This is a genomic window from Streptomyces litchfieldiae (assembly GCF_031845365.1).
Classification (GTDB): domain Bacteria; phylum Actinomycetota; class Actinomycetes; order Streptomycetales; family Streptomycetaceae; genus Streptomyces; species Streptomyces litchfieldiae.
This window is the reverse complement of the sequence record NZ_JAVREL010000022.1, coordinates 57,672-115,342: the sequence shown is the minus strand read 5'-3', so window position 1 is coordinate 115,342 and position 57,671 is coordinate 57,672. Positions and strand designations below refer to the sequence as shown.

Here is a 57,671-nt window from a genome sequence, read left to right as displayed (position 1 = left end):
ACGAAAACGCCGGTACGCGTTCCCCGGAGCGTCTCGGGAACGATTCCGGCGTCCTCCAGGGATTCCCAGCCAAGTTCCAGGACGAGGCGCTGCTGGGGATCCATCATCGCCGCCTCGCGCGGCGAAATTCCAAAGAAATCGGCGTCGAAGCCGGCCACATCGTCAAGAAAGCCGCCCCACCGGGAATTGAGCTTCCCGGGGGCGGTGATGTCCGCATCGAAAAGCGCGGCCGCGTCCCACCGGCCCGCCGGCACCTCGGTGATGCCGCTCCGGCCCTCGCTCAGCAACTGCCAGAACGCGGAAGGGGACTTGGCCTTCGGGAGTCGACAAGACATCCCAATGATCGCAATGGGATCGTCCTGGACCGAATGTGCGGTCACATCATTGGTCGTGCTTGCCGCCACGCCGTACCCCGCCCCTCAATGTGGGAAAAATAGGCTTCGCGGCAAGCATCCGAGTCGCGTCTTACGCTCGCCTTGGCGGCCTCTAAAGTCGCTCTTATGTGCGTACCTATGAGTAGTAGTGGTCCGTGTGGCCACTTCGGTAGGGGGACGCACTGGCCGGGTAGGGGTGTGGCGTACATTACATCGCGACGAGCGGCGGGGCGGCGTCCGCTTCAATAACCCGGGGTAAACACGGAGGACCACGGAGGTCCGTTCGCGCCCGTCCGGCGCCCCGGGCGGCCCCCCGCCGGGGTGCTGCTTCGCTGACATGGCCCGATGCGCGTCGTATACGACTCCCGAGTGCGTCCGGCGTGGCGCCGCGGGCGTTCGCTTATAGACCATGCGTTGCGGACGTCAAGCCCCTACGCACTCCTACTGCCTCCACAAACTTGCGCGTTGGCGGGCCCCCGGGGGGTGAGGCGCATGCGCGCTCGCACAGTCTTGGTTACGGTGGGCAGCGGTTCAGTCGCTATGGCCGATATATCGGACAAAGGGGGAAGACTGATGAGATACGAAATACTCGGCCCACTCCGCCTGGCCGGCGGGGAAGGCACGTCATACATCGGGGCGCGCAAGGTCGAAACGCTGCTGGCCGCACTGCTCATTCGATCCGACCAGGTCGTCGCGGGCGGTCGTCTCAAGGAGGAGATCTGGGGCGGCTCGCCGCCCAAGCGGGCATCGGCCGCGATGCATGTCTATGTGTCGCAGCTCCGCAAGATTCTCGCCGCCGCCCGGGGCACCGACGGCGGCCCCATCGTCACCCGGCCACCCGGCTACATGATCCAGCTCGGTCCCGACGACGAGCTGGACGTGCACGCCTTCGAGGCGCGCGTGCGGCAGGGCCGGACCCACATCCAGGACGGCCGTCATGAGGCGGCGTGCGTCTCGTTGAAGTCCGCCCTGGCCATGTGGCGCGGACCCGCCCTCGTCGGAGTGTCCGGCGGGCCCATGATCGGCGCGTTCGTGGCCTATCTGGAGGATGCCCGCGTCGAGTGCTTCGAGATGCTCATGGACGCCCAACTGACCATGGGGCGCCACCGTGAGCTCGTGGGCCAGCTCCAGGCACTCATCACCGAGTATCCGCTCAGCGAGGTCTTCTACCGGCAGCTCATGCTCGCGCTCTACCGCTCCGAGCGGCAGGCAGAGGCGCTGAAGGTCTACGAGAGCGCCCGTCGCGTGCTGCACGACGAGCTGGGCCTGGAGCCCGGCCAGCCGCTGCGCGACCTCCAGCGGTCCATCCTGCTGGCCGACCCCCGCCTCGAACCGCAGTCCGCCGGCCCGGCGACCGCGCTCGACGGGTTCGGCCGGGACCTGGACGCCGTCGGAGCGCCTGGGGCCTGAGGGAGGGGCGCCGCTAGCATGGTGTGGCCGGCGCGTATCTCGTCCCGAGAACGCGACCCATTGACCAGGGAGAGCTGCATCGTGTTGCGCACCATGTTCAAGTCGAAGATCCACCGCGCCACGGTGACCCAGGCCGACCTCCACTACGTCGGCTCGGTCACCGTGGACGCGGCGTTGATGGAGGCCGCCGATCTGTTGCCCGGCGAGCAGGTCCAGATCGTCGACATCGACAACGGCAACCGCCTGGAGACCTACGTCATCGAGGGTGAACGGGGCTCCGGCGTCATCGGGATCAACGGCGCGGCGGCCCGTCTCGTCGAGCCCGGCCACCTGGTCATCCTGATCAGCTACGCACAGGTCGACGACGCCGAGGCGCGCACCATGCGGCCGGCCGTCGTGCACGTGGACGGCGCCAACCGCATCGTGGCGCTCGGCGCCGACCCGTCCGAGCCGGTCCCCGGCGGCGACACCGAGCGCAGCCCGCTGGCCGTGGCCCGCGGCTGAGCCGCACCTCCGCCCACGCGAAGGGGCCCGGCGTCCGCCACCGCGGACACCGGGCCCCTTCGTTCACGTGTCGTCTTCGTTCACGTGTCGTCGCCGCTAGCCGGCGCTCATCTCCGCGCTCACGTGGTCGAAGACCTCCTGGGCCTCCGTGTCGAGCCGCGGCCCGGCCAGCCATGTGCTCTCCAGCGGGCCGATGGAGTTGACCGAGATCAGCTCGCTCTCCCCGGCCTCGTTCGTCCGCAGCCACGGACCGCCGGACGCGCCGCCCGTCATGGTGCAGCCCGCCCAGTACAGCACCGGCATCTCCGCGTCGATCGACAGCCGTCGCGGGTCGTCGACGCACCGGTACATCAGCGCGCCGTCGTACGGGTCGGCGGCCGGGAAGCCGTACAGCGTGACCTCGCCGAGGCCGGACACCGCCGGGGCGTCGAAGTTGATGTCGAGGGCGGTGCCGACCGTCTCCTCCAGGGACAGCCCGTCCGGGTCCTCGGGCTCGACCGACATGATCGCGAAGTCGCCGTGCGCGCCCTCACCGCCGGTCGCGGTGCCGGTGTTGATCCAGTAGTCGGTGGTGGACACGTAGTTCGCCCAGTACACCCCGTACGGCGCGACCTCCTCGTAGGGCGCCGTGGCGACCTCCTGCGCGCTCAGCCCGTTGTTGTTGTAGGCCGGCACGAAGCTCAGGTTCCGGTACCAGCCGCCGCCGGCACCCGCGTGCACGCAGTGGCCCGCGGTGGCCACCAGGTTGGACCGGCCGGGGGCGTTCGGGTCCTTCACGACGGTGCCCGAGCAGACCATCGGGCCCTCCGGGCTGTCGAAGAACACCTTGCCGATCGGGGCGCCGTTCTCGGTGTACGGCGTGTCCACCGCGACGGCGTCCACCGGAGCCGGCTCGGGGTCGGTCACGCCCCGGTCGGCCAGCGGGTCGTCGGCCACCGGAGGATTCTCGTCCTCCTCGATCTGGCCGTCGTCGATGGACTGGTCGGGGTCCTCCGCCTCCCCCATGCGCTCCTGGTCCCACAGGCCCTCGATGATCGGGTTGATGAACTCCCCGACCTCGCGCAGCCAGGTGTCGCTGTCCCAGTCGGCCCAGCCGCCCTCCATCCAGGCGTCCACGTCGACCTCGAACGGCAGGTTGTTCAGGAGCTCCTGGAGCCGGTCGTCGCCCGCGCTCCCCTCCTCGCTCGGGCCGGGCGACGCGTCGCCGCCCGCCTCCTCCTCGCCGGTGCAGGCGGTGGCGGTGAGCGCCAGGGCGGCGGCCATGGCCGTGACCGCCACGGCGACGCGGCGGCGAGGTCGTCGCCTGCGTATCGATGACATGGGTGCATTCCCCCTGAGGTCCTGAAGGTCTTGCTGGTCCGCACTCGGGTGACCGAAAGGTGGTTCCCCACTATGCCGGTGCCCATGGGGACGGCGGCAGGCGGGTCCCCGGTTCCGCCTGGTCCGGGGGCACGCCGGGGGCGCGCGCAAAGGATCTTGCGCCAGGCCGTGATCCGGGGCGCGCTGCGTCGTTACTACGGATGGAGGAACGCCCAGTCCCCGCCGAAGAGTTGACGAAGGAGGAGGCGCCGCCGGTTCGGCCCGTGCCGAGCACACGCGCCGCACACGGATGAACGCACGCACCGGTCCCGAACGGATCCCCTTCGCCGACCGCGAGCCCATCCCCGCCCGGCACCCCCGCTCCCCGGAGGTGCCCGGCCCCCGGCGGCTGCCCGCCGACGGCCCGCCCGCCCCCGCCGATCCGCTGGAGCACCCCGACCCGGGCCGCGCCGCGGACGCCGCCGCCGCCGAGGCGCTGCTGCGCTGCTGGGTGCGCGAGACGGACCTGGCCCGGCCCGCGGACGGCGTCCTGCGGGTGCCGCTGCCCGCCTCGGGCGGCGGGCTGTGCGTCCCCGTGCGGTACTGGTCGCCCACCGGCTGGCACCGGTTCGGCACCGCCGCGCTCGACGGCGCCGCGCCGGGCGCGCCCCCCGTCGACGCCCCCACGCTCGCCGCCCTCCTGGCCCGCGAATCGGTCACCGGCGACGGCGACGGCCGGTACGCCGCGGAGGCCATCGCCCTGGTCGGGCGGGTGGCCGACTCCGCGCGCCGCACCGCCGCGTTCCTCGCCGCCCGGCGCGCGGACCCGGGCCCGGCCGAGCACGGCGACCCGTTCCTCGACGCCGAGCAGTCGATCCTGCTCGGCCACCCGCTGCACCCCACGCCCAAGAGCCGTGAAGGGCTCACCGGCGCCGAGGCCGCGCGCTGCTCGCCCGAGCTGCGCGGCGCGCTGCGGCTGCACTGGATCGCCGTGGACCGGGCCGTCCTCGCCACCGACTCCGCGTGGCGCGAGCGCGACGAGACGGTGCCCGCCGAGGCGCTGCTCGCGCGGCTCGCCGACCCGGGCCCGGCCCGGCCGCCGGGCACCGTCCCGCTGCCGCTCCACCCCTGGCAGGCCCGCGACATCACCCACCGCCCGGGCGTGGCCGCCCTGTTCGAGGCCGAGCTCCTGCACGACCTGGGTGAGCAGGGCGACCTCTGGTATCCGACGTCCTCGGTGCGCACCGTGCACCGGCCCGGCGCCGCCGCCATGCTGAAGCTCTCCCTCGGCCTGCGCATCACCAACTCCCGCCGCGAGCACCTGCGCAAGGAACTGCACCGCGGCGTCGAGGTGCACCGCCTCCTCGACGCCGGGCTGGCCCGGGAGTGGCGCGCGGCCTGCCCCGCCGGGACCGGCTTCGACATCGTCCGCGACCCCGCCTGGCTCGCGGTCGACGACGCCCGGGGGCGGCCCGTTCCCGGCCTGGACGTCCTGCTGCGGCAGAGCCCGTTCGGCCCGCGCGACGACGCCCTGTGTCTGGCCGCCCTCACCGGGCCCCGGCCCTGGCCCGGCCGGCCCGGGCCCGAGCTGCGCTCGCGGCTGGCCGATATCGTCGGCGCCCTCGCCGCCCGCACCGGATACGGCACCGCGGCGGTCTCCGTCGAATGGCTCCTGCGGTATCTGCGCACCGTCATCCGGCCGCTGCTGTGGCTCGACGCGCACGCGGGCATCGCCCTGGAAGCCCACCAGCAGAACACGATCGTGGTGCTGGACGCCGACGGCTGGCCCACCGGCGGCCGGTTCCGGGACAACCAGGGCTACTACTTCCGCGCCTCGCACCGCGACGCTCTGCACCGGCGGCTGCCGGGCATCGGCGAGCTCTCCGACACGTTCGTCACCGACGAGGTCACCGACGAGCGGTTCGCCTACTACCTCGCGATCAACAACGTCCTCGGCCTCATCGGCGCGTTCGGCGCCCAGCGGCTCGCCGAGGAGCGACCGCTGCTGGCCGCGTTCCGCCGCTTCCTCACCGAGGAGGCCCGCGCCGCGGCCGACGGCCCGGTCTCCCCGCTGATCGCGCTTCTGCTGGAGGCCAAGACCCTGCGCTCCAAGGCCAATCTGCTGACCCGGCTGCATGGCCTCGACGAGCTCGTCGGCCCGGTCGACGGCCAGTCGGTCTACGTCACGATCGCCAACCCGCTCCTCGCCGTCTGACCCCGTTCGAAGGAGACACCGTGTCCGCATCCGGCACCGACACCCGCGGCGACGACGCGGAGGACACCGCGGACCTCCAGCTTTCCCCAGACCTCACCGACGCCCCCGCCGCCTACGTCCAGGACCTCGCCGCCCCCGGCGGCGACCTGCTGGACACCGTCGCCGACTGGGGCCCGGTCACCACGGGGGCGGGCGTCTTCCGGCTCGTGCCGGTGGTGGCCGACCGCGATCTCTCGCTCATCACCACCTGGATGAACGACCCCGTGGTCGACGCCTTCTGGCTGCTGGCCGGCCCCGCCGAACGGACCGCCGCCCACCTCGCCCGGCAGCTCGACGGCGATGGCCGTTCCGTGCCCTGCCTCGGCGTGCTGGACGGCCTGGCCATGAGCTACTGGGAGATCTACCGCGCCGACCTCGACCCGCTCGCCCGGCACTACCCCTCCCGGCTCCACGACACGGGCGTCCACCTCCTCATCGGCAGCGCCGAGGACCGCGGTCGCGGCATCGGCGCCGCGCTGCTGCGCGGCGTCGCCGACCTCGTGCTGCGCTGGCGCCCGCGCTGCCAGCGCGTCGTCGCCGAGCCGGACGTGCGCAACGCCCCGTCCATCGCCGCGTTCCGGGCCGCCGGCTTCCGCAAGACCGGCGAGGCCGACCTCCCCGGCAAGCGCGCCGCCCTCATGGTCCGGGACCGCTGACCCGCCCTCCCGCACCCGATCGTCCCCGCACCCGACTGAACCGAGGAGACGCGATGCCCGCACCGACCGCGGAAGCCCGCTGGAACCGCGCCGCCCGCCGGCTGCTCGCCAAGATGCTCGCCGAGTACGCGTACGAGGGCGTCATCACCCCCCGGGCCGACGGCTCACCCGCCGACGGCTATCACCTGCCCGTCGCCCACGACCTCACCTACCGCTTCCGGGCCCGCCGCGGCGCCTACGGACACTGGCGCATAGACCCCCGGTCCATCACCCCGAGCGGGGACCCCCTGGAGTTCATCGCCCGCGCCCATGACACGCTCCTCGGCCTGTCCGGCGACACCACCGGCCACCTCATCCGCGAGCTGACCGCCACGCTCGCCGCCGACGTGACGCTGGACGCCGACGTGCTCACCGCCGCCGAGGCCGCCGACCTCGACCACGCCGAGCTGGAGGGCCGGCAGACCGGCCACCCCTGGCTCGTCGCCAACAAGGGCCGCCTCGGGTTCTCCGCCACCGACACCGCCCGCTGGGCGCCCGAGGCCCGCACCCCGCGCCCGCTGCCCTGGCTCGCCGTCCACCGTGACCTCGGCCGCTACCGGGGCATACCCGGCCTCGCCACCCCCGAGCGGCTCTACGCCGACGAGCTGACCGCGCCCACGCGCGCCACCTTCGCCCGCACCGTCGCCGAGCAGGACCGGGACCCCGCCGACTACCTCTGGCTGCCCGTGCACCCCTGGCAGTGGGACGAGACCATAGCCCCGCTGTTCGCCCCCCAGCTCGCCGCCCGCGCGCTGATCCCGCTGCCGACCGACGGCGACCTCCGGCTGCCGCAGCAGTCGGTGCGCACCTTCCTCAACATCACCAGACCGCACGCCCGCAGCGTCAAGCTGCCGCTGTCCATCCTCAACACCCTGGTCTGGCGCGGCCTCCCCACCGAACGCACCCTCGCCGCTCCCGCCGTCACCGCCTGGATGCACGGCGTCCGCGACGCCGACCCGTTCCTCGCCGAGGACACCCGCGTCATCCTGCTCGGCGAAACGGCCTCCGTCACCGTCGAACACCCCCTCTACGACCGGCTGCCCACCGTTCCCTACCAGTACCGGGAGCTGCTCGGCTGCATCTGGCGGGAGCCCATCGGCCCCTGTCTGGAGCCGGCCGAACGGGCCCGCACCCTCGCCGCGCTCCTCTACACCGACGCCGACGGTCGCTCCCTCACCGCCGAGCTCGTCCGCCGCTCCGGGCTCACCCCGCGCCACTGGCTGCGCCGCCTGTTCGCCGCGCTGCTGCCCCCGCTGCTGCACTTCCTCTACCGGTACGGCACCGTCTTCTCCCCGCACGGCGAGAACGCGCTCGTCGTCTTCGACGAACGGGACGTGCCCGTGCGGCTCGCCGTGAAGGACTTCGTCGACGACGTCAACCTCAGCGCCGAGCCGCTGCCCGAGTTCGACGCTGTCCCGCCCCAGGTGCGCGAGGTGCTCCTGACCGAACCGCCCGCGTTCCTCACCCAGTTCATCCACTCCGGGCTGTTCGTCGGCGTCTTCCGCTACCTCGCGCCCCTGTGCGAGGAGCAACTCGGCCTCCCCGAGGACGATTTCTGGTCACTCGTCCGAGCGGAAATCGTCAACTACCAGCAGCGATTCCCCGAGCTGAAGAGCCGTTACGAGACCTTCGACCTGCTCACGCCCCGCATCGAACGGCTCTGCCTCAACCGCAACCGGCTCCACCTCGACGGCTACCGGGACCGATCCCAGCGCCCGCACGCGGCCGTTCACGGCACCGTGACGAACCCGCTGCACTCCCTCTGACGACCGCCCCCGACGGTCGCGGACGTCTCCCGCTGTCACTGCCGCCGCGTAAGGTGACTCCCCTATGAGTGCCACATCCGGAGAGCACACCCTCACCGATCTCCTGCACGCGGCGGTCGCGGCCGTCGGCGGTACCGAGCGGCCCGGTCAGGTCGCCATGGCCCAGGCCGTCGCCGAGGCCCTGGAGAGCGGCAGCCACCTACTGGTCCAGGCGGGCACCGGCACCGGCAAGTCGCTCGGCTATCTGGTGCCCGCCATCGCACAGGGCGAGCGCGTGATCGTCGCCACGGCGACGCTCGCCCTCCAGCGCCAGCTCGTGGAGCGGGACCTGCCGCGCACGGTCGAGGCCCTGCACCCCGTGCTGCGCCGCCGCCCCGAGTTCGCCACCCTCAAGGGCCGGTCGAACTACCTGTGTCTGCACCGGCTGCACGAGGGCGTCCCGCAGGACGACGAGGAAGGGCTCTTCGATCCCTTCGAGGCCGCCGCCGCGGCCCCCGGCGGGCCGTCCAGCAAGCTCGGCAAGGACCTGCTGCGGCTGCGGGACTGGGCCGACGAGACGGAGACCGGCGACCGGGACGACCTCACCCCCGGCGTGTCCGACCGGGCCTGGTCCCAGGTGTCGGTGTCCTCCCGCGAGTGCCTGGGCGCCGCCAAGTGCGCCTACGGCGCCGAGTGTTTCGCCGAGGCCGCCCGGGAGCGCGCGAAGCTCGCCGAGATCATCGTGACCAACCACGCGCTGCTGGCCATCGACGCCATCGAGGGCGCCCCGGTGCTCCCCGGCCACGACGTGCTCGTCGTCGACGAGGCCCACGAGCTGGTCTCCCGGGTCACCGGCGTGGCCACCGGCGAGCTGACGCCCGGCGGGGTCAACCGCGCGGTCCGGCGTGCCGCCAAGCTTATCGACGAGAAGATCGCGGACCAGTTGCAGACCGCGGCCGAGACGTTCGAGCGACTGATGGAGCTGGCCCTGCCCGGCCGGGTGGAGACCATCCCCGAGGACCTCGGCTACGCCCTCGCCGCCCTCCGGGACGCGGCGCGAGCCGTGATCACCGCCCTGGGAAACACCCGGGACTCCTCCCTCTCCGACGAGGACGCCGTGCGCAAGCAGGCGCTGGCCTCGATCGAGACGGTGCAGGAGGTGTCCGAGCGGATCGTGCAGGGCTCCGAGTACGACGTGGTCTGGTACGAGCGGCACGACCGGTACGGCGCGTCGCTGCGCGTCGCCCCGCTGTCCGTCTCGGGGCTGCTGCGAGACAAGCTGTTCGGGGACCGGTCGGTCGTGCTCACCTCCGCCACCCTGAAGCTCGGCGGCGACTTCAACGGCGTCGGCGCCTCGCTGGGGCTGGCCCGGGAGGGCGAGCACGGTGAGGCGCACCCCGAGTGGAAGGGCCTGGACGTCGGCTCCCCGTTCGACTACCGCAAGCAGGGCATCCTCTATGTCGCCCAGCACCTCTCGCCGCCCGGACGGGAGGGCAGCCGCTCCGACATGCTCGACGAGCTGGCCGAGCTGGTGGAGGCGGCGGGCGGCCGGACGCTGGGCCTGTTCTCCTCGATGCGCGGGGCCCAGGCGGCGGCCGAGGAGCTGCGCGGTCGGCTGGACCTGCCCATCCTGCTCCAGGGCGAGGAAACCCTGGGCGAGCTGATCCGGACCTTCGCCGACGACGCGCGGACCTGTCTGTTCGGCACGCTGTCGCTCTGGCAGGGCGTCGATGTCCCGGGGCCGAACTGCCAGTTGGTGGTGATGGACCGGATTCCGTTCCCCAGGCCGGACGATCCGCTGGTCAGCGCCCGCCAGAAAGCTGTCGAGGAGGCCGGAGGGAACGGCTTCATGGCGGTCGCCGCGACGCACGCGGCGCTGCTGATGGCGCAGGGCGCGGGGCGGCTGGTGCGGGCTACGGGCGACCGCGGCGTGGTGGCCGTTCTGGATCCGCGGCTGGCGAAGGCCCGCTATGGCAGCTTCCTCCGCGCCTCGATGCCGGACTTCTGGTACACGACCGACCGGAATCAGGTGCGGCGCTCGCTCGCGGCGATCGACGCGGCAGCGCGGGCCGCCGCCGCGTCGTGAGGGAGGACGCGGAGCTGGACGCGCCGCGCGCGGAGTCAGATGCGCCGCATGACGGCGACGACCTTGCCGAGGATCGTCGCCTCGTCGCCGGCGATGGGCTGGTAGGCGGCGTTGTGCGGGAGCAGCCAGACCTGGCCGTCCTCCCGCTTGAAGCGCTTCACGGTGGCCTCGCCGTCGAGCATGGCGGCGACGATGTCGCCGTTCTCCGCGACGGGCTGGCGGCGCACGGTCACCCAGTCGCCATCGCAAATCGCGGCCTCGATCATCGAGTCCCCGACGACCTTGAGCACGAAGAGCTCGCCGTCGCCGACGAGCTGCCGGGGGAGGGGGAAGACATCCTCGACGGACTCCTCGGCCAGGATCGGGCCACCGGCGGCGATCCGGCCGACCAGCGGCACATAGGAGGCGGCCGGCTTGCCCGCGGTGTCCGTGGCCTGCGGCGCGGACGTCTCGGCGCCGCGCACCTCATAGGCCCGGGGCCGGTGCGGGTCGCGGCGCAGGAAGCCCTTCCGCTCCAGGGCCATGAGCTGATGCGCCACCGAGGACGTACTCGACAGGCCGACCGCCTGGCCGATCTCCCGCATGGAGGGCGGGTACCCCCGGCGCTGGACGGAGTCGCGGATGACTTCGATGACCCGGCGCTGCCGGTCCGTGAGGCCGGAGCTGTCGGCCCGGATCCCGGGAGGTCGCCCAGGCAGCGAGCGGCTGGGCGGCGCCGCGGGCGTGCCCATCCGGTCCTGGCGGCGCTCAGCGGCGGTGATGGCGTCGTCTGCTGCGGTGGTCATGTCGGCCCCTTCTCAGGTGGTACTCCCTAGTCAGACAACGGTAGTTGCTATCGAAAGGTTGCGCCAAACACACGTTCGAGTGAAATATCCTAGATCACCAGACTTGATCAAGGAAGCAGGTGTATGGCGCGGTGCCGGGACGTGGGGCCGACCGCTGACGGTAACCGCCTGTGCGGTAGCCTCCCATACGGTCGCCCTCTCCTCCCACCCGGCCCCCCGGTTGTCGCGCCGCGACACGCTCGCCGATGATGTTGACAGTGGGGTGGCGGCGAATCCCTAGATCTAGTGGTCCAGGCTCTGGTGACTCCCCACAAATTGTGTCCCGAGTCATCATCGGCGGTGAAAATCGCCTATGCTGGAAGCGCCTCGACGCCTCCGCCCAGGGCGGGTTCGCCGAGGCCATGGCGCCGTGCCCTTGTGTCCGGCGCCGATACGCTGCGTCACCGTTGCCGGGGAAGGGAGAGAAGCGATGCACTGCCCCTTCTGCCGGCACCCCGACAGCCGTGTCGTCGACAGCCGCACCGCGGACGACGGCACCATGATCCGCCGCCGGCGCCAGTGCCCGGCCTGCTCCCGCCGGTTCACCACCGTGGAGACCGCCTCGCTGATGGTGATCAAGCGCAGCGGCGTCACCGAGCCGTTCAGCCGCGACAAGGTGATCGCCGGCGTGCGCAAGGCGTGCCAGGGCCGCCCGGTCACCGAGGACGCCCTGGCCCAGTTGGGCCAGCGCGTGGAGGAGGCGGTCCGCGCGACGGGCAGCGCCGAGCTGTCCACGCACGACGTCGGCCTCGCCATACTCGGGCCGCTCCGCGAGCTGGACCTGGTGGCCTATCTGCGGTTCGCCTCGGTCTACCGGGCCTTCGACTCGCTGGAGGACTTCGAGGCCGCCATCGCCGAGCTGCGCGAGGGGTTCCCCGGCGCGCCGGAGCTGGCGCGACCACCTTCCGGGCCGACCGGTGACCCCGTTGCCGGGGGCCGGCCGGCCACCGGCGGCTGAGCGCTGCCGGGTGGCCGGCGGCAGCCGGAGCCGACATCAGATCTGACCGGGGCGCATCGCCGCGTTCCGGCCGCAAGAACAGAATCCGTGATCCAGGACGAACTGGGTCACACCAGGGCGTGAGCCCGTACAGGGAGGCGGAATGACTGAGACGACGAGCGGCCCGGCACGTGGCTCCCGCGCCAAGGGCGGCAAGGGGAGCAAGGGCCTGCGGATCGAGCGCATCCACACCACCCCCGGCGTGCATCCGTACGACGAGGTGAACTGGGAGCGCCGTGACGTCGTCATGACCAACTGGCGCGACGGCTCGATCAATTTCGAGCAGCGAGGCGTCGAGTTCCCCGACTTCTGGTCGGTGAACGCGGTCAACATCGTCACGAGCAAGTATTTCCGCGGTGCCGTCGGCACCCCGCAACGGGAGACCGGCCTCAAGCAGTTGATCGACCGTGTGGTGAAGACGTACCGCGCGGCCGGCGAGGAGTTCGGGTACTTCGCGTCGCCCGAGGACGCCGAGATCTTCGAGTACGAGCTGGCGTACGCCCTGCTGCACCAGATCTTCAGCTTCAACTCGCCCGTGTGGTTCAACGTCGGGACCGCGCAGCCCCAGCAGGTCAGCGCCTGTTTCATCCTCTCGGTCGACGACTCCATGGAGTCGATCCTCGACTGGTACAAGGAGGAGGGGATGATCTTCAAGGGCGGCTCCGGCGCCGGGCTGAACCTGTCCCGCATCCGTTCCTCCAAGGAACTGCTGTCCTCCGGGGGCAACGCCTCGGGCCCGGTCTCGTTCATGCGCGGCGCGGACGCCTCGGCCGGCACCATCAAGTCGGGCGGCGCCACCCGCCGCGCGGCCAAGATGGTCGTGCTGGACGTGGACCACCCGGACGTCGAGGCGTTCATCGAGACGAAGGTGAAGGAAGAGGAGAAGATCCGCGCCCTGCGCGACGCGGGCTTCGACATGGATCTGGGCGGCGACGACATCACGTCGGTCCAGTACCAGAACGCGAACAACTCGGTGCGGGTCACCGACGAGTTCATGCGGGCGGTGGAGTCGGGCTCGAAGTTCGGGCTGCGGGCGCGCACCACGGGCGAGATCATCGAAGAGGTGGACGCCGCCGCGCTGTTCCGGAAGATGGCGGAGGCCGCGCACGCCTGCGCCGACCCGGGCATCCAGTACGACGACGTCATCAACCACTGGCACACCTCGCCGGAGTCCGGCCGGATCTCCGCGTCGAACCCGTGCAGCGAGTACATGCACCTGGACAACTCCTCGTGCAACCTCGCCTCGCTGAACCTGATGAAGTTCCTCAGCGACGACGACCAGGGGAACCAGTCCTTCGACGTCACCCGCTTCACCAAGGTCGTCGAGCTGGTCATCACGGCGATGGACATCTCCATCTGCTTCGCCGACTTCCCCACCCGGAAGATCGGCGAGACCACGAGGGCCTTCCGCCAGTTGGGCATCGGCTACGCCAACCTGGGCGCACTGCTGATGGCGACCGGCCACGCCTACGACTCCGACGGCGGGCGCGCGCTGGCCGGCGCGATCACCTCGCTGATGACCGGCACCTCGTACCGCCGCTCGGCCGAACTGGCCGCGGTGGTCGGCCCCTACGACGGCTACGCGCGCAACGCGGACGCGCACAACCGCGTGATGCGGCAGCACTCCGACGCCAACGCCGAGGCCAAGCGCATGGACGACCTGGACACCCCGGTCTGGGCGGCGGCCACCGAGGCGTGGCAGGACGTGCTCCGCCTCGGCAAGAAGAACGGTTTCCGCAACGCTCAGGCGTCCGTGCTGGCCCCGACCGGCACCATCGGCCTGATGATGGACTGCGACACCACCGGCATCGAACCGGACCTCGCCCTGGTGAAGTTCAAGAAGCTGGTCGGCGGCGGCTCGATGCAGATCGTGAACAACACCGTGCCCAAGGCCCTGAAGCGACTGGGGTACCAGGCGGAGCAGGTCGAGGCGATCGTCGCGCACATCGCCGAGCACGGGAACGTGATCGACGCCCCCGGCCTCAAGAAGGAGCACTACGAGGTCTTCGACTGCGCCATGGGCGAGCGGTCGATCGCCCCGATGGGCCATGTGCGGATGATGGCCGCGGCGCAGCCGTTCCTCAGCGGCGCCATCTCCAAGACGGTCAACATGCCCAGCACCAGCACCGCCGACGACGTGGCGGAGATCTACCTCCAGGGCTGGAAGCTCGGCGTGAAGGCCCTCGCGGTCTACGTGGAGAACAGCAAGGTGGGGCAGCCGCTGTCCGCCAAGAAGAAGGAGGAGACGGAGAAGGACAAGGAGCGGGGGCAGGCGGCCGAGCCGGAGAAGGTCGTCGAGTACCGCCCGGTGCGCAAGCGGCTGCCGAAGGGGCGGCCCGGCATCACCACGTCGTTCACCGTGGGTGGCGCCGAGGGCTACATGACGGCGAACTCCTACCCGGATGACGGCCTGGGCGAGGTCTTCCTCAAGATGTCCAAGCAGGGCTCGACCCTGGCGGGCATGATGGACGCCTTCTCCATCGCGGTCTCGGTGGGCCTCCAGTACGGCGTGCCGCTGGAGACGTACGTCTCGAAGTTCACCAACATGCGCTTCGAGCCGGCCGGCATGACGGACGACCAGGACGTGCGGATGGCGCAGTCCATCGTGGACTACATCTTCCGCCGGCTGGCGCTGGACTTCCTGCCGTTCGAGACGCGGTCCGCGCTGGGCATCCACACGGCGGCCGAGCGCCAGCGGCACCTGGAGACCGGCTCCTACGAGCCCACCGACGACGAGCTCGACGTCGAGGGCCTGTCCCAGTCGGCGCCGCGCCACTTCGCGGCACCGCGGCCGAGCGCCCCGGTGCCGGAGAAGGAGGCGCCCGCCGCCGAGCCGGAGCCCCCGGCGGCCGAGGAGCGCCCCGCTCCCGAGGAGGCGCACAGCTCGACGGAGCTGCTGGAGATGCAGCTCGGCCTGAACGCGGACGCGCCGCTGTGCCTGTCCTGCGGCACGAAGATGCGCCGCGCGGGCAGTTGCTACCTCTGCGAGGGCTGCGGCTCCACGAGCGGTTGCAGTTGAGAAGAGGCGCCCCTCCGGGGGTAACCGCCTGAACGGGTGGGGGAGTCGGGTTCCCGGCTCCCCCACGTTCGTTCGGCGCGGCGGGGGACGTCACGGAACGGTCGGCGCGGGCATACGTCGGGGGGACGGGGTGGTAGGTAAAGGGCGTGACGACCACCCCCTCCGGTTCCGCGGACCGGTCTCCGAGTCCTTTTGCCGACCTCGACGCCTACACCGGTCTGCCACGGCTCGGCGGGCTGTGGCTGTCGCCCGACGGGCGCCGGCTCGTCGTCGGTGTGGCGACGCCCGATCACGCGCGGAACCGTTACACCACCGCCCTGTGGGAGGTCGATCCCGAGGGGAGCCGGGCGGCGCGGCGGCTGACGCGGGGCACCGAGGGCGAGTCGGGCGCCGCGTTCACCCCGGCCGGTGACCTGCTGTTCGTCTCGGCGCGGCCGGAGCCCGGTGCGGAGCCCGGCGCGGAGTCCGGCGCCGCGGGAGCGGCGCTGTGGTCGCTGCCGGCCGGCGGTGGTGACGCCCGGGTGGCGGCGCGCCCGCCGGGGGGCGTCCGGGGCGTCGTCGTCAGCCCGGCGGGGACGGTCGTGCTGGGCTCGGCGCTGATGCCGTCGGCCGCCGACGCGGCCGAGGACAAGGAGATACGCGCGCGGCGGAAGGACGCGGGGGTGTCCGCGATCCTGCACGAGGAGTACCCCGTCCGGCACTGGGGGCACGATCTCGGACCGGACCGCACACGGCTGCTGGTGGGTGAGGTCGCCGGTGATCTCGCGTCCGATGACGGGCGGTTGGACCTGCGGGACATCACGGGCCATGTCGGCCAGGCCCTGGACGACGAGTGCGGCTGGGACATCGCGCCCGACGGCCGCACCGTGGTCACGATGTGGGCGGTACCGGAGCCCGGCGGGTCGCAGCGGTACACGGTGGTGGCCGTCGACGTGGCGACGGGCGAGCGGCGGACGCTGGCCGACGACGCCGACCACGAGTACGAGTCGCCGCGGTTCTCGCCCGACGGGACCCGGGTGGCGCTCACCGTGCACAGGCGGCCCACGCCCCGGGATCCCGGCGACTCGTGGCTGGGCGTCGTCCCGCTCTCCGGCGGGGAGGTCCGGCCGCTGACCGCGGCCTGGGACCGCTTGCCGCACTCCGCGCACTGGACGCCCGACGGCGCGGCGCTGCTGGTCACGGCGGACGACCACGGCCGTTGCCCGCTGTGGCGGGTGGACGTGGTGACTGGCGAGGTAACGCGGCTGACGTGGGACGACGGTGCCTACACTGATATCCGCGTGGCGCCGGACGGACGCTGGGCGTACGCGTTGCGCGCGGCTGTCGACAGCCCGCCCGCTCCGGTTCGCGTCGCGCTGGACGACGCGCCGCGGGTGGAGCCGCTGCCCGGTCCGGCGGAGGCGCTGGGGCGGACCGTCCGTATGCCGGGGCGGCTGACGGAGGTCACCACGACCGCCGCGGACGGCGCCCCGCTGCGCGCGTGGCTCGCGCTGCCGGAGGACGCCGGCGCCAAGGCGCCCGCTCCGCTGCTGCTGTGGATCCACGGCGGCCCGGTCAACTCGTGGAACACCTGGTCCTGGCGCTGGAACCCGTGGATCGCCGTGGCGCACGGCTACGCCGTTCTGCTGCCCGATCCCGCGCTGTCCACCGGCTATGGCGTCGGCTTCGTCCAGCGGGGCTGGGGCGCGTGGGGCGGGGCGCCGTACACCGATCTGATGGCGATCACCGACGCCGCCCAGGAGCGGGCGGACATCGACGCCGACCGGACCGCGGCGATGGGCGGTTCCTTCGGCGGCTACATGGCGAACTGGATGGCCGGCCACACGGACCGGTTCGCGGCGATCGTCACGCACGCCTCCATCTGGGCGCTGGATCAGGCGATGTCGACCACCGACGCCGCCTACTACTGGTTCCGGGAGATGACTCCCGAGGTCGTCGGCGCCAACTCCCCGCACCACTTCGCCGCGGAGATCACCACGCCGATGCTCGTCGTGCACGGGGACCGGGACCACCGGGTGCCGATCGGGGAGGCGCTGCGGCTGTGGTGGGACCTGTCGTCGTTGTCGAAGGCGGAGGACGGCGCGACGCCGCACAAGTTCCTCTACTTCCCGGAGGAGAACCACTGGGTCCTGGCGCCGAATCACGCGAAGGTCTGGTATGCCACCGTGCTGGCCTTCCTCGCCCGGCATGTCCGGGGTGAGGACTGGCGACGGCCCGACCTGCTGGGGTGACCCGCGGGCCGTACTGCGCTTTCCGGGCTATTCCGGCACGATGGTGGGTGTCGGGAGGTAACAGTCATGAAGAGCGCGATTCTGGTGACCGGGGGCACGGGGACCCTGGGCCGGGAAGTGGTGCGGCGGCTGCTGGAGGACGAGCAGGAGGTGCGCGTCCTCAGCCGCGGGGGACGGCCGGAGGGCGACCGGCTGCCCATTGAGTGGTTCCGGGGGGACCTGAAAACGGGGGAGGGACTGGAGGCCGCGCTGACGGGGGCCGATGTCGTCGTGCACTGCGCGACGACGGTGGGCGCGCGCTCCGATGTGGAGATGACGCGGCGGCTGACGGAGGCGGCGCGGCGGACCGGGGAACCGCATCTGGTGTACATCTCGATCGTCGGCGTCGACCGGCTGCCGGGGGTGCAGTTCTGCCGGGCCAAGGTCGAGTGCGAGAGGCTCGTCGAGGAGTCCGGGCTGCCGTGGACGGTGCTGCGCGCCACGCAGTTCCACAGTCTGATCGCGGGCGCGGTGAAGGCGCAGCGCTGGCTGCCGGTGCTGATCACGCTGGGCGGCGGCGTGCGGCTGCAGCCGGTGGCCGAGCGGGAGGCGGGCGAGCGGCTGGCCCAACTGGCGGCGGGCCCGCCCGCGGGGCGGGTGGAGGACCTGGCCGGTCCGGAGATCCGCACCGCGCGGGAACTGACCCGGGCGGCGGCGCGGGCCCGGGGCGTGCACCGGCCGGTGGTGGGTGTGCGGCTGCCCGGCAAGGCGTTCCGCGCGGCTCGGGACGGTGCGCTGCTGGCGCCGGAACACGCGGTGGGCCGGGTCGGCTTCGAGGAGTACGTGCGCTCCTGAGCGTGCGCCCGGCGTGCCGAACGGAGCGCGCGCTGGGGCGAGTTGGGCGGCGGAATCGGTGTGCCGCCACGTGATCGTCGATCTCGTGCACCCGGCGGGGGAGATGGCCGTACGATGGCGCGGTGCTGGTCAAGTGGATGCGGTGCACCGTTGTCGACCGAGTCGGCTTCGAGCGCGGGCAGCGGAAGTGGGCGGGGCTGCTCGGCGAGCCCGGATTCCGGGCCCAGGGAGGCGGCTGGAGCCGGACCCGGCCGGGCGTGGTGCATCTTTTCGGCTTCTGGGAGAGCCGGGCGTTCTACGACTCGTTCATGGCCCGCTCGCACGACCGGCTCGCGGCGGCCCAGGCCGGCACCTTCCAGGACATGACGGTCCGTCTCTTCCAGTACCGCTTCGACGTGAAGATGGGCTTCGAGCCGCGGTTCGCCGACGCGAACCTGCTGCGGGTTGCGCACTGCCGCGTGCACAAGGAGCGCGCCGAGCACTTCGCGCTGATGCAGGAGAAGGTCTGGAACCCGGCCATGGCGGGCTCGCCGGGCATGCTGCGCGGGGTCTTCGCCGAGGCGGAGCCGGAGAGCGAGTTCCTGGTGCTGTCGATGTGGGACGCGGCGGCCGAGCGTGCCAAGTACCGCACCGAGCGGGTGGAGCGGCTCGCGCTCCGGGCGCAGACCGGAGCGGATGTCGCCGCCATCGCGGGCGACGTCATCGACATGGAGGCGTCCTGGACGGTGTGAGGGCGTGCGGCGGCCCGCGGGTCGCCGAACTAGGCTGAGACCATGGCACAGCCCCGGCGTATCGTTCTCCTCCGGCACGGAGAGTCACAGGGGAACTACGACGACTCCATCTACGAGCGCATCCCCGATCACGCGCTGGAGCTGACGGAGAAGGGCCTGCGGCAGGCCGAGGCGGCGGGGGAGCGGCTCCGGGGGATCTTCGGCGACGAGCGGGTGTCCGCCTATGTCTCCCCCTACCGGCGCACGCACCAGACCTTCCGCGCCCTGGCACTGGACCCCTCCCGGGTGCGGGTGCGCGAGGAGCCGCGGCTGCGCGAGCAGGACTGGGGCAACTGGCAGGACCGCGCCGACGTGCTGCGCCAGAAGCAGGCCCGCAACGCCTATGGGCACTTCTTCTACCGCTTCGCACAGGGCGAGTCGGGCGCCGATGTGTACGACCGGGTGGGGGCCTTCCTGGAGAGCCTGTGGCGCAGCTTCGAGAAGGCGGACCACCCGCCGAACGTGCTGCTGGTGACGCACGGGCTGACCATGCGGCTGTTCTGCATGCGCTGGCTGCACTGGACCGTCGCCGAGTTCGAGTCGCTGTCCAATCCGGGCAACGGCGAGACCCGCGAGCTGGTGCTCGGCCGGGACAACCGCTACCACCTGGACCGGCCCTTCGAGCGCTGGCACACACCCGACCGGCCCTTCGAGGGCTGGTGCGCGTAGGGTGGGCGCCGTCATGCCATACGTACCTCCTACTCACCGTGTCGAACGGTCCGTTCGCGCGACCACCGGCGCGCGCGTCGTCGCCGGGATCGACGAGGTCGGACGCGGTGCCTGGGCGGGTCCGGTCACCGTGTGCGCGGCCGTTACCGGACTGCGCCGCCCGCCCGAGGGGCTGACCGACTCCAAGCTGCTGACCCCGCTGCGCCGTACCGCCCTGGCCGATGTGCTCATCGGGTGGGTGACGTCCCACGCGCTCGGGCACGCCTCGGCGCAGGAGATCGACACGCTCGGCATGACGGCCGCGCTGCGACTCGCCGCGGTGCGCGCCCTGGACGGGCTTCCGGAGCGGCCCGACGCCGTGATCCTGGACGGGAAGCACGACTATCTGGGCGAGCCCTGGCAGGTGCGGACCGTGATCAAGGGCGACCAGTCCTGTGTGGCGGTGGCGGCGGCCTCGGTCATCGCCAAGGTGCGGCGCGACGCGATGCTCGCCGAACTGGCCCTGGAGCACCCGGAGTACGGCTTCGAGAACAACGCGGGCTACCCCTCCCCGGTGCACAAGGCGGCCCTGGAGGAGCTCGGCCCAACGCCGCACCACCGCCGGTCCTGGGCGTTCCTGGACGCGCTCCCGCGCTGGCGTCATCTGAAACTTCCCTCCCATCGTGAGGTGTTGGCCGCCGAGTCCCCGGAGGACGCCGGCCAGCTCGGCATGTTCTGACCGGACCCGCGACCGGTCCCCGCACTCGGTCATGCCTGCACGGCCAGCACCAGTGGCAGCACCTCCTCCGCCCCGGCCGTCCGCAGCAGCCGGGCGGCGAGGGCCAGGGTCCAGCCCAATTCGGTGAAGTCGTCCACCAGCAGCACCGGTCCGCCCGCCGCCCGCACGGCCTCGGCCAGCTCGGGCGGCAGCCGCAGCGAGCCGGCCAGCTCCTGCAACCGCCGGACGCTGTTGCTGCGCCCGCCCGGTGACGCCTCGCCCGTCTCCACCGTGCCGAGCAGCGGCATCCGCTCGACGTCGGCGATCCGCTCGCCGAGCGTGCGCACCAGTTGGGGGCGGGAACGGGACCCCATGGTCACCACTCCGACCGGCCGCCCGGGCGCCTCGGGGGCGCCGGAGGCCCAGCCTCCCGGCCCCTTGGCCCAGTCCGCGAGGACGGTCACCACGGCGTTGAGCACATCGTCGGGCACCGGTCCGTCGCCGGAGCCCGGCGCCAGCAGCGGACGCAGCCGGTTCCCCCAGCCGATGTCCGACAGCCGGCCCAGGGCTCGTCCCGGGGCCGCCTGCTCGCCGGCGGGGATGCGGCCCTTGAGGTCGACTCCCACGCTCGGCAGGCCCGTTGGCCACATTCGGCGCGGCTCCATCGGCACCCCCGGGCGGGCCAGCTCGCCGCGGGCGGCGTCCAGCGCGTCGGCCGCGACCTTTGGACTGTAGGTCTCTCCCGTGCAGTTGTCGCAGCGGCCGCAGGGGGCGGCCTCCTCGTTGTCGAGCTGGCGGCGCAGGAACTCCATGCGGCACCCCGCCCCGGCCGCGTAGTCGCGCATGGCCTGCTGCTCCGCCTCGCGCTGACGCGCCACCCACGCGTACCGGTCCGCGTCGTACCGCCGGGGCGCCCCGGTCGCGGTCCAGCCGCCCTTCTCCCGGCGCACCGCGCCGTCCACGTCCAGGACCTTGAGCATCATCTCCAGCCGGGAGCGGCGCAGTTCGACCTGGGGCTCCAGGGCGGGCAGCGACAGCGGCCGACCGGCCGCCGCCAGCACGTCCAGGGTGCGCCGCACCTGGTCCTCCGGGGGAAAGGCGAGCGACGCGAAGTACCGCCGGATCGCCTCGTCCTCCGGGCCGGGCAGCAACAGCACCTCGGCGCGGTCCACGCCGCGTCCCGCGCGGCCCACCTGCTGGTAGTAGGCGATGGGGGAGGAGGGCGACCCCACGTGCACGACGAAGCCGAGATCCGGCTTGTCGAACCCCATGCCCAGCGCGGACGTCGCCACCAGAGCCTTGACCCGGTTCCCCAGGAGGTCTTCCTCGGCGGCCTGGCGGTCCGCGTTCTCCATGCGGCCGGTGTAGGCGGTCACCCGGTGGCCGCGCGCGGTGAGATGGGCGGCCACCTCCTCGGCGGCGGCCACGGTGAGCGTGTAGATGATGCCGGAGCCGGGCAGCCGGTCCAGGTTGCCGTCGAGCCAGGCGAGCCGGTGCGCGGCGTCCGGCAGCCGCAGCACCGACAGCCGCAGGCTCTCCCGCTCCAGCGGCCCGCGCAGCACCAGGGCCTCGGCGGTGTCCTCGCCGGTGCCCAGTTGCTCCACGACGTCGGCCGTCACCCGGGCGTTCGCCGTGGCCGTGGTGGGCCAGCACCGGGACGCCGGGGCGCAGCTCGGCCAGCAGGGTGCGCAGCCTGCGGTAGTCCGGGCGGAAGTCGTGACCCCAGTCGGAGATGCAGTGCGTCTCGTCGACCACCCGCAGCCCGGTGGTCGCCGCGAGCCGGGGCAGGACGTGATCGCGGAAGTCGGGGTTGTTCAGCCGCTCCGGGCTACAGAACCGGGAAGGCATTCAAATTCCAGGTGGAGCTGGGGCCTTGACCTGCGTAAACGAGCCAATCGGGGGTGGTCGTGGTCGACCGCTTGGCCCCGGCCATCCTCGATCGGTGCTCGTTTGTGGACGGTTCGCGAGCTGCTTCTCACGCTGGGTGAGGTGGCTTGTTGTCACCGCCATCGGGTTGCATGGGGGCATGGAAAACCCGGAGCTCCGTACCAAAGCCGATGCCGTCCTTGCTGAGCTTGTCGGTGCCGCGGAAGGATCGGCCCGGCTGCGTGAGGACCAGTGGCAGGCGGTGGCGGCCCTGGTGGAGGAACGCCGGCGTGCCCTGGTGGTGCAGCGCACCGGCTGGGGCAAGTCAGCGGTGTACTTCGTCGCCACCGCTCTGCTGCGCCGGCGCGGCTCCGGTCCGACGGTGATCGTCTCGCCGCTGCTGGCGTTGATGCGCAACCAGGTCGAGTCGGCGGCGCGGGCCGGTATCCGGGCACGCACGATCAACTCGGCCAATCCGGAGGAGTGGGCCACCATCTATGAGGAGGTCGAGCGCGGCGAGACCGACGTGCTCCTCGTCAGTCCAGAGCGCCTTAATTCCGTGGATTTCCGCGAGCAGATGCTGCCCAAGCTGGCGGCTACGACCGGTCTGCTGGTGGTGGACGAGGCGCACTGCATCTCCGACTGGGGTCACGACTTCCGGCCGGACTACCGCCGCCTGCGGGCGATGCTGGCCGAGCTGGCCCCGGGCGTGCCGGTGCTGGCCACCACCGCGACCGCCAATGCGCGGGTCACTGCGGATGTGGCCGAGCAGCTGGGGACCGGCGCCGGCGAGGCCCTGGTGCTGCGCGGCTCGTTGGAGAGGGAAAGCCTGCGGCTGGGTGTGGTCCAGCTTCCGGACGCCGCGCATCGCCTGGCCTGGCTCGCCGAGCACCTGGACGAGTTGCCGGGGTCCGGGATCATCTACACGTTGACGGTGGCCGCGGCCGAGGAGGCCACGGCCTTCCTGCGGCAGCGCGGCTTCAGGGTGGCTTCCTATTCGGGGCGCACGGAGAACGCCGACCGGTTGCAGGCCGAGGTCGACCTTCTGGAGAACCGGGTCAAGGCGCTCGTGGCGACTTCCGCGCTGGGCATGGGCTTCGACAAGCCGGACCTGGGCTTCGTGGTCCACCTCGGCTCGCCGTCCTCGCCGATCGCCTACTACCAGCAGGTGGGGCGGGCGGGGCGCGGTGTGGCCCACGCCGAAGTGCTGCTGCTGCCGGGCAAGGAGGACGAGGCCATCTGGCGCTACTTCGCCGATACGGCCTTTCCGCCCGAGGCGCAGGTCCGCCACACCCTCTCGGCTCTCGCCGGAGCGGGACGGCCGCTGTCCGTGCCGGCGCTGGAGGCGGCGGTGGATCTTCGGCGTACCCGGTTGGAGACGATGCTCAAGGTCCTCGACGTGGACGGCGCCGTGCGGCGGGTCAAGGGCGGCTGGGAGAGCACAGGACAGCCCTGGGCGTACGACTCGGAGCGGTACGCGTGGGTCGCTCGGCAGCGCGCGGCCGAGCAGCAGGCCATGCGCGACTACGTGAGCACGTCCCAATGCCGGATGGAGTTCCTGCGTCAGCAACTGGACGACGAAGGGGCGACCCCGTGCGGCCGTTGCGACAACTGCGCAGAACCTTGGGCCGATTCCGCTGTTTCGGTCGAGGCGTTGACCGGGGCGGCGAAGCAACTGGATCGCCCAGGGGTAGAGGTTGAGCCGCGCCGGATGTGGCCGACAGGGATGCCCGCACTGGGCATCGACCTCAAAGGGCGCATCCCGGTCGGAGAACAGTGCTCCACCGGGCGCGCCTTGGGCCGGCTCTCGGATATCGGCTGGGGCAACCGGCTGCGCCCGCTGCTGGCTGAGAACGCGCCCGATGGGCCCGTTCCCGACGATGTCCTGAAGGCCGCGGTGGCGGTCCTCGCCGACTGGGCGCGCTCTCCGGGCGGATGGGGCCCGAATGCCCCGGACGCCTGTGCCCGGCCCGTAGGCGTCGTCGCTGTGCCGTCCCTGGCCCGCCCGCACCTGATCGGTTCCCTGTCGCAGGGAATGGCGACCATCGGGCGCCTCCCCTTCCTGGGCACCCTGACGTACACCGGGCCGAGCGGCGCGCACGGGGCACGCCGCAGCAACTCCGCCCAACGCCTCAGGGCACTGTCCGGCGCCTTCACCGTCTCCGAGGAACTGGCCGGAGCCTTGGCGCGCCACCCAGGCCCTGTCCTGCTCGTGGACGACTACACGGACTCCGGCTGGACCCTCGCAGTCGCAGCCCGCCTGCTCCGCCAAGCAGGATGTGAACGAGTCCTTCCGTTGCTCCTCGCTGCGGCAGGCTGAGCTCTTTCTGGGAGGCGGTCAAAACTCATCGCTTCTGGCGGCATCGGCGCGCCATGCCGGGTGTTCAACCCCGGATTCTGGCGGCGGCGACAGCGGCCGATGTTCGCCTCCCGGTTGGGCCGCTGGCGGTGGACGGTGACGGTGGTGCTCACTTGACGGTCGGCCGCACGCTGGAGTACCCGACGGCAGTGATCGTGGCCGCGTGCGCTGGGGCCTGGATTTGGACACCCGTACCTTGACGGCGCCATCCGGGCCTTCACGCACTGGAGCACAGCTCCACGCTGCGGGCGTTGTGCTGGTCGGTTCCATTGCCCGCTGCTGCAAAGGAAGCCCGGTCTGGCGCCCGGCGCCTGGGCGGGCGACATTGCCCGCCCTGGCGCCAGGGCCGCTAGCGCCCAGGGCACGGTGGTCTCCGGCACGGGCGGACTCATCGTCGTCGACAAGCCGCTGCAGGACGGCAGCCACGCGGTCGCGCTGTACAACTCCACCGACACCGACGCGCACATCGCCACCACCGCCGAACAGGCCGGCCTCCCAGCCGCCGCGAGCTACCATCTGACGGACCTGTGGAGCAAGCAGACCAGCGAGACCGCAGCGGAGATCGCCGCCACCGTCCCCGCCCACGGCACCACCCTCTACCGGGTCGAGGCCCTCAGCTGAGCCGCGGCAGCCCAGATCCAGTGATCGGCTGCGGCGTTACGGCCCATCGAGGCCGGAACGCCGCAGCCGGCCGGCTAGGCCGGGTCGCCGTAGATGACGCCGCGGCCGTTGGTGCCGAAGTAGACGCGGCCGTGGATACGGGGGTCACCGGTGATGGTGCTGCCGGTCCAGGCGTACTGGTGCTGGTCGTCGTTGATCCGGGTCCAGGTCCTGCCGGCGTTGTCGGAGCGGAAGATGCCGCGCACACCGCCGATCCGAGAGCTGGTGTAGACGGCCGGGTAGGTGCGTCGGGGCGCGGGCTTGCCGAAGCCCACGTTGTCGCCCTCGTCGACGCCCGGCAGACGGGTGAAGGAGGCGCCGGCGTCGGTGGATCGCCACAGCCCGTAGACCTTGCCCGCCTCGCCGCCGCCGAGCCAGATGTCGCCTTCGTGGCCGGGAACCGCCTTGAAGCGGACGTTGCCCTCGGCGGGCAGGCCGGTCGCCTCCGTCGCCACGAAGTGCCCGCCGCCATCGGTGCTGCGGTAGAAGGTGCCGGCGTGGCAGGCGTAGAAGACCGCGGGGTTGACGCGGTCCGCGCGCACCCCCGCGCCGGAGGGGACGCCCTCGCAGGCGGTCCACGTCCGGCCCGCGTCGGCGCTCCAGCTCACCGGCGCGCCCTCGGGAGCCCACACCACCCGGCCGCCGTCCGCCGCGACCGCGACCGCGGTTTCCCCGGCGCCCGGGCCGGTCACGCCGTCCGGTTCGCTTCCGGAGGGCGCCCAGGTGCCGCCGCCGTCGGTCGAGATCGCGAAGCGCTGAGTCCACGCACTGGTGGGGTGGCCGGCCCGGACGATCGTGTGGGGCGCCTTCTCGGCGTAGTCCAGCGCGACCGTCGTGGAGAAGGTGGGCGTGTCGTACATTCTCGTGGCGCGGGTGAGGTCGGTGTGCCGGAAGCCACCGATGTCCCCGAGGGCGGAGAGCAGGTGCGCGCCGGCCGGCGGGCTGATCACGGAGAGGACCGCGGTCTCCTCCAGGCCCTCGGCGCGGACGTCGATCCGCACAGTGCCGCCGGTGTCCCAGTCGGTGAGGTTGTCGGAGCCGTGGATCGTGGCGCCCGTGCCGTACAGGAAGTGGTCGGAGGAGAAGGGGTCGATCTCCAGCGCCTCGGTCATCCACCCCAGCTTCGGCGCGGCCTCGGGCGGGGCGGGGTTGCCGTTCCAGGTCAGCCAGGGGGAGGCCGAGATGTCCATGGTGTAGCGGAAGGTGCGCTCGTTGTCCGTCATGTCCCAGGCGCGGGTCCAGCTCGCGCCGCCGTCGGTGGAGCGGAAGATGATGATGTCGGGCCACCACAGGATCTGGGTGGCCACCATGAGGGTGCCGGGGTTCTGCCGGTCGATGGACAGGCCGGAGTAGCCCCACTCGCATTCGGGGCTGGTGGAGGGCACCGGGCTGATGCGCGTCCAGGTGTCGGTGGCGGTGTCCAGCTTCCACACGTCGCCCTTGGAGCCGTCGTACGGGCCGGCGGTGTTGCTCGTGGCCAGGTAGAGGTGGCCGCCCTCGTGGTCGAAGACCGCCTTGTGGGGGATGAAGCCGGTGGGCTGGCCGGGCACCCGCTCCCAGGTCCGGCCGGCGTCGGTAGAGCGGTAGAGGATGTTCTCGGTGTCGGCCACCGTGACGTACAGCGTCCGCGTCGGTCGGCCGCGCCGGCCGTCACGCTTGTCGAACAGCACCTGGAGCACGCCGAGGTTGTCGCCGTTGGGGCCGCCGGTGTCGTTGGGGTCGGGGACGAAGGTGCCGGCGTTGGGGAAGCTCTCGACCTTCGCCCAGGTTTCTCCGTAGTCCGCGGAGCGCCACAGGCCGTTGCCGCCGCGCACGCCGAGGTAGAGAACGCGGTTGCGGTGCGGATCGACGGCCAGGCGCTCGCCGATGCCGCGGCCGGGCATGTTTCCGCCCAGGCGGAACGGCAGCATGGTCCTGCGCCAGGTGCGGCCGCGGTCCGTGGAGCGCAGGATCGCTCCCATTGTCGGGTCCCACTCGGGCATGGTGTACGTGCCCACGGCCGCGTACACCCGGTCGGGGTCCGCCTCGTCCGTGGCGACGCTGATCACGCCGGTGTGGCCGTAGTGGTCCCAGTCGACCCAGTCCAGCAGCGGAATCCAGCGCCCCGTGCGCTTGCTGAGGCGGTAGGCGCCGCCGATGTCGGTGCGCGCGTAGACCAGGCCCGGTTCGCTCTGACTGAAGACGATGCCGGTGACGAAACCCCCGCCGACGATCTCCGCGTTACGCCACACGTACCCCCCGGAGGGTCGTGCCGGGACGTTCGCGGGACCGGCGGCGGCCGACACCAGGGGAACGCCGCCCGCGACGGCGGCCGCGGCCGCCGTCGCCGTCGCCGAGCGAAGTACGGCGCGTCTGCCAGGACCGCGCGCGGCCGGGAGGGAAGACGGGGGAACAGGGGAACTCGGCACTGGGCTCACCTTTCGTGGCATGGGCGGATGTCCGGCGGCCCCCGGCACCGGAACGCCCTCATGCGGAGGATACGGGGGACACACACGAGAGTTGTCGAGAGTTTTCGAAGCGCTTCGATGAACCTGTCGGACGACAGTACGAGCCGGGGGACGGACTGCACAAGACCCTTGAACACAAAGGAAAGTACGTCTGGCCCTCTGCGGCGACCATCACCGCCAAGGGAAGGATGGCCCGGACCCCTGGGCCGGGGCCAGAAGAGTCGAAGCGTTTCGACTCCGGGTCGGCGCAGTCGGATCAGATCCCGTGTGCGCGTCGGAAACGTGCCGGGGTACTCCGCACGCGTCGGTGAACACGTGGTGGAAACGGCTGACCGAGCCGAAGCCGACGGCCGTGGCCACCTGGCTCGCGGGCAGGTCGGTGGTCACCTGCAGCCGGCCACCCTTTTTCCCCGGTCCTGACGTCGATGCCCGGCGTCGGCGTCAGGACCGCCGCAGTCCTGCTGGTCACCGTCGGCGACGGCACCAGCTTCCCCACCGCCGCCCACCTGGCCTCCTACGCCGGCCTCGCCCCCACCACGAAGTCGTCGGGCACCTCGATCCACGGCGAACACGCGCCCAGAGGCGGAAACCGCCAGCTCAAACGCGCTATGTTCCTGTCCGCCTTCGCCTGCATCAACGCCGACCCCGCCTCCCGCACCTACTACGACACACGTCGGGCTCGCGGAAAGACCCACACCCAGGCCCTCCTCCGCCTCGCCCGCCAACGCATCGGCGTTCTGTTCGCCATGCTCCGCGACGGCACCTTCTACGAACCCCGCGAGCCCAGGACCGCCACACCCGCCGCCGCATGAACCCCCAACCAACGAATCACCCCAACCCGACACGACAGGGTTGACGAACCCCATAGAGGCACCCCGCGGCCACCAGCAGCTCCCGGGCCAGCTCGCGGGTAGGCAGGTTCACAGGCCAGCGACCGCAGGCTCTAATCCTGCGCCAACCTGTGACGCCGTATGGCCGCGAGCAGGGAGGCGGGGTCATGCTGGTCTGGCAGAGCGACGCCGGGTGATAACGGGGGTGGGCCTTGCTCAGTGAGGGGGAGACGGGAGCTGCCGAGGCAGCGGGGAATGCCGTGGTGGCCGGTGCCGGTGCCGACGGATGGACGGAGTTGCGACGGCGGGTCGCGCAATGGTGCGGGCGCGGGGATCGGGAGCGGGAGCAGGCAGAGCTGGCGCGCCTGGATCGCATGGTGGCGGCGTTAGCCTCGATCCACCGGTCTGGTGCGCGGGTGATGTAGGAGCCGAAATGTAGAGATGCCTCGTGACCTGTGATGATGGGCTTGTCGAAGGCTTCATCACGCACGATCAGCGAGGCATCTCGTAAGTGAAATCCTCTCATGCCGCTTCGGCGGTCTTCGCGCGGTTCGACGAGGCGAATCTGATCGCGGACGCGGGTTTGTTGCCGGTGGTGCGGCTGGCGGAGCGGGCCGGACTGCCGGACCTGGCCGCGGCGGCGATACGTATCAAGGGCTTGGGCAACAGCGGCGGGGCGAACCCGGCGGTGAAGGTGATGTCGCTGGTGGCGGCGATGTGCGCCGGGGCCGACTCCATCGACGACACCGACAGGCTGCGTCACGGCGCCATGCCGACCTGCTTCGGCGGCGTGCGCGCCCCCTCCACGCTGGGCACGTTCCTGCGCTCTTTCACTCACGGCCATGCCCTGCAACTACACGCGGTGCACCGGAAGTTCCTGGCTTCTCTGGCCGCGCACCCCGCTGCTGCCCGACGCCGACAAGGTCGCCTTCATCGACATCGACTCCACCCACAAGCGAGTCTTCGGCCCCGCCAAACAGGGCGCCCAGGTCGGCCGGTTCAAAGGGGTGCGTAGCCTGCACCCGCTGCTGGCCACGATCTGCACCCCCATCGCACGGCCGTTCATCGCCGCAGTGAGGCTACGACGCGGCAAGTCCGCGGACAGCCGGGGCGCCGAACGATTCGTCACCGAGGCCCTGGCAGGCGCCGACGAGGCCGGCTGCACCGGCATCCGCGTCCTGCGCGCGGACAGCCAGTTCTACAACGCCGACGTAGTGGCCGCATGCCGCCGCGGCGGGGCCCACTTCTCGATCACCACGGGGATGAACCCCTCGATCAAGCGGGCCATCGCCGCGATCCCCGACACCGCATGGCAACCGATCCGCTACCCCAGGGCAGTCGTCGATCCCGACACCGGCGAGCTGATCTCCGATGCCCAGGTCGCCGAGATACCGGACTACACCGCCTTCACCGGCCGGAAGAAGAACCAGCAGGTCACCGCCCGGCTCATAGTGCGCCGGGTCCGTGACCTGGCCAAACCCGCCACCATTGGCGAGCAGGGCGAGCTGTTCCCGGTCCGGCGCTATCACCCGTTCTTCACCGACAGCCCGTTCGAGACCCTCCGGGCCGAGCGGCAGCACCGCCACCACGCGGTCATCGAGCAAGTCATCGCCGACGGCAAAGCCGGGCCCCTGGCCCACCTGCCCTCAGGGAAGTTCAACGCGAACGCCGCCTGGCTCACGTTGTGGGCCATGGCCTACAACCTGTTGCGGGCAGTGGGCGCGCTGGCATCCGTCTTCCACGCCAAGGCCACCACCGCCACGATCCGGGCCCATCTAATCCACGTCCCCGCCAGGATCGCCCGCTCCGCCCGCCGCCTCATGCTGCGCCTACCTCGCCACTGGCCCTGGCAGTACGCCTGGACACAGCTGTTCACCACCGTCCACGCCCCACCCGAACCGGCCTGACCTCCCTGACCGCCTCGCCCACCCGGGCCCAACCAGAGCTGAACTCGTGGAAAAGCTGGGCAGACCAGCAGATATCCCCTGCCCGCCCCCAGCCACCAGCCGAAGAACCCGCCCCCCGAACTCCAAAAGATCACTTCAGAAGCCGATCGGTGGATCGAGGCTAAGCAGATCGCTCTGGAAAATGATGACCTCGCCGTTGATGAGGCGGAGAAAAAGGTTGCTGAAGTGATTGCACCACTTCAGCAGGAACTGCTCAAGCTTCAGAAGGACCGCTCTGATGTCGCCTCATGGCAGGAAGAATCTGCTGCGGCTGGAGAGCGCATTGCGCAGTTGATCAGCCTTGCCGAGATGGCTAACCGTCGGCTGCGTGAGATGCCTCTAGGAAAACAGCGCGAATTCATGGAACTAATCGAAGCTGAAGTGACCATCATCGGGGACGCCCCTCAAGGTCGAAAGGGGCAGCCATGTGCTCTCGCCGCGGTTCTCCGAGCGAGAGCGTGAAGTCCCGCTCATCACCGACGAGGGGTGGGAGAAGGTTGCTCCGCTCGTCGGCTGGAAGTCACGCAACCTTGACCCTCGAACGGTGATGGTCGGCATCCTCTACAAGGTGCGGTCGGACACGCCCTGGAAGAACATCCCCTCGATCTTCGGCAGCGCGGCAACCCTGCAGACCTACTGGACGCGATGGCGGAACTCCGGCTTTTAGGAGCAGGCGATGGACGCTCTGGTCCACGAGCCGAGCACACCCCTACCTGTACCGCCGTCGCCGCAGATCAAGCTGCGATGCCTGATTGAGCCTCAAGTCCTCCTGGAGTCCGAAAGTCACTCAGGTGAGTCAGCCGCTCCGGGCTGACCAGCAGGACATCGACCTCCCCGGCGGCGACATCGGCCTGGACGGACTCCCACTCCTCGGTGTTCGCCGAGTTGATCGAGCGGGCGTGGATCCCCGCACGGGCCGCCGCGTCGATCTGATTCCGCATCAGGGCCAGCAGTGGGAGACGATCACGGTGGGCCCGCTGCCCCGCTCCCGGAGCAGGGCGGTGGCCACGAAGTACACCGCGGACTTGCCCCAGCCGGTGCGCTGCACCACCAGCGCCCGCCGCCGCTCGGCGACGAGCGCCTGGATGGCCCGCCACTGGTCGGGGCGCAGGCGCGCCCCGCCCTCGGGGGAGCCGACGAGGCGGGACAGCACCGCGTCGGCCGCCGCGCGCAGATCCGCGGACTCCGGGATGGGATGCGGGGGGGGGGTGCCCCGCCGTTGGTTGCCGCATGGGCCCCATGCAAGCCGATCGGCCCGGGGCGGCGTCAATCCCCCTGTGGATAACCCGGTCATTCAAATGACCAGAATGATCAACGGCCGAGCCTGTGGACAACGCGCGACGGAGAGTGACCGGTTGACGGCATGCTGCGAGGCATGGCACGACACAGCGAACACGCTCACGAACTGACCCTCGCGGAGAACCGCGTCACGCTCAGCGGCCCCGCCGACCTGGCCGACGCCCTGCCGTACCTGCTCGGTTACCACCCGGACGACTCGATCGTCGTGATGGGACTGCACGGGCCGCGCGGACGGCTGGGCGGCCGGATCCGCACCGGTATCCCCGCCGACCCGGCCGGCTGGTGCGAGACCGCCGAGTCGCTCGCCGCCTGCCTCGTCGACAACAGCGCGGTCCGCGACTCCCGCCCGGACGCGGCCGTCGTCTACCTCTGTCAGGAGCCACCCGACGGTGTGCCGGCCCGGGAGACCATGGAGCGGCTCCGCCCGCTCGCCCAGCGTCTGCGCACCGCGTGCGGCGGGCTGGAGGTCCCGGTCCTGGAGGCGCTGTACGTCGCGGGCGGCCGGTACTGGTCCTACTGCTGCGCGGGCGACGGATGCTGCCCCGACGAGGGGAACGAGCTGCCCCGGACGGAGACTTCGCCGATGGCCGCCGCCGCGGCCTACGCCGGGATCCGGGTGCGCGGCTCGCTGCGGCAGTTCGCGCGGCGGCTCGCCCCGCTCGGCGAGCCCGCCGCCGCCCGGCAGGTGCGCGCCTTCGACCAGGTCGCCGCGAAGCTCTTCGGCAGGATGCTGAGCACCGAGCGGGACACCGCCGGCGTCCGCGCCGAGACCCTGGAGCTGGCCGGGCTGCTGATGAGCCGCTTCCGCCGGGCCCTCGCGGCGCCGGACCCCGACGACGCCTCCTCGGACGCGCGGGACGACGCCCTGCTCACCTCCGAAGAGGCGGCCCGGCTGGTCCTGGGCCTCCAGGACCGCGTCACCAGGGACATTGCCGCCGAGTGGATGGAGGGCGCCGACGCTCCCGTCGCGCTGCGGCTGTGGCGGGCGCTGGCCCGCCGCTGCGTGGCCGAGTACGAGGGGCACGGCGCCGCTCCGCTCACGCTGGCGGGCTGGGTGGCCTGGTCCTCGGGGGACGAGACCGAGGCACGTGTCGCGTTGGAGCGGGCGCTGGAAGCGGATCCGGAGTACGTCTTCGCGAGGCTGTTGCACCAGGCGTGCAACGAGGGAGTGGACCCCGAGGCGCTGCGCCGTTGCATGCGGCAGCAGCGGGCTGCCCGCGGGCGCTGATTACCGTGTTGCCGCCCCCTATGATCACGGCATGCCCTACGACCCGTCGGACTTCCCGCCGTTCGCCGTCACCGTCGATCTGGTCGTGCTCACCGTCCGTCGGCACGCGCTGTGCGCGCTCACCGTCCGGCGCGGTGAGGAGCCGTTTCGCGGACAGTGGGCACTCCCCGGCGGCTTTGTGCGGGTCGACGAGGACTTGGCCTCCGCCGCGGCCCGGGAGCTGGCTGAGGAGACGGGGCTGCGGCCGCAGGATTCCGACAGCCGGCATGCCGGTGCCCACCTCGAACAGCTCGCCACCTACGGCGATCCCGCACGGGATCCGCGCATGCGGGTGGTCAGCGTCGCGCATCTGGTGCTGGCCCCCGATCTCCCGGCCCCCACCGCGGGCGGCGACGCGGGCAGCGCGCAGTGGACTCCCGTCAGCCGGCTGCTCGGCGGCGCGGACGGTGAGCCGGCCGAGCGACTGGCCTTCGATCACGCGCGCATCCTCGACGACGGGGTGGAGCGCGCCCGTTCGAAGATCGAGTACTCCTCGCTGGCCGCCGCCTTCTGCCCGGCCGAGTTCACGGTCGGGGAGCTGCGCCGGGTGTACGAGGCAGTGTGGGGAGTCGCCCTGGATCCGCGCAACTTCCACCGGAAGGTGACCGGAACTCCCGGCTTCCTGGTGCCCGTCGGCGGCACGACGACTCGGCAGGGCGGCCGTCCCGCCCAGCTCTTCAGGGCCGGCGGAGCCAGCGTGCTCAATCCGCCCATGCTGCGCCCGGAAGTCTAGGAGCACCGCCCCCGGCACAAGGCCCGCGCGTCGCGCGGAAAATCCGATATGTCCCGTTATCGTGCCAGAGTGCATGCTCAACGGGAGAATCGATGATCCAGGCCATCGGACTCACCAGCGCGTCTCGGCACGGCCGACCGCCGGCCGTTGACGATCTCACCTTCGAAGCGCGCCCGGGCGGCGTCACCGCGCTGCTGGGGCCCTCGGGAGCGGGGAAGTCCACCGCGCTGCGGCTGATGCTCCAGCTTCTGCCCGGGCGGGGCGTCGCCCTCTTCCGCGGCCGTCCGCTGTCGCGGGTGCCGCATCCCGCCCGCGAGATCGGCGTTCTGCTCGGGGACGTTCCCGGCCACCCCGCGCGTACCGCCATCGGCCATCTGCGGATGCTGGCCGCCGCGGCCGGTGTGCCCGCCAGCCGCGCCGACGACGTGCTCGACGTGGTGGGGCTGAGCGGCCTCGCGGATCGGCGGCTTCGGCACTTCTCCCGGGGCATGGACCGCAGGCTCGGGCTCGCGGGCGCGCTGCTGGGCGATCCGCACACCCTGGTCCTCGACGAGCCCGCCGACGGGCTGGCCCCCCGCGAAACCGCCTGGCTGTACGGGCTGTTGCGCGGCTATGCCGAGCAGGGCGGCGCCGTGCTGGTCACCACGCAGGACGCCGAGGAGACCGCGCGGTTCGCCGACCGGGTGGTGAGCCTGGACGCCGGGCGGCTGGTCGCGGACCAGACCGCCGCCGACTTCCGGCGCGCCCGGCTGCGGCCGCGCGTCGCCGTGCGCACCCCCCACGCGGAGCGGCTCGCGGTGGTGCTCGCCCGGGAGTTCCGCACGGACCCGGACGCGGCGGCGGGCGAGCCGGCCGAGGTCGTCCGGGAGTCCGGCAGCCGGCTGTCCGTCTTCGGCAGCACCTGCGCGACGGTTGGCGAGATCGCCTACCGGCACCGGATCGTCGTTCACCAACTCGCCGACGAGGTGGGCGATGCCGGGGACCGGTCGCCCACCGGGCCGCTGCACCGGGCCGATGGCAGGACCGCGCCCGACGCCGCGCCGGAGGCGGGAGTCACGGCCGCCGCCGAGGCCGCCACGCACTACCGGGCCGGCGCGGCCCTGCCGCCCCGGCTGCCCGCCCTGCCGCCGCCCGGCCCGAGTTGGCCGATCCGCTACGAGTTGCGCCGCTGGGCCGGGCTGCGCACGGCGTGGTGGCTGATGAGCGCGGCGCTGCTGGCCGGACTCGTGGCGGCGCTCGCCCTCGCCTCCGAGGTCCCCGGCCCCGCGGAGCGCGTTCTCACCGGCTGGGCCGAGCCGTTGCCGCTGCCGCCCGTCGCGATCGTCTCCGGCGTGCTGGGCGCGCTCGCCTTCGGCCAGGAGTTCCGCTTCCCGGCGCTGACCCCCGCCCATGTCGCCGTGCCGCGCCGGCTGTCCCTGCTGACCGGCAAGCTCTTCGTCTCCGCCGTCGCCGCGCTCCTGCTGTGCTGCGCCGCCCTCACGGTCAACTCCACGTCGTTCACCCTGGTGTTCGGGCACGATATCCCGTTCGACGGCTCCTGGCAGGTGGCCCTGCTCGGCACCGCCGCCCTCTCCGTCGGCTGTGCCTGGGCCGGGCTGCTCGCCGCCGGGATCTTCCGCTCCACCCTGGTCGGCCTGGCCGCCGTCGCCGCCGTGCCGCTCGCGCTGACCCCCGCGCTGCGCGCCCTGCTCGACGGCCCCGCCGGTCAATCGCTCGACGGACTGCCGGGCCGCTTGCACGCGTTGACCACGCTTCCGTTCCCGTCCGGAGTCGATCGATGGCTGTCCGCAAGCGCGCATCTCGCGTCCCAGCCGATCGGCTGGGCGCTGGCCCTGTCGCTGACGGTGCTGCTGTGCGGGTATGCCCTCGTCAGCCTGCGCAACGGCGTGAGATGAAGCCCGTGTTCCCCAGCTCGCCGCCCCGCCGCCGGCCACCACCGAAGCCCAACACCCCATCCTCCTGTCCGCATTGTGCGTGACGGGACCATTTCCTTCCGATTAGGCGTCAATTATGCGGGGGTCGCCGATCACCCTTTCGTGTGCTTTTCACCAAAGACCTCAAGGTGCCACCGGGGGCCGCCGACAAAGGAGGCGTGACTACCCTTGCGCACTCCATGATGACCGCCACTCGCTCCACCGATTCCGGCCCCGCCGGTCCGGGGGAGCTCGACCGCTACTCCTACGCCGAGTCCACCGGCGCGGCCCGCACCACCAACGCCCCCGCCTGGGACGGCGGTGACCCTGACATGAGCCGGGTCGGCCGCCGCGCCGCCGGCAGCCGGGGCCGCGGCCTCCACGGCCAACTCGTCCAGCAACTCGGGCAGATGATCGTCTCCGGCGACCTGGGCGCCGACCGTCCGCTCGTCCCCGAGGAGATCGGGCAGCGCTTCGAGGTCTCACGCACCGTCGTGCGCGAGTCGCTGCGCGTGCTGGAGGCCAAGGGCCTCGTCAGCGCCCGACCCAACGTGGGCACACGCGTACGGCCCGTCGGCGACTGGAATCTGCTGGACCCCGACATCATCGAATGGCGCGCCTTCGGCCCGCAGCGCGAGGACCAGCGCCGCGAGCTGTGCGAGCTGCGCCTGACCATCGAGCCGCTGGCCGCCCGGCTCGCGACCGGCGAGATCTCCGAGGAGGTGCGGCAGCGCCTCGGCGACATGGTCGACATCATGACCCACGCCCTCGGCCAGGGCGACTCGCTCACGTTCTCCCGCGCCGACGCCGAGTTCCACGGCCTGCTCCTCCAGGCCGCGGGCAACCGCATGCTGGAGCACCTGTCCGGCATCGTCGGCGCGGCCCTCCAGGTTTCCGGCGGCGCGGCCTCCGGCTGCGAGGCGCCCACGGAGGCGTCCGTCGCGCAGCACCAGCGCATCGTGGACGCGGTCGCCTCCGGCGAGCCGGCCGCCGCCGAGACCGCGATGCGGCACCTGCTGACCGCCGCTCCGGAGACCGCCGCCCCCGCCGGGGGAGCGGCCGCGGGAGGCGCGGCGGGCGCGGACCACGTGGTTCCCGCCCCGCGCGAGCACTGAGACGGCGATTGCAGGTGTCGCGGGGCCCCCTCCGGGCAGGGCTCCGGCGACGCTGTCGCTCCGGCCCGCTACAGTCGAGCGTGCGGTGTGACTCGCGACACGCGAAAGCTGCGTAACGCTTCGGGGAGCAGCGCGATGATTCAAGAGGTGGTAGCAGCGGTGGGACCAGCAGTCCCCCGCCGCTCCGCCGATGCCGTCGGCACACCCCTGCCGGCGGTCACCGGTTCCGTCCGACTCGGGCGGGCCTTAAGCCGTTCCCAGAGTTTCCGAGAGGTTGTTCGTGTCGGCCAGCACTTCCCGTACTCTCCCCGCAGAGATCGCCGAGTCAAATTCTGTGATGGCGCTCATCGAACGGGGAAAGGCTGAGGGGCAGATCGCCGGCGATGACGTGCGCCGGGCCTTCGAGGCTGACCAGATCCCGTCAACCCAGTGGAAGAACGTTCTGCGCAGCCTCAACCAGATCCTCGACGAGGAGGGCGTGACGCTGATGGTGAGTGCCGCCGAGGCGCCCAAGCGCACCCGGAAGAGTGTCGCCGCGAAGACTACGGCCAAGCGCACCGCGACCAAGACTGTCGCGGCGAAGACCACGCCTGCCAAGAAGGCCACAGCCACAGCTCACCCCGACGATCCACCCGCCGACATCGAGGATGTCGACACCGCCGGTGGTTCGCCGGCCAAGGCCGCGGCCAAGAAGGCCCCGGCGAAGAAGGCCGCCGCCAAGAAGGCGCCCGCGAAGAAGGCCGCCGCCAAGAAGGCCCCGGCGAAGAAGGCCGCCGCCACCAAGAAGACGGCGTCGGCCAAGGGCGGCGAGACGAAGAAGGAGATCGTCGACGAGTTCCTCGAGGGCGAGGAGGAAGGCCTGGAGGAGCCCGCGGAGCGGGCCGCCCGGGGCGCCGCCCCCGCCGAGGGCCCCGACGGCAAGCCGGAGAACGAGGGCTTCGTCCTGTCCGACGAGGACGAGGACGACGCCCCCGCCCAGCAGGTCGCCGCGGCGGGCGCCACCGCCGACCCGGTCAAGGACTACCTGAAGCAGATCGGCAAGGTTCCGCTGCTGAACGCGGAGCAGGAGGTGGAGCTCGCCAAGCGCATCGAGGCGGGCCTCTTCGCCGAGGACAAGCTGGCCAGCTCCGACAAGATCGCTCCCAAGCTCCGCCGCGAGCTGGAGATCATCTCCGAGGACGGTCGGCGCGCGAAGAACCACCTCCTGGAGGCCAACCTCCGGCTCGTGGTCTCCCTCGCCAAGCGCTACACCGGGCGCGGCATGCTCTTTCTGGACCTGATCCAGGAGGGGAACCTGGGCCTCATTCGGGCTGTGGAGAAGTTCGACTACACCAAGGGCTACAAGTTCTCCACCTATGCCACCTGGTGGATCCGGCAGGCGATCACCCGCGCCATGGCCGACCAGGCGCGCACGATCCGTATCCCTGTGCACATGGTCGAGGTGATCAACAAGCTCGCCCGCGTGCAGCGCCAGATGCTCCAGGACCTGGGCCGCGAGCCCACCCCGGAGGAGCTGGCCAAGGAGCTCGACATGACCCCGGAGAAGGTCGTCGAGGTCCAGAAGTACGGGCGGGAGCCCATCTCCCTGCACACGCCGCTCGGCGAGGACGGGGACAGCGAGTTCGGTGACCTCATCGAGGACTCCGAGGCCGTGGTGCCCGCGGACGCCGTGAGCTTCACGCTCCTCCAGGAGCAGCTCCACTCCGTGCTGGACACCCTCAGCGAGCGCGAGGCCGGTGTGGTCTCCATGCGCTTCGGCCTCACCGACGGCCAGCCGAAGACGCTGGACGAGATCGGCAAGGTCTACGGCGTGACGCGCGAGCGCATCCGTCAGATCGAGTCCAAGACGATGTCCAAGCTCCGCCACCCCTCCCGTTCCCAGGTGCTGCGCGACTACCTGGACTGAGGGTCCGGACTCCACGGCGACGGCCGCGGGGCGCATCCGAGAGGTGCGTCCCGCGGCCGTCGCCATGACAGCGGGTGCCGGCCGGGGCACGGCGTGAAACGGGAACGGGCGGCCACCCCCTGTGCTGTGGGGGTGACCGCCCGTCGTCCGGCTCGATGGCCGGCCCGAGGCCCGTCGGTATGGAGACGCGATACGTCAGGTCAACGTTCGTCGTCGCTCGCGGACGCCGGAGTCGCCGTCAGCTTCTCCGTCTCGTCCTGTATCTCCGCGGCGATCTTCTTGAGCTCCGGCTCGAACTTCCGGCCGTGGTGAGCGCAGAACAGCAGCTCTCCGCCGCTGATGAGGACCACGCGGAGATATGCCTGGGCACCACAGCGGTCGCAGCGGTCCCCAGCCGTCAGCGGGGTCGCGGGGGTCAGAACAGTAGTCACGTCGCCTCTTCTCTAGCTCGACGAGCTGTCGTACCAGGGACAACATCCAACCAGGCCGAGAACGTTCCCGCTCGCGGCTTCTCAGCGAAAAAATTTCTCCCGAGATGACCGAACGCTGCCCGGTGGCGGCGAATGAGCCGTATTGCGGTTGATGCTTGATGTATCCGTTGTCTGGTGGTTTTGTTCCGGCTACCTCGGTGTATCCGGTGGGCGCTCCTCCGTTCAGGAGGACGTGCCCGGAGCCTAAATGGTTCATGCCTCGAAGGGAACGTGATGTACACGTCACCCAGACGAGTTATCGAACACGTGAACGACCCTGAGCTACCCTGATATTCCCTGGGTAGCTGCACAACCGCTCTACAGGGCCTCGGTACCCTCTGAGCGGCACTCCGCCACCGATCAGGATTCAGCGAGGAGCGAACTGCGTGACCGCCGACACGTCCGTGCCATCAACCGCACTGCTGACCGGGGCCGACCCGGGCGGCAACTACACCGCGCGGCACCTGCTGGTTCTGGAGGGCCTGGAGGCGGTGCGCAAGCGCCCGGGCATGTACATCGGGTCCACCGACAGCCGCGGCCTGATGCACTGCCTCTGGGAGATCATCGACAACGCCGTCGACGAGGCCCTGGGCGGTCACTGCGACCGCATCGAGGTCTTCCTCCACGAGGACGGCTCGGTCGAGGTGCGGGACAACGGGCGCGGCATCCCGGTCGACATCGAGCCGAAGACCGGCCTGTCGGGCGTCGAGGTCGTCATGACCAAGCTGCACGCGGGCGGAAAGTTCGGCGGCGGGTCCTACGCCGCCTCCGGCGGCCTGCACGGCGTCGGCGCCTCCGTCGTCAACGCCCTCTCCGCCCGGCTGGACGTCGAGGTGGACCGCGGCGGACACACGCACGCCATCAGCTTCCGGCGCGGCACCCCGGGCATCTTCACCGAATCGGGCCCCGACGCCCCCTTCGACCCGACCAGCGGCCTGCTGAAGGGCAAGAAGATCCCCAAGACCCGCACCGGCACCCGGGTGCGGTACTGGGCGGACCGGCAGATCTTCCTCAAGGACGCCAGGCTCTCCCTCGACACGCTGCACGCCCGCGCCCGCCAGACGGCGTTCCTCGTGCCGGGACTGACCATCACCGTGCGTGACGAACGCGGCGTGGACGGTGCCGAGCCCTCCGAGGAGGTCTTCCGCTACGACGGGGGCATCAGCGAGTTCTGCGAGTACCTGGCCGCCGACAAGCCCGTCTGCGACGTGCTGCGCCTGACCGGCGAGGGCACGTTCAAGGAGACCGTGCCGGTCCTGGACGACCGGGGTCACATGATCCCCACCGAGGTCAGACGCGACCTGACGGTCGACGTCGCCCTGCGCTGGGGCACCGGCTACGACACCACGCTGAAGTCCTTCGTCAACATCATCGCCACGCCCAAGGGCGGCACCCACGTCGCCGGCTTCGAGCGGGCGGTGCGCACCACCGTGAACGACGTCCTGCGGGCGACGAAGCTGCTGCGCGTCGCCGAGGACGACATCACCAAGGACGACGCCCTGGAGGGCCTGACCGCGGTGGTCACCGTGCGGCTGGCCGAGCCGCAGTTCGAGGGCCAGACCAAGGAGGTGCTGGGCACCTCGGCGGCCTCCCGCATCGTGGCCAACGTGGTGGCCAAGGAGCTCAAGGCGTTCCTGACGTCCACCAAGCGGGACGCCAAGCAGCAGGCCCGGGCGGTCCTGGAGAAGGTCGTGGCGGCGGCCCGCACGCGCATCGCGGCCCGTCAGCACAAGGAGGCCCAGCGCCGCAAGACCGCGCTGGAGTCCTCCGCACTGCCCGCCAAGCTGGCCGACTGCCGCAGCGACGACGTGGACCGCAGCGAACTGTTCATCGTCGAGGGGGACAGCGCGCTGGGCACGGCCAAGCTGGCGCGCAGCTCGGAGTTCCAGGCGCTGCTGCCCATCCGCGGCAAGATCCTCAACGTTCAGAAGTCCTCGGTGTCCGACATGCTCAAGAACGCCGAGTGCAGCGCGATCATCCAGGTGATAGGAGCCGGGTCGGGGCGGACGTTCGACATCGACCAGGCCCGTTACGGCCGGGTGATCTTCCTCGCCGACGCCGATGTCGACGGCGCGCACATCCGGTGCCTGCTGCTGACCCTCTTCCAGCGCTACATGCGGCCCATGGTGGAGCAGGGCCGGGTGTTCTCCGCGGTCCCGCCGCTGCACCGGATCGAGCTGAGCAACCCCAAGCGCGGTCAGGACAAGTACCTGTACACGTACTCGGACAACGAGCTGCGGGAGACGCTGCTGGACCTGGACCGCCGGGGCGTGCGCTACAAGGACTCCATCCAGCGCTACAAGGGCCTGGGCGAGATGGACGCCGACCAGCTCGCGGAGACCACCATGGACCCGCGCAAGCGCACGCTGCGCCGGATCAACATCAGCGACCTGGAGGCGGCCGAGGAGGCGTTCAGCCTGCTGATGGGCAACGAGGTGGCGCCGCGCCGGGAGTTCATCACCAGCTCGGCGGCGACCCTGGACCGCTCCCGCATCGACACCTGAGACGGCGGGTCGGCGCCGGGTGCCCGTGCTCGGCGCCGAGCACGCCTGCGAGAACCAGCGTGAGGTGGTGCGACAGCGGGCGGTGCCCGCCGCCGCGCTCAGTCCTGCGGAGCGCTGCTGCCCTCCAGCACGCCGCGGCGCTGCCACTATCGTGAACGCATGTCAGCCAGCCGGATCCCGGTTCTCGTCCTCGCCGGATTTCTGGGCGCGGGGAAGACCACCCTCCTCAACCACCTGCTCCGCAACCGCGACGGCGTCCGCATCGGCGCCGTCGTCAACGACTTCGGCAGCATCCCGGTCGATGCCATGACGGTGGCCGGCCAGGTCGACGCGATGGCCTCGTTCGGCAACGGCTGCCTGTGCTGCGCCGTGGACACCGAGGACCTGGACCTGGCCCTGGACCGGCTGGCCCGCCCCGGCGCGGGCATCGACCTCATCGTGGTGGAGGCCAGCGGGCTGGCCGAGCCGCCCGCCCTGATCCGGATGATCCTGGGCAGCGAGAACCGGCGCGTGGTCTACGGCGGCCTGGTCCAGGTCGTCGACGCCGCCGAGCACCGGCTCACCCGGCACGCGGGTGTCGCCGACCTCCTCGTGCTGAACAAGACCGACCGTGTCGACGACGCCACCCGTGTCGCCCTGGAGGAGGAGCTGCGCCGGCTCGGCGGCGGCGCGCCCGTTGTCTCCGTGGCGCACGGCCGTGTCGATCCCCGGCTGCTGTTCGACCCGGACGGCACCCGGGAGGGCCGCCCGGGCGCCCGCCAGTTGTCGTTCGCCGATCTGCTCGCCGCCGGGGACGACGACCCGGCGCAGCATGTCCACACGGTCTACGACTCCGTGGCCTTCACCACGGACGAGCCGCTGGACCCGCGCCGGCTGATGCGGTTCCTGGACACCCGGCCGGCCGGGCTGTACCGGATCAAGGGCCATGTCTCGTTCGGCGCGGAGCGGTTCCTGCTGCACGCGGTCGGCCGCTTCCTGCGGTTCCACCCCGCGCCCGCCTCCGGCGGCACCGAACTGGTCCTGATCGGCGCCGGGATCGACACCGAGGCCGTGCACAAGGAGCTCACCGCCTGCGCCGGGCCGGAGCCTGGCGACGCCGACGGCATGTGGGAGGTCCTGCGCTACGTGGACGACCCCGACGACCTGGGCGAGCCCGACGGCCCCGGCCTCTCGGGCGACCCCGCCGATCCCGGCGCCGGGTGACTACACCGGCCCGGCGACCGCCGCGACGGCCTTGGCCAGCGGCGTGCCCGAGCCGTCCCGGCGCGGGTCCGGCTCCGGCAGCGGGATCGGGGCGCCCGACGCCGTGGCCGCGCGCGCCGGAGCCGCCCCGGCCCAGGCGAACGTCAGCCGGTCCTCGCCCTTCAGGAACCGCTGGCAGCGCACCCCGCCGGTGGCCCGCCCCTTGCGCGGATACTGGTCGAACGGCGTCAGCTTGGCCGTTCCCAACGAGTCGTCCAGCGTGCCGCTGCCGCCGGCCACGGTGAACACCACCGCGTCCACCGCCGGGTCGACCGCCGCGAACGACACGACCGTGGCACCCTGCGCCAGCTTGACCCCCGCCATGCCGCCCGCCGGCCGGCCCTGCGGCCGGACCTGCGACGCCTGATACCGCAGCAGGTGCGCGTCGCTGGTGATGAAGACCAGGTCCTCCTCGCCGGTGTGCAGCTCGGCGGCGCCGATGATCCGGTCGCCCTCCTTGAGCGAGATGACCTCCAACTCCTCCTTGTTCGCCGGGTAGTCGGGCACCACCCGCTTCACGACGCCCTGCTCGGTGCCGATGGCCAGCCCCGGCGAGGACTCGTCCAGCGAGGTCAGGCACACCACCCGCTCGTCGGCCGCCAGCGACAGGAACTCGGCGATCTGCGCCCCGCCCGCCAGGCTCGGCGCCGAACCGCCGAGCGGTAGCTGCGGCAGGTCCACCACGGCCAGCCGGAGCAGCCGGCCCGCCGAGGTCACCGCGCCCACCTCGCCCCGGGTGGTGGACGGCACGGCCGAGACGACCACGTCGTGCTTCGCCCGCCGGGCGCCCTCCCGCACCTCGAACGGCGTGTCCCCGTCCGCCGTGCGCGCCAGCAGCCCGGTGGAGGACAGCAGCACCCGGCAGGGGTCGTCGGAGACCTCCAGCGGCACCACTTCGCGGGGGTCGCCCTCCGCCTCGGTCAGCCGGGTGCGGCGCGGGGTGCCGTACTTCTTGGCGACCTCGCCCAGCTCCGCCGAGACCAGCTTCCGCAGCTCCGCGTCGGACTCCAGGATCCGGGTCAGCTCGGCGATCTCCCCGGTCAGCCGGTCCCGTTCACTCTCCAGCTCGATCCGGTCGAACTTGGTCAGCCTGCGCAGCGGCGTGTCCAGGATGTACTGGGTCTGGATGTCCGACAGCCCGAACCGGGCGATCAGCGCCTCCTTGGCCTGCGCCGCGTTCTCGCTGGACCGGATGAGGCGGATGACCTCGTCGATGTCCACCAGCGCGACCAGCAGGCCCTCGACCAGGTGCAGCCGGTCCCGCCGCTTCCCCCGCCGGAACTCGCTGCGCCGCCGCACCACTTCGAAGCGGTGGTCGACATAGACCTCCAGCAGCTCCTTCAGACCCATCGTCAGCGGCTGGCCGTCCACCAGCGCGACGTTGTTGATGCCGAACGTCTCCTCCATCGGCGTCAACTTGTAGAGCTGGGCGAGCACCGCCTCCGGGTTGAACCCGTTCTTCACCTCGATGACCAGCCGCAGGCCGTGCTCGCGGTCGGTCAGGTCCTTCACATCCGCGATGCCCTGCAGGCGCTTGGCGTTGACCAGGTCCTTGATCTTCGCGATGACCTTCTCCGGCCCGACCGCGAAGGGCAGCTCGGTGACGACCAGTCCGCGGCGCCGCGCGGAGACCTTCTCCACCGTCGCCGTGGCCCGGATCCGGAACGTGCCACGGCCGCTCTCGTACGCGTCGCGGATGCCGTCCAGGCCGACGATCTGACCCCCGGTCGGCAGGTCGGGCCCGGGAACGTAGCGCATCAGCGTGGCCAAGTCGGCGCCCGGATGCCGGATCAGATGCCGGGCGGCGGCGATGACCTCGCCCAGGTTGTGCGGGGGCATGTTCGTCGCCATGCCGACGGCGATGCCGCTGGAGCCGTTCACCAGGAGGTTCGGATAGGCGGCGGGCAGCGCGACCGGCTCGCGCTCGCTGCCGTCGTAGTTGGGCGCGAAGTCGACCGTGTCCTCGTCGATCGACTCCACCATCAGCCCGGCCGCCGGCGCCGACCGGCACTCGGTGTACCGCATCGCGGCGGGCGGGTCGTCGTTCCCCAGGGAGCCGAAGTTCCCATGGCCGTCGACCAGGGGCAGCCGCATCGAGAACGACTGGGCCATGCGCACCAGCGCGTCGTAGATCGCCGTGTCGCCGTGCGGGTGCAGCTTGCCCATCACCTCGCCGACGACGCGGGCGCACTTGACGTAGCCGCGGTCCGGCCGCAGCCCCATGTCGTGCATCTGGTACAGGATGCGGCGGTGCACCGGCTTCATCCCGTCCCGGGCGTCCGGCAGCGCCCGGGAGTAGATCACCGAGTAGGCGTACTCAAGGAAGGAGCCCTGCATCTCATCGACGACGTCGATGTCCAGGATGCGCTCCTCGAACTCCTCGGGAGGCGGGGACTTCGTACTGCGGCGGGCCATCGCGGCAGGGCTCCTTCGTACGGGTGGTCGGGTTGCTGCCGACCATTGTGGACCGCTCCGCCGACAACCAGGAACTTCGCACGGCCCGGCTCACCTTGCATAAGGTGACTTAGATCTCGACCGTCCGAGCGAAGGGATCCCAATTCCATGGGCCACACGGCCACCCCGCACGAGTCCGTCGGCGGGCTCTCCGCGACCGAGCACAGGCTGGCCAACGGGCTGCGCGTCGTGCTGTCCGAGGACGACCTCACGCCGGTCGCCGCCGTCTGCCTCTGGTATGACGTCGGCTCCCGCCACGAGGTCAAGGGCCGCACCGGACTGGCACACCTTTTCGAGCACCTCATGTTCCAGGGTTCGGAACAAGTGAAGGGCAACGGCCACTTCGAGCTGGTCCAGAGCGCCGGTGGCTCGCTCAACGGCACCACCAGCTTCGAGCGGACCAACTACTTCGAGACCATGCCCGCGCACCAGCTCGAGCTCGCCCTGTGGCTGGAGGCCGACCGGATGGGCACGCTCCTGTCCGCGCTGGACGAGGAGTCCCTGGAGAACCAGCGCGACGTCGTGAAGAACGAGCGTCGACAGCGCTACGACAACGTCCCCTACGGCACGGCGTTCGAGAAGCTGACCGCGATGGTCTTCCCCGAGGACCACCCCTACCACCACACCCCCATCGGCTCGATGGCCGACCTGGACGCCGCCTCGCTGGCCGATGCGCAGGAGTTCTTCCGCACCTACTACGCGCCCAACAACGCCGTCCTGGCCGTCGTCGGCGACATCGACCCGGACGAGACCCTCGCCTGGGTCGAGAAGTACTTCGGCTCCATCCCGTCCCACGAGGGCAAGCGCCCGCCGCGCGACGGCACCCTGCCGGACGTCATCGGCGAGGAGGTGCGCGAGCTGCTCCGCGAGGACGTGCCGGCCCGCGCCCTGATGGCCGCCTATCGGCTGCCCCACGACGGCACCCGCGAGGGCGACGCCGCCGATCTGGCGCTCACCGCCCTGGGCGGCGGCGAGTCCTCCCGTCTGCACAACCGGCTGGTGCGGCGCGACCGCACCGCCGTGGCCGCCAGCTTCGGGCTGCTGCGGCTGGCCGGCGCGCCCTCGATGGGCTGGCTGGACGTCAAGACCTCCGGCGACGCCGAGGTCGCCGAGATCGAGGCGGCCGTGGACGAGGAGCTGGCGCGGTTCGCCGCCGAGGGCCCCACCGCCGAGGAGATGGAGCGCGCGCAGGCCCAGTTGGAGCGCGAGTGGCTGGACCGGCTGGCGACGGTCGGCGGCCGCGCGGACGAACTCTGCAAGTACGCTGTGCTCTTCGGCGACCCCCAGCTCGCTTTCACCGCCGTGCGGCGCATCCTGGAGATCACCCCGGACGAGGTCCGCGAGGTCGCCGCCGCCCGGCTGCGCCCGGACAACCGCGCGGTGCTCGTCTACGAGCCGACCGCGCCGGAGTCCGAGGACGCGGACTCCGACGCCGAGACCGAAGCCGACACCGAAGGGGCGGACAAGTGACGGACGCCACCACTCCCACCATGCGGTTGCACGCCCAGCCCTCCGCCGGGAAGCCCAGGCCCTGGGCGTTCCCCGCGCCCGAGCGCGGCAGCCTGCCCAACGGGCTGACCCTGCTGCGCAGCCACCGCCCCGGCCAGCGCGTCATCGCCGTCGAGGTCAACCTGGCCGCGCCGCTCGCCGCCGAGCCGGCCGACCAGGAGGGCGTGGCCACGATCATGGCCCGCGCGTTCTCCGAGGGCACCGACCGGCACACCGCCGAGGAGTTCGCCGCCGAGCTGGAGCGCTGCGGCGCCACGCTGGACGCGCACGCCGACCACCCGGGCGTGCGCGTCTCGCTCGAAGTCCCGGCCTCGCGCCTGGCGAAGGCGCTGGGCCTGCTTGCCGACGCGCTGCGCGCCCCCGCGTTCGAGGACAGCGAGATCGAACGGCTCGTGCGCAACCGCCTCGACGAGATTCCGCACGAGCTGGCCAACCCCGGCCGCCGCGCCGCGATGGCGCTGTACGACGCGCTGTTCCCCGCCGAGTCGCGGATGGCCCGGCCCCGGCAGGGCACCGCGGAGACCGTCGAGCGCATCGACGCGGCGGCGGTGCGCGCGTTCTACCAGGCGCATGTGCGGCCGGCCTCCGCCACGGCCGTCGTCGTCGGCGACCTGACCGGCATCGACCTGGACGCGGCGCTGAAGGACACCCTGGGCGCCTGGACCGGCCCCGCCGCCGCCGAGCCGGTGTGGGCGCCGGTCAGCGCGGACGACACCGGCCGGGTCGTCATCGTCGACCGGCCCGGCGCGGTCCAGACGCAGTTGCTCATCGGCCGGGTCGGGCCCGACCGGCACGACCCGGTCTACCCGGCCCGGCGGCTGGGCGTGTACTGCCTGGGCGGCACGATCACCTCGCGCCTGGACCGCGTGCTGCGCGAGGAGAAGGGCTACACGTACGGCATCCGGGCCTTCAGCCAGGTGCTGCGCTCCCGCGCGGACGGCACGGGCGCCGCGCTTCTGGGCATCCGCGGCTCGGTGGCCACCGATGTGACGGGCCCCGCGCTCGCGGACCTCTGGCAGGTCCTGCGCGACCTCGCCGCGGGCGGCCTGACCGACGAGGAGCGCGACGCCGCCGTCCAATACCTGGTCGGCGTGGCGCCGTTGAGCTTCGAGACCGCCGCGGCCGTCGCCGGCACCCTGGCCGACCAGGTGGAGGAGGAGCTGCCCGACGACTACCAGGCGCAGCTCTACGCCCGGCTGGCCGGGACGGGGACGGTGGAGGCGACCGCGGCCGTGGTGCGCGCGTTCCCCGCCGACCGGCTGGTGACCGTTCTGGTGGGCGACGCCGAGCAGATCGCCGACCCGGTGCGGGAGCTCGGCATCGGCGAGGTGACGGTGGTGCGCGGCTAGCCGCGCACCGCTCGGCCGGTGCCCCCGGGCCGCCGCCCGGGGGCACCGCCGCGATGTCCGAATCTGTCGCCCGACCTCCGCAGGGCTTCCGGGTTTACGGCCGAAAAACGCTCTCTTTTAGGGGGGCGCTATCGGCATTCCCGCGTTTTTGCCATACAGTTCGGTTCAGTGACCCGGTAGTAATGCGACAGGGCGACGCCGGCTTGGCTGTGGGGGTTTGTTCATGCGTATCTCCGCGCACACGGTATGCACGGCGATCCGTGACGACATTGTGAGCGGAGTCCTGCCGCCGGGCGCCCGGCTGGCGGAGGAGCAGCTCGCCCAGCGCTACGGGGTCTCCCGGGTGCCGGTGCGCGAGGCGCTGCGGACGCTGGAGTCCGAGGGGTTCGTGGTCTCACGCCGGCACGCCGGTGCCTGTGTGGCCCAGCTCGGGGACCGCGAGGCAGCCGATCTGCTGGACATAAGGGCGCTGTTGGAGCCGCTGGGCGCGGCGCGCGCGGCCCAGCGGCGCACCGAGGCGCACCTCAAGGTGCTGCGCGGGCTCGTCCGCCTCGGGCGTCAGCGCGCAGGCCAGGGGCAGGAGGCGGACCTGCGCTCCCTCGGCGACTGGTTCCACGAGACGGTGGCCCAGGCGACGTGCAGCCCCGGACTGACCGCGCTGCTGGTGCAGTTGCGGCGCAAGATCACCTGGCTGTACACGGGGGAGCCGGTCTCCCGCGCCGTGGTGCTGTGGCAGGAGCGGGGCGCGCTGGTGGACGCCATCGCGCGGGGCGACGCGGAGCGCGCCAGGGCGCTGGCCGCCGCCCAGCTCGAACGGGCCGTTCCGGCCCGCCGGCAGTTCCGGTCGGTGGCTGTGAGAAGCCCGAAACCTGCCGTAAACACAGTGCGCGGCCAGATTTAACCTCGGCCGTATACACCTGAGTATTAGCGTCTGGAATTCCGCCGTCGGAATCGAGGCCGGGAATTCTGCTGCCCGGAATTCCCGGCCGTCCGGAGTGGATTCTTCACACAGTTTCCGGGAGCTCCTCAAGACCTTCGGAAACGAGCTTCGCCAGGCGGTCCAGCGCCGCCTCCGCGGCCTGAACGTCCTCGGCCGGCGACGACAGGACGATCTCCTCGCCGCCCTCCGCCCCCAGGCTCAGGACGGCCAGCATGGACGCGGCGTTGACGGGCGTGCCGCCCTTCTTGGCGATGGTCACCGGCACACCGGCGGCCGTCGCGGCACGGACGAAGATCGAGGCGGGACGGGCGTGCAGCCCTTCGGCCCAGCCGATGGAGACGCGGCGCTCGGCCATGGTGGTGCCCTCCGGGTTGGAACGGGATATGAACTGGTGGCCGCGGACGGCAGGCGCCGAGCCTCCCGTCCGGACACGCTCAACCGTACGCTGAACCCATGCGGACCCCCGCCCAGCCTCCCTACCCGGCCCACTGGGAAGCCGACGTGGTGCTGCGCGACGGCGGCACCGCGCACATCAGGCCCATCGCCCCGGCGGACGCCGACCGGCTGGTCAGCTTCTACGAGCGGGTCTCCGACCAGTCGAAGTACTACCGCTTCTTCGCCCCCTACCCGCGGCTCTCCGACCGCGACGTCCACCGGTTCACCCATCACGACTACGTGGACCGCGTCGGGCTCGCGGCCACCGTGGGCGACGAGTTCCTGGCGACCGTGCGGTACGACCGCGTGGACGAGGAGGGCCGCGCCGCCTCCGCGCCCGCCGACCGGGCCGAGGTCGCGTTCCTGGTCCAGGACGCCCACCAGGGCCGCGGCCTGGCGTCCGCGCTGCTCGAACACATCGCGGCCGTCGCCCGCGAGCGCGGGGTCCGCCGCTTCGAGGCGGAAGTGCTGCCCGCCAACAGCAAGATGATCAAGGTGTTCACGGACGCCGGCTACTCGCAGCGCCGCAGCTTCTCCGACGGTTCCGTGCACCTCACGCTCGACCTGGAGCCCACCGCCGAGTCCCTCGCCGTGATGCGCGCCCGCGAGCAGCGGGCCGAGGCCCGGTCCGTGCAGCGGCTGCTCGCCCCCGGCAGCGTCGCCGTGCTCGGCGTCGGCCGCCGCCCCGGCGGCACCGGCCGCTCGGTGCTCGCCGGACTGCGCGCGGGCGGCTTCCCCGGCGAGCTGTACGCGGTCAACGCCGCCCTGCCGCCCGGGCAGGCCGAACTCGACGGGGTGCCCGCCTACCGTTCCGTGCGCGCCATCGGCGCCCCCGTCGACCTCGCCGTCCTGGCCGTCCCCGCCGCGCGCGTCGCCGGGGCGATCGCCGACTGCGGCGAGCACGGCGTGCAGGGCCTCGTGGTCCTGGCCGACGGCCACACCCGCGAGGAGCAGCGCGAACTGGTGCGCCTCGCCCGCTCGTACGGCATGCGTCTCATCGGGCCCAACGCGTTCGGCGTGATGAACACCGCGCCCGGCGTCCGGCTCAACGCCAGCCCCGCGCCGCGCCTGCCCCCGGCCGGGCGGATCGGCCTGTTCACCCAGTCCGCGGCCATCGGCATCGCCGTGCTCAACGAGCTGGAACGCCGTGGCGCGGGCCTGTCCACGTTCCTCTCCGCCGGCAACCGCGCCGACCTCTCCGGGAACGACGCCCTCCAGTACTGGGACGAGGACCCGGCCACCGGCGTGGTGCTGATGTACCTGGAATCCGTCGGCAACCCGCGGAAGTTCACCAGGCTCGCCCGGCGCACCGCCGCGGCCGGCACGCCCGTCGTCGTGGTCCGCGGCGGCCGGCACAGCGGCGGCCTGCCGCCGCACGGCCACGCCGTCCCGGTCGGCCGCACCCCGGAAGCCACGGTCTCCGCGCTGCTGAGCCAGGCCGGGGTGATCGAGGCCGGCACCGCCACCGAACTCGTCGACACCGGGCTGCTGCTCGCCCACCAGCCGCTGCCCCCGGGCCCGCGCGTCGCGGTCCTCGGCAATGCCGAGGCGCTCGCGCTCGTCGCCCACGACGCCTGCCGCGCCCAGCGGCTGAGCCCGCTCCCGGTGGCCGACCTCGGCCCGGCCGCCGGCCCGGACGACTACCGGCGGGCGCTGGCCGCTGCCCTCGCCGACCCGGGCACCGATGCCGTCGTGGTCACCGCCGTGCCCACCGTCGCCGAGGAGACCCCGGCCGAGGCCGACCTGACCGACGCGCTGCACGCCGCGGTCACCGGCGCCAAGGGCGACAAGCCCGTGGTCGTCGCCCACCTCGCCCTGGAGGGGCTCGCCGCCGCGCTCAGCGCCCGGGGCATCCCCGCCTACCCCTCGGCCGAACGTGCCGTCCGCGCCCTCGCGCACGCCGTCCGGCACGCGGAGTGGCGGGCCCGGGCCGCGGCGCCCGGCCGGGTCCCGGAGTTCGACGACATCGACGAACCGGCCGCCGCCCGGCTCCTCTCCGACGGCGTCGGCCCGGCGGCCGGCCGGCCCGCGTCCGTCACCCTGGCCCCCGGGGCGGCCCGCGCGCTGCTGGCCGCCTACGGCGTCACCGTGCTGCCCGCGCTGCCCGCCCCCGACGCGGACACCGCCGCCGCGGCCGCCGGGCGCCTCGGCTACCCGGTGGCGCTCAAGACCACGGCCCCCCACCTGCGGCACCGGCCTGACCTGGGCGGCATCCGGCTGGGCCTGGCCACCGAGGGCGAGTTGCGCCGGGCCCACGCCGACCTGGTCCGCCAGCTCGGCGACCCGGCCGGGCTGCGCCCCGTCGTCCAGGCGATGGCGGCCCGCGGCGTGGACACGGTCGTGCGCGCCACCGTGGACCCCGCCATCGGCGCGGTGCTCTCCTTCGGCCTGGCCGGGCCGCCCTCCGAGCTGCTGGACGATGTCGCCCACCGGATCCTGCCGGTCACCGACCGGGACACCGTCGAGCTGGTCCGGTCGATCCGGGCCGCGCCCATGCTCTTCGGCTGGCGCGGCGCCCGGCCGGTCGACACCGCGGCCCTGGAGGAACTGCTGCTGCGCCTGGGGCGGCTGGTCGACGACCACCCCGAAATCGCGGCCGTCGAGCTGGAACCGGTGGTCGTCGCCCCGCGCGGGGCGACCGCCCTGTCCGCGACCGTGCGCGTGGCGCCCCCGCCGCCGCGCGCGGATCTGGGCCCGCGCCGTCTCCCGGCCTACTGACCCCCGAACGGCCCCTCCGGTGTCGGAGCGGCCCCGTAAGATGGCCCCATGGCGAAGACCGGTACGACGTCCCAGGGGCTGCGGGAGGCGATCGAGCGCAGCGGCTACTACCCGGCGCTGGTCGCCGAGGCGGTGGAGGCCGCCGTGGGACGGGAGTCCGTCGTCTCCTTCCTGGTTCACCAGGAGACGACGTTCGACAGCAATGAGGTACGCCGGCATGCCACGGTTCTGGTGCTGACCGGTACGCGTTTCATCGTCAGCCACACCGACGAGCAGTCCGCGGACAGTTCCGCGCCGGCGCCGTACGCGACCACCTCCACGGAGTCGGTGAAGCTCTCGCGCATCTCCTCGGTGGTGATCAGCCGCGTCGTCGCCGATCCCCAGTCGTACACGCCGGGCACGCTGCCCCGGGAGGTCGTCCTCACCATCGGCTGGGGCGCCGTCTCCCGCATCGACATGGAGCCCGCCGGCTGCGGCGATCCCAACTGCGAGGCGGATCACGGCTACACCGGCTCCACCACCGCCGACGACCTCTCCCTGCGGATCAGCGAGGCCGGCGACGGACCCGAAACGGTGCGCCGCACGCTGGAGTTCGCCCAGGCGCTCTCCGAGGCGACGGCGGTGGCCGGCAGGTGACGCACCCCCGGTCATGGGGGTCGCCGCAGGGCGCGCCTCCCGGCGGCGGGCAGGTGCCCCCAGCCCCGGCGCAGGACCCCGTGCCCCTCGATCCGCGCGAGGCGCCCGCGCCGCGTTACGGGTCGGCCTCGCTCGCCGATGTGCTGCCCGCCGTGGCGGCGGGCCTCGGGGTGCCGGCCCCGGTCACCTTGCTCCACCTGCCGCCCGCCGACCGCGTCTGTCTCTTCCTCGTCGACGGCCTCGGCTGGGAGGCGCTGCGCGCCCACCCCGAGCAGGCCCCGTTCCTCACCTCGCTGCTGCACACCTCCAGGGCGGGCGCGGGCGAGCCCATCACCGCCGGTTTCCCCGCCACCACGGCGACCTCGCTCGCCTCCGTCGGCACCGGCCTCGCGCCCGCCGCCCACGGCCTGGCGGGTTACAAGGTCCTCGATCCCGCGACCGGCGAGATCATGAACCAGCTCCGCTGGGACCCCTGGACCGACCCGGGGCTCTGGCAGCCGTATCCCACGATCTTCCAGCGGGCCCACGCCGCGGGCGTGGCCGCCGCCCAGGTCACCGCCCCGCACTTCGAGCGCACCCCGCTGACCCGGGTCGCACTGTCCGGCGGCACGTTCCTCGGCCGGCTCGACGCGGGGGAGCGCATGGACCTGGCCGCGCGCCGGCTCGCGTCCGCCGACCGCGCCCTCGTCTACACGTACTACGCCGAGCTGGACTCCATCGGCCACCGGCTCGGGGTGGCCTCGGCCGCCTGGCGCGAGGAGTTGCGCTATGTGGACGGGCTGGCCCGACGGCTGGCCGAGCAGTTGCCGCCGCGTTCGGCGCTGTACATCACCGGCGACCACGGGATGGTCGACGTGCCGGAGACCCCCGAGGCCCGGTTCGACTTCGACGAGGACTGGGAGCTGCGGGCGGGCGTGGCCCGGCTCGGTGGCGAGGGCCGCGCCCGCCACCTGTACGCGGTGCCCGGCGCCGCGGCCGACGTGCACGCCGTCTGGCGCGAGGTGCTGGCCGACCACGCCTGGGTGGTGACCCGCGACGAGGCCGTGGAGCTCGGCTGGTTCGGGCCGCCGGACGCCGGCATCGAGTCGCGCGTGGCCTCCCGCGTCGGCGACGTCGTGGTGGCGATGACGGGTGTGGCCAGCGTGATCGCCAGCGTCAGCGAGCCGGGGGAGTCCGCCCTGATCGGCATGCACGGATCGGTGACGCCCGCCGAGCAGTTGGTCCCGCTCCTCGAAGTACGCACCTGACGCACCCCCGAAGCCCTCGCACCGACCTGGAGTTCCGTTACCTTGGCCGAACTCGCCTTCTTCTCCGGCACCATGGACTGCGGCAAGAGCACGCTCGCCCTGCAGATCCAGCACAACCGCTCGGCCCGGGGCCTCACCGGCCTGATCTTCACCCGCAACGACCGGGCGGGCGAGGGCCGGCTCTCCTCCCGGCTCGGCCTGGTGACCCACGCCGTCGAGGCCGACGAGGACTTCGACTTCCACGCCCACCTGGTCAAGTACCTCACCGCGGGCGCGCGGGTGGACTACGTCATCGCCGACGAGGCGCAGTTTCTCTCCCCGGAGCAGGTCGACCAGCTCGCGCGCGTCGTGGACGACCTGGGCATCGACGTCTTCGCCTTCGGCATCACCACCGACTTCAGGACCCGGCTCTTCCCCGGATCCCAGCGGCTGATCGAGCTGGCCGACCGGGTCGAGGTGCTCCAGGTCGAGGCGCTGTGCTGGTGCGGCGCCCGGGCCACGCACAACGCCCGGACCGTCGGCGGCCGGATGGTGGTCGAGGGCGCGCAGGTGGTGGTCGGCGACGTGGGCGCGGGCGACGAGGTCGGCTACGAGGTGCTGTGCCGCCGTCACCACCGCCGTCGGCTGACGGCCGCCGCGGCGGGCGCCGGGGCACTGTCCCCCGACGTGCTCCCCGCCGACGGCGTCCCCCAGCCCGTTCCGGTCCCCCGGCGACAGAGCTAGGCCCGCCGGGGGACCGGCCGGATCAGCGCTTGGCCGGGTGGATCACGGCGAACGGCGCGCCCTCGCGGTCGGCCACCGCCGCCCAGCGGCCGAAGGGGGAGTCCTCCGGCTCGCCGAGCTGCCGCCCGCCCAGCGCCCCGATGCGGCTCAGCGTTGCCTCCACGTCCGGCACCGAGAAGTACGTGAGCCAGTGCGGGCCGCGGTCGTGCGGCAGGGCGTGGCCCACCCCGCGGATCCCGGCGACCGGACGCCCCTGGAGACGCAGCGTCAGATAGTCGCCGTCCTCGGGAAGCGCCGGCTCCGGCATGGCCTCGTATCCGAAGACCAGCGAATAGAACTTGCTGACGGCCGAGGTCTCGACCGTGATCAGCTCGTTCCAGTCCGCGGCCCCCGTGCCGCCGGTGAACGGCCCCCGCCGGCGCGGTCCGCCCTCCCAGAGGCCGAACGCGGCCCCGGTCGGGTCGGCGGCGATGGCCAGCCGCCCCACCTGCTCGACGTCCAGCGGCCCGACCGCCACCGTGCCTCCGCACTCGCGGATCGTGGCCGCCGTCGCGTCGGCGTCCCGCGTGGCGATATAGGGCAGCCACGCCACCGGACGCCGCACACCCTGCGCGATCTCACCGAGTCCCGCCACCGGGTACCCGTCCCGCAGCGCCCGCACATAGGGGCCCAGTTGAGACGGACCCTCCTCGAACTCCCAGCCGAACAGCTCGTGATAGAACTCCTGGCTAGCGGCCAGGTCGTGCACCATCAGACTCACCCAGCGATGTGTTCCGGAAACTGGCGGACTCGCTGCTTCGGTCATCCTTCTCTTCTCTCCTCAGACCATCGCGCCACTGCCGTTGCTCGCCCTCACGAGTCTCCCCCGGTGTGCCGGGGAGAATGGGCCCATGACAGCAATGATCTCGGGACCCGAACTCGCCTCCGCACTCGGCCCCGGCGCGCCGCCGGCCGAGCGGCCCGTTCTGCTGGACGTGCGCTGGCAGCTCGGCGGCCCGCCCGGCCGCCCCCAGTACGCGGCGGGTCATCTGCCCGGCGCCGTCTATGTGGACCTGGAGACCGAGCTCGCCGGGCCGCCCGGGAGCGGCGGGCGGCACCCGCTGCCGGACCCGGAGATCTTCGGCACCGCGATGCGCCGGGCCGGGGTATCGCACGGACGTCCGGTGGTGGTGTACGACGGCGGCCAGGGCTGGGCCGCCGCCCGTGCGTGGTGGCTGCTGCGCTGGGGCGGGCACCGGCGGGTGCGGGTGCTGGACGGCGGGCTCGCCGCGTGGGAGGGCGAGCTGACCACCGAGGAACCCCGGCCCGCCGAGGGCGACTTCGTTCCCCTGCCCGGCGGGCTGCCGGTCCTGGACGCCGACGGCGCGGCCCGGCTGGCGCGCAGCGGTGTGCTGCTGGACGCCCGGGCGGAGGCGCGGTACCGCGGCGACGAGGAGCCGATCGACCCCGTCGGCGGGCACATCCCGGGCGCGTTGTCCGCGCCCACCACCGAGAACGTGGCCCCCGACGGCCGGCTGCGCCCCCCGGCGGAGCTGGCGGACCGGTTCTCCCGACTGGGCGCGGTGCCGGGGGCGGAGGTCGGCGTCTACTGCGGCTCGGGCGTGTCCGCGGCGCACGAGGTGCTGGCCCTGGCCGTGGCCGGGGTCGAGGCGGCGCTCTACCCCGGCTCCTGGAGCGAGTGGACCGCCGACCCCGGGCGCCCGGTCGCCCAGGGCCCGGAGCCGGGCTGAGCCCGGGAGCCGGCCGGCTAGTCCTTCTTCTTGCGCCGGGTGCCGAAGACGATCTCGTCCCAGCTCGGCACGGCCGCCCGGCGCCCCGGCCGGACGCCGTCCGCCTCGGCCTGCCGGTCCGTGCTGCCCGTCAGCCGCTCGCGGTGGCCGCCCACCGAGCGCGGCATCAGCACGTCCGCGTACGTGGACCCCGCGCTGGCCGCCGGGGCCGGACCGCCCCGGGCCGCCGCGTCGTCGTCCTCCTGCTCCTCCACGGGGCCGGCGGACGCCGCCGGCGGTCCGGGCTGCTCGGGAACGATCAGATCGCCCCGGAAGCTGGGCACGGCCTCCAGCAGGCTGGTCAGCGAGTCCGTCTCGCCGTCCGAGGCAGAACGGGGCGCCGGTGCCCGGTCCGCCCGCTCGCCGTCGCGCGGCAGCCGCGCGATCCGCGGCACGAACGGCGTGCTGGGCTCCGGCGTGTCGTCCGTCTCGCCCAGCAGGGCCCGCGCCTCGTCGTCCACCGCCTGGACCAGGCGGCGCGGCGGGTCGTACGTCCAGCTCGCCGAGTGCGTCTCACCGGCGACCCGGTAGACCAGCAGCACCTCCCAGGTGCCGTCGTCCCGCCGCCAGGAATCCCAGCGCACCGCGTCCTTGTCCGCGCCGCGCAGCAGCAGCCGCTCGGCCACCGCGTCCCCGAGCTGCGGACCGGCCGTCTCGCCGGGCCGCCGCACGGGCGTCTTGCGCGCCCGCTCGGCCATGAACGCCCGCTCGGCCAGCACCGGACCCTCGAAGCGGCGCACGCGCTCCACGGGGATCCCGGCGAACTGCGCCACCTCTTCCGCGGTGGCCCCGGCTCGTATGCGGGCCTGGATGTCGCGCGGCCGCAGGTGGTTCTCCACCTCGATCTCGATCTGGCCGAGCCGGGCCCTGTCGTTGCGCACGGCGGCACGCAGCCGCTCGTCGATGGGCAGGGTGTACTCCGTGTT

41 protein-coding genes and 4 pseudogenes (2 of these 45 cut by a window edge) are annotated in these 57,671 nt (G+C 72.3%); 34 read left to right on the top strand and 11 right to left on the bottom strand.

Annotated elements, in window-relative coordinates:
• Positions 1–335 carry part of the coding region annotated (locus RM590_RS29340; RefSeq protein ID WP_311707774.1) for a type I polyketide synthase on the bottom strand (this coding region is incomplete at its 3' end). 4,418 nt of the annotated region lie to the left of the window's left edge, so 335 of the 4,753 annotated nt are shown.
• 612 nt (positions 336–947) lie between these two features.
• On the opposite strand from RM590_RS29340, the gene RM590_RS29335 reads away from it, so the two are divergent.
• A complete protein-coding gene (locus RM590_RS29335; protein WP_311707773.1) occupies positions 948–1,784 on the top strand; it encodes an AfsR/SARP family transcriptional regulator in 837 nt (278 codons plus the stop codon).
• 81 nt (positions 1,785–1,865) lie between these two features.
• Positions 1,866–2,288: an aspartate 1-decarboxylase gene (gene panD, locus RM590_RS29330; protein ID WP_311707772.1), complete on the top strand. Its 423-nt coding sequence runs from the start codon at positions 1,866–1,868 to the stop codon at positions 2,286–2,288.
• Positions 2,289–2,384: 96 nt separating this feature from the next.
• On the opposite strand, the gene RM590_RS29325 is transcribed toward panD, so the two are convergent.
• Positions 2,385–3,608, bottom strand: coding sequence for a trypsin-like serine peptidase (locus RM590_RS29325; protein ID WP_311707771.1), 1,224 nt, complete (start codon positions 3,606–3,608; stop codon positions 2,385–2,387).
• A gap of 289 nt (positions 3,609–3,897) precedes the next feature.
• Here RM590_RS29325 and RM590_RS29320 point away from each other — a divergent pair, with 289 nt between their 5' ends.
• The 4 genes from RM590_RS29320 to RM590_RS29305 all read left to right on the top strand — a co-directional run bounded on the left by RM590_RS29320 (position 3,898) and on the right by RM590_RS29305 (position 10,367).
• The gene (locus tag RM590_RS29320; RefSeq protein WP_311707770.1) at positions 3,898–5,802 is read left to right on the top strand and encodes an IucA/IucC family protein; all 1,905 of its coding nucleotides are present in this window, start codon (positions 3,898–3,900) and stop codon (positions 5,800–5,802) included.
• The gene (locus RM590_RS29315) at positions 5,799–6,497 is read left to right on the top strand and encodes a GNAT family N-acetyltransferase (RefSeq protein WP_394814000.1); all 699 of its coding nucleotides are present in this window, start codon (positions 5,799–5,801) and stop codon (positions 6,495–6,497) included. The genes RM590_RS29320 and RM590_RS29315 overlap by 4 nt, the downstream gene beginning before the upstream one ends.
• A 53-nt stretch (positions 6,498–6,550) precedes the next feature.
• Positions 6,551–8,302, top strand: coding sequence for an IucA/IucC family protein (locus RM590_RS29310; protein WP_311707768.1), 1,752 nt, complete (start codon positions 6,551–6,553; stop codon positions 8,300–8,302).
• A gap of 64 nt (positions 8,303–8,366) precedes the next feature.
• Positions 8,367–10,367, top strand: a complete 2,001-nt coding sequence (locus RM590_RS29305) for an ATP-dependent DNA helicase (RefSeq protein WP_311707767.1) — start codon at positions 8,367–8,369, stop codon at positions 10,365–10,367.
• Between the two features lie 35 nt (positions 10,368–10,402).
• On the opposite strand, the gene lexA is transcribed toward RM590_RS29305, so the two are convergent.
• Positions 10,403–11,152, bottom strand: coding sequence for a transcriptional repressor LexA (lexA, locus tag RM590_RS29300; protein ID WP_311707766.1), 750 nt, complete (start codon positions 11,150–11,152; stop codon positions 10,403–10,405).
• A gap of 469 nt (positions 11,153–11,621) precedes the next feature.
• On the opposite strand from lexA, the gene nrdR reads away from it, so the two are divergent.
• The 7 genes from nrdR (at position 11,622) to RM590_RS29265 (ending at position 20,429) form a co-directional block, all read left to right on the top strand.
• On the top strand, positions 11,622–12,149 hold the full coding sequence (gene nrdR / locus RM590_RS29295; protein WP_394813998.1) for a transcriptional regulator NrdR: 528 nt from the start codon (positions 11,622–11,624) through the stop codon (positions 12,147–12,149).
• A gap of 142 nt (positions 12,150–12,291) precedes the next feature.
• Entirely contained in the window at positions 12,292–15,207 is a 2,916-nt protein-coding gene (locus RM590_RS29290) for a vitamin B12-dependent ribonucleotide reductase (protein WP_311707765.1), read from the top strand.
• Between the two features lie 146 nt (positions 15,208–15,353).
• Positions 15,354–17,438, top strand: coding sequence for a S9 family peptidase (locus tag RM590_RS29285; RefSeq protein WP_311707764.1), 2,085 nt, complete (start codon positions 15,354–15,356; stop codon positions 17,436–17,438).
• 66 nt (positions 17,439–17,504) lie between these two features.
• Positions 17,505–18,272, top strand: a complete 768-nt coding sequence (locus RM590_RS29280) for an SDR family oxidoreductase (protein WP_311707763.1) — start codon at positions 17,505–17,507, stop codon at positions 18,270–18,272.
• A 122-nt stretch (positions 18,273–18,394) separates the two neighbouring features.
• The gene (locus tag RM590_RS29275; protein ID WP_311707762.1) at positions 18,395–19,003 is read left to right on the top strand and encodes a YdbC family protein; all 609 of its coding nucleotides are present in this window, start codon (positions 18,395–18,397) and stop codon (positions 19,001–19,003) included.
• Between the two features lie 42 nt (positions 19,004–19,045).
• On the top strand, positions 19,046–19,711 hold the full coding sequence (locus RM590_RS29270) for a histidine phosphatase family protein (RefSeq protein ID WP_311707761.1): 666 nt from the start codon (positions 19,046–19,048) through the stop codon (positions 19,709–19,711).
• 13 nt (positions 19,712–19,724) lie between these two features.
• Positions 19,725–20,429 (top strand): ribonuclease HII, encoded by a 705-nt coding sequence (locus RM590_RS29265; protein ID WP_311707760.1) that lies wholly within the window; start codon positions 19,725–19,727, stop codon positions 20,427–20,429.
• A 29-nt stretch (positions 20,430–20,458) separates the two neighbouring features.
• On the opposite strand, the pseudogene RM590_RS29260 reads toward RM590_RS29265, so the two are convergent.
• Positions 20,459–22,238, bottom strand: a pseudogene (locus RM590_RS29260) (helicase-related protein); the annotation flags it as partial.
• 196 nt (positions 22,239–22,434) lie between these two features.
• Between RM590_RS29260 and RM590_RS29255 the strand changes: the two are divergent.
• Together RM590_RS29255 and RM590_RS29250 are read left to right on the top strand one after the other, a co-directional pair.
• Positions 22,435–24,594, top strand: a complete 2,160-nt coding sequence (locus tag RM590_RS29255; protein WP_311707759.1) for a RecQ family ATP-dependent DNA helicase — start codon at positions 22,435–22,437, stop codon at positions 24,592–24,594.
• Between the two features lie 405 nt (positions 24,595–24,999).
• Positions 25,000–25,254 (top strand): hypothetical protein, encoded by a 255-nt coding sequence (locus tag RM590_RS29250; protein WP_311707758.1) that lies wholly within the window; start codon positions 25,000–25,002, stop codon positions 25,252–25,254.
• Between the two features lie 74 nt (positions 25,255–25,328).
• On the opposite strand, the gene RM590_RS29245 is transcribed toward RM590_RS29250, so the two are convergent.
• Positions 25,329–27,578, bottom strand: coding sequence for a xyloglucanase (locus tag RM590_RS29245; protein ID WP_394813999.1), 2,250 nt, complete (start codon positions 27,576–27,578; stop codon positions 25,329–25,331).
• Positions 27,579–28,138: 560 nt separating this feature from the next.
• On the opposite strand from RM590_RS29245, the pseudogene RM590_RS29240 reads away from it, so the two are divergent.
• The 4 genes and pseudogenes from RM590_RS29240 to RM590_RS29225 form a co-directional block, all read left to right on the top strand.
• Positions 28,139–28,552: pseudogene (locus RM590_RS29240) on the top strand (transposase); the annotation flags it as partial.
• Between the two features lie 529 nt (positions 28,553–29,081).
• Positions 29,082–30,477 (top strand): annotated as a pseudogene (locus tag RM590_RS29235) (IS1380 family transposase).
• 225 nt (positions 30,478–30,702) lie between these two features.
• Positions 30,703–30,978 carry a hypothetical protein gene (locus RM590_RS29230; RefSeq protein ID WP_311707778.1) on the top strand — a complete coding sequence of 92 codons (276 nt, stop codon included), beginning with the start codon at positions 30,703–30,705 and terminating at the stop codon, positions 30,976–30,978.
• On the top strand, positions 30,944–31,183 hold the full coding sequence (locus tag RM590_RS29225) for a transposase (RefSeq protein WP_311707756.1): 240 nt from the start codon (positions 30,944–30,946) through the stop codon (positions 31,181–31,183). Before RM590_RS29230 ends, RM590_RS29225 begins: the two co-directional genes overlap by 35 nt.
• Before the next feature lie 109 nt (positions 31,184–31,292).
• Here RM590_RS29225 and RM590_RS29220 read toward each other — a convergent pair.
• Positions 31,293–31,708 (bottom strand): annotated as a pseudogene (locus RM590_RS29220) (DEAD/DEAH box helicase); the annotation flags it as partial.
• A gap of 183 nt (positions 31,709–31,891) precedes the next feature.
• Here RM590_RS29220 and RM590_RS29215 point away from each other — a divergent pair.
• From RM590_RS29215 to RM590_RS29195, 5 genes are all read left to right on the top strand, one after another.
• Positions 31,892–33,043, top strand: a complete 1,152-nt coding sequence (locus tag RM590_RS29215) for a DUF4192 domain-containing protein (protein WP_311707755.1) — start codon at positions 31,892–31,894, stop codon at positions 33,041–33,043.
• A gap of 31 nt (positions 33,044–33,074) precedes the next feature.
• Complete coding sequence (locus RM590_RS29210; protein ID WP_311707754.1) at positions 33,075–33,815, top strand: NUDIX hydrolase; 741 nt, start codon at positions 33,075–33,077, stop codon at positions 33,813–33,815.
• Between the two features lie 92 nt (positions 33,816–33,907).
• Positions 33,908–35,710, top strand: a complete 1,803-nt coding sequence (locus RM590_RS29205) for an ABC transporter ATP-binding protein (protein ID WP_311707753.1) — start codon at positions 33,908–33,910, stop codon at positions 35,708–35,710.
• A 143-nt stretch (positions 35,711–35,853) separates the two neighbouring features.
• On the top strand, positions 35,854–36,843 hold the full coding sequence (locus tag RM590_RS29200) for a FadR/GntR family transcriptional regulator (RefSeq protein WP_311707752.1): 990 nt from the start codon (positions 35,854–35,856) through the stop codon (positions 36,841–36,843).
• Positions 36,844–37,117: 274 nt separating this feature from the next.
• The gene (locus RM590_RS29195) at positions 37,118–38,749 is read left to right on the top strand and encodes an RNA polymerase sigma factor (protein ID WP_311707751.1); all 1,632 of its coding nucleotides are present in this window, start codon (positions 37,118–37,120) and stop codon (positions 38,747–38,749) included.
• 200 nt (positions 38,750–38,949) lie between these two features.
• On the opposite strand, the gene RM590_RS29190 is transcribed toward RM590_RS29195, so the two are convergent.
• Positions 38,950–39,180, bottom strand: coding sequence for a DUF7455 domain-containing protein (locus RM590_RS29190; RefSeq protein WP_132816144.1), 231 nt, complete (start codon positions 39,178–39,180; stop codon positions 38,950–38,952).
• Positions 39,181–39,605: 425 nt separating this feature from the next.
• Between RM590_RS29190 and RM590_RS29185 the strand changes: the two genes are divergently transcribed.
• Positions 39,606–41,723 (top strand): DNA gyrase/topoisomerase IV subunit B, encoded by a 2,118-nt coding sequence (locus RM590_RS29185; RefSeq protein WP_311707750.1) that lies wholly within the window; start codon positions 39,606–39,608, stop codon positions 41,721–41,723.
• A 159-nt stretch (positions 41,724–41,882) separates the two neighbouring features.
• Positions 41,883–42,926: a CobW family GTP-binding protein gene (locus RM590_RS29180; RefSeq protein WP_311707749.1), complete on the top strand. Its 1,044-nt coding sequence runs from the start codon at positions 41,883–41,885 to the stop codon at positions 42,924–42,926.
• Here RM590_RS29180 and RM590_RS29175 read toward each other — a convergent pair whose 3' ends face one another.
• Complete coding sequence (locus tag RM590_RS29175; RefSeq protein WP_311707748.1) at positions 42,927–45,380, bottom strand: DNA gyrase/topoisomerase IV subunit A; 2,454 nt, start codon at positions 45,378–45,380, stop codon at positions 42,927–42,929.
• Between the two features lie 147 nt (positions 45,381–45,527).
• Here RM590_RS29175 and RM590_RS29170 point away from each other — a divergent pair, with 147 nt between their 5' ends.
• The 3 genes from RM590_RS29170 (at position 45,528) to RM590_RS29160 (ending at position 49,178) form a co-directional block, all read left to right on the top strand.
• Positions 45,528–46,889 (top strand): M16 family metallopeptidase, encoded by a 1,362-nt coding sequence (locus tag RM590_RS29170; RefSeq protein WP_311707747.1) that lies wholly within the window; start codon positions 45,528–45,530, stop codon positions 46,887–46,889.
• Entirely contained in the window at positions 46,886–48,277 is a 1,392-nt protein-coding gene (locus RM590_RS29165) for a M16 family metallopeptidase (protein ID WP_311707746.1), read from the top strand. Before RM590_RS29170 ends, RM590_RS29165 begins: the two co-directional genes overlap by 4 nt.
• 223 nt (positions 48,278–48,500) lie before the next feature.
• A complete protein-coding gene (locus RM590_RS29160; RefSeq protein WP_311707745.1) occupies positions 48,501–49,178 on the top strand; it encodes a GntR family transcriptional regulator in 678 nt (225 codons plus the stop codon).
• A 103-nt stretch (positions 49,179–49,281) separates the two neighbouring features.
• Here RM590_RS29160 and RM590_RS29155 read toward each other — a convergent pair whose 3' ends face one another.
• Entirely contained in the window at positions 49,282–49,572 is a 291-nt protein-coding gene (locus tag RM590_RS29155; protein WP_311707744.1) for an HPr family phosphocarrier protein, read from the bottom strand.
• A 98-nt stretch (positions 49,573–49,670) separates the two neighbouring features.
• On the opposite strand from RM590_RS29155, the gene RM590_RS29150 reads away from it, so the two are divergent.
• From RM590_RS29150 to RM590_RS29135, 4 genes are read left to right on the top strand one after another with little or no spacing between them, the layout of a single operon-like run.
• Entirely contained in the window at positions 49,671–52,370 is a 2,700-nt protein-coding gene (locus RM590_RS29150; protein ID WP_311707743.1) for a bifunctional acetate--CoA ligase family protein/GNAT family N-acetyltransferase, read from the top strand.
• 48 nt (positions 52,371–52,418) lie between these two features.
• Positions 52,419–53,006, top strand: a complete 588-nt coding sequence (locus tag RM590_RS29145) for a DUF5998 family protein (protein ID WP_311707742.1) — start codon at positions 52,419–52,421, stop codon at positions 53,004–53,006.
• A gap of 53 nt (positions 53,007–53,059) precedes the next feature.
• A complete protein-coding gene (locus RM590_RS29140; protein ID WP_311707741.1) occupies positions 53,060–54,253 on the top strand; it encodes an alkaline phosphatase family protein in 1,194 nt (397 codons plus the stop codon).
• Positions 54,254–54,295: 42 nt separating this feature from the next.
• Entirely contained in the window at positions 54,296–54,976 is a 681-nt protein-coding gene (locus RM590_RS29135; RefSeq protein WP_311707740.1) for a thymidine kinase, read from the top strand.
• A gap of 22 nt (positions 54,977–54,998) precedes the next feature.
• Here the strand turns inward: RM590_RS29135 and RM590_RS29130 are convergent, their stop codons facing one another.
• Entirely contained in the window at positions 54,999–55,727 is a 729-nt protein-coding gene (locus tag RM590_RS29130; RefSeq protein ID WP_311707739.1) for a VOC family protein, read from the bottom strand.
• Positions 55,728–55,866: 139 nt separating this feature from the next.
• Between RM590_RS29130 and RM590_RS29125 the strand changes: the two genes are divergently transcribed.
• Positions 55,867–56,706, top strand: a complete 840-nt coding sequence (locus tag RM590_RS29125) for a sulfurtransferase (RefSeq protein ID WP_394813997.1) — start codon at positions 55,867–55,869, stop codon at positions 56,704–56,706.
• 17 nt (positions 56,707–56,723) lie between these two features.
• Here RM590_RS29125 and sepH read toward each other — a convergent pair whose 3' ends face one another.
• On the bottom strand, positions 56,724–57,671 hold the 3' portion of the coding sequence (sepH, locus tag RM590_RS29120; protein WP_311707738.1) for a septation protein SepH. The gene runs 66 nt beyond the window's last position; 948 of the gene's 1,014 nt are visible here — the last part of the coding sequence; its start codon lies off the right edge, out of view; the stop codon is at positions 56,724–56,726.

What these genes read in the sequence shown, in the direction of transcription:
- RM590_RS29270 (WP_311707761.1), top strand. Translation starts at nt 19,046, where the DNA reads ATGGCACAGCCCCGGCGTATCGTTCTCCTCCGGCACGGAGAGTCACAG.
- RM590_RS29130 (WP_311707739.1), bottom strand. Translation starts at nt 55,727, where the DNA reads ATGGTGCACGACCTGGCCGCTAGCCAGGAGTTCTATCACGAGCTGTTC.
- RM590_RS29145 (WP_311707742.1), top strand. Translation starts at nt 52,419, where the DNA reads ATGGCGAAGACCGGTACGACGTCCCAGGGGCTGCGGGAGGCGATCGAG.
- RM590_RS29290 (WP_311707765.1), top strand. Translation starts at nt 12,292, where the DNA reads ATGACTGAGACGACGAGCGGCCCGGCACGTGGCTCCCGCGCCAAGGGC.
- RM590_RS29305 (WP_311707767.1), top strand. Translation starts at nt 8,367, where the DNA reads ATGAGTGCCACATCCGGAGAGCACACCCTCACCGATCTCCTGCACGCG.
- lexA (WP_311707766.1), bottom strand. Translation starts at nt 11,152, where the DNA reads ATGACCACCGCAGCAGACGACGCCATCACCGCCGCTGAGCGCCGCCAG.
- RM590_RS29150 (WP_311707743.1), top strand. Translation starts at nt 49,671, where the DNA reads ATGCGGACCCCCGCCCAGCCTCCCTACCCGGCCCACTGGGAAGCCGAC.
- RM590_RS29265 (WP_311707760.1), top strand. Translation starts at nt 19,725, where the DNA reads ATGCCATACGTACCTCCTACTCACCGTGTCGAACGGTCCGTTCGCGCG.
- nrdR (WP_394813998.1), top strand. Translation starts at nt 11,622, where the DNA reads ATGCACTGCCCCTTCTGCCGGCACCCCGACAGCCGTGTCGTCGACAGC.
- RM590_RS29125 (WP_394813997.1), top strand. Translation starts at nt 55,867, where the DNA reads ATGACAGCAATGATCTCGGGACCCGAACTCGCCTCCGCACTCGGCCCC.
- RM590_RS29280 (WP_311707763.1), top strand. Translation starts at nt 17,505, where the DNA reads ATGAAGAGCGCGATTCTGGTGACCGGGGGCACGGGGACCCTGGGCCGG.
- RM590_RS29155 (WP_311707744.1), bottom strand. Translation starts at nt 49,572, where the DNA reads ATGGCCGAGCGCCGCGTCTCCATCGGCTGGGCCGAAGGGCTGCACGCC.
- RM590_RS29175 (WP_311707748.1), bottom strand. Translation starts at nt 45,380, where the DNA reads ATGGCCCGCCGCAGTACGAAGTCCCCGCCTCCCGAGGAGTTCGAGGAG.
- RM590_RS29310 (WP_311707768.1), top strand. Translation starts at nt 6,551, where the DNA reads ATGCCCGCACCGACCGCGGAAGCCCGCTGGAACCGCGCCGCCCGCCGG.
- RM590_RS29320 (WP_311707770.1), top strand. Translation starts at nt 3,898, where the DNA reads ATGAACGCACGCACCGGTCCCGAACGGATCCCCTTCGCCGACCGCGAG.
- RM590_RS29170 (WP_311707747.1), top strand. Translation starts at nt 45,528, where the DNA reads ATGGGCCACACGGCCACCCCGCACGAGTCCGTCGGCGGGCTCTCCGCG.
- RM590_RS29180 (WP_311707749.1), top strand. Translation starts at nt 41,883, where the DNA reads ATGTCAGCCAGCCGGATCCCGGTTCTCGTCCTCGCCGGATTTCTGGGC.
- RM590_RS29160 (WP_311707745.1), top strand. Translation starts at nt 48,501, where the DNA reads ATGCGTATCTCCGCGCACACGGTATGCACGGCGATCCGTGACGACATT.
- RM590_RS29255 (WP_311707759.1), top strand. Translation starts at nt 22,435, where the DNA reads ATGGAAAACCCGGAGCTCCGTACCAAAGCCGATGCCGTCCTTGCTGAG.
- RM590_RS29325 (WP_311707771.1), bottom strand. Translation starts at nt 3,608, where the DNA reads ATGTCATCGATACGCAGGCGACGACCTCGCCGCCGCGTCGCCGTGGCG.
- RM590_RS29215 (WP_311707755.1), top strand. Translation starts at nt 31,892, where the DNA reads ATGGCACGACACAGCGAACACGCTCACGAACTGACCCTCGCGGAGAAC.
- RM590_RS29205 (WP_311707753.1), top strand. Translation starts at nt 33,908, where the DNA reads ATGATCCAGGCCATCGGACTCACCAGCGCGTCTCGGCACGGCCGACCG.
- RM590_RS29210 (WP_311707754.1), top strand. Translation starts at nt 33,075, where the DNA reads ATGCCCTACGACCCGTCGGACTTCCCGCCGTTCGCCGTCACCGTCGAT.
- RM590_RS29335 (WP_311707773.1), top strand. Translation starts at nt 948, where the DNA reads ATGAGATACGAAATACTCGGCCCACTCCGCCTGGCCGGCGGGGAAGGC.